The organism is Cognatundibacterium rivi (genome assembly GCF_018139565.1).
Lineage (GTDB): Bacteria > Pseudomonadota > Gammaproteobacteria > Burkholderiales > Burkholderiaceae_D > Undibacterium > Undibacterium rivi.
On sequence record NZ_JAGSPK010000005.1, the window covers coordinates 288,358 to 346,028 of the forward strand.

Genomic DNA, 57,671 nt, shown 5'->3' on the forward strand with positions numbered 1-57,671 from the left:
AGCGACTGCATTCAGGAAATATTCGCGCGGTTGCTCTTCGTAATCCACAAAAGTCTGCGGTAATTCGGATTCGTCGCGTTGAGAACAGGCAACGCGCACATCCTTAGGATTTTTTACCTTGTTGAGCCGGTAAATGCCGGCTTCAACCGGCAGCCATTGCAGCAGATGCACCAGCCAGCGCGGAGAAATGGTCGATAACTGCGGAACGGTTTTAGTTGCATTGGCTAACTGTCGGGCAGCATTATCGCCCAGTGCAAAATTCGGCGAAGGTACATCAGACATAGGTCACTCCATGAGTAAGTGGATTTATCGGACTACAAAAAAATAACAACAAGAATTAACAACAAAAATAGCAATTCATCTGTTAAGACAGTGTCTGATGCCCATCGCCCGCGTTCAACATGCTATCGCCATCAAGGACATTTTTTGCATTACTTGCGCGTGACGCACATCCTCGCAGCGTGCCAGCAGTTCTGACATACGAAAGCCTAATGCCTGCGCCAGTTTTTCCATCGTCACCAGTGACGGAATTACTTTTCCGCGCTCAATCTCACCGATATACGAGCGGTTCAGATTTGCCTTTTCCGCCAGCACTTCCTGCGACCACTGACGTGCGTCACGTGCCTGACGAACAGCAATACCAAAGCAATGGCAAAGCTCTTTCATCATCACTCCGGATCGGTCGTTGCGAGATTCTTTTCATGGCGCAAACTCGCCTGACTGACATGACTACCGGGTGCCACATCAGTCGTGACCCAGACGTTGCCACCGATGGTCGCGCCACGCCCTAAAGTAATCCGCCCTAAGACGGTCGCTCCCGCGTAAATAACAACATCGTCTTCAACAATCGGATGACGCGGCAAACCCTTTTGTAAATTACCTTCTTTATCCGCGGGAAAACGTTTTGCACCGAGCGTCACTGCCTGATAAATACGCACGCGCTGCCCGATTACGGCCGTCTCACCGATCACCACACCAGTACCGTGATCGATGAAAAAACCGGGACCAATCTGCGCACCGGGATGAATATCAATGCCAGTCTGACTGTGGGCAATTTCTGCAACGATACGTGCCAGTAAAGGCACACCCAGCAAATACAACTGGTGTGCAACCCTGTGATAAATCATGGCCAGCACGCCGGGGTAGCAGAGTAAAACTTCATCGACACTGCGGGCGGCAGGATCGCCCTGATAAGCGGCAATCACATCGCTGTCGAGCAGGGTGCGTATCTGCGGCAAAGAACGTGAGAAAGTGCGCACGATAGACACTGCCCGATCTTCAGTATGCAGCTCATGGTGGTTGTTATAGCGCGATGCGTAACTCAGTTCCAGCCGCACCTGCGTCAGCAATGAATGCAGCACCGAATCAAGGGTATGCCCAACGTAAAAATCTTCACTTTCCTGACGCAATTCCGGCGGACCAAGACGCATGGGAAACAGCGCTCCGCGCAAATCCTCGAGTATCTTTGTCAGCGCATCCCGCGATGGCAATTCACGCCCACCCGGCTCCGATGGGCGCACCTGGCGGCTGCGCCAGGTCTGACGCACAGAGGCCAGTTCACTGACGACCTGCTCGATACCAAATAATGACGCTCGCTGTATTGCAGGTGCATGGGCTTGATTATTGGCTTTATTGTTAGTCATAACTCTGATCAGTTCAGTTGTGATTCAGTTTTGATTCAGCTTGCCGATGAAAGAAGTCAATGACCGCAGTACCAGCAAATTTTGTGTGGTCGCTGATATGCGCTTAATCCTGAACCCAGGGTAAGGAATACGAACGCCAGCCACCAAGCTGCCCACGTTGCTGAATCTCGTTGATCTCGCCTTCAAACCCCTCAGTGATATTGAAGACGTTCACAAATCCGGCCGTGGTCAGTGCTTCAGCCGCTGCCGCCGAACGCTTACCGCTACGACATAACAACAAAAATACAGCCGCTTTATCTTTGAGTTTGCTTTCGAATTCCTTCGCGAAACGCGGATTACGGGTCATTGCGGTGCCTGTCGCCCAGGCGACATGCTGGCTACCGGGAACATGACCAACAAACTTACGCTCCTCATTTGTACGAACATCAACGAGGGTGGCGGCACCCAGTTGCACCAGACGCCAAGCGTCAACCGGCGTCAGACTGCCGGCGAAAGGCAGTTGCTGTTGACGGGCATCTTCTTTTGCATGGGAAAGCAGACTAGCGACATCGGCGCCGCTGTTATCAGAAGCGGAACTGGCGGAAGAAAAAGCATCGTTGGGGGTGATCGTAGAATCTGTCATACATATCTTTCAAAGCAATTGATGTGTTTATCGAACATCGTTATGACAAAACTGTAGCGAAATCCCTAAGAGTGGAAAACGAATTAAAACGCGATTATTTATACAAAAAACGATTAACGATTTCTTCGGCACGGTCAGCGTGCTGGTGACACCAATCCGCGAACATGGTTATACATGGAACGCGAAGACATAAAAAAGCCCCCGCAGATGACTGGCGGAGGCTTTGTTGTTTCAGATGGTTTACTTGTTCAGTTTATTCAGACAAACAGAAAAAAATACTCATTCATTTTTGAGTTTTTCACATCGCCCATCGCGATAAGGACCTGCAGTGCGTTCCCACCCATCACCCGGTGAAGTCTGCGAACAGACCTCTGCATCTTTGATTTTGCTTTTCCACTTATACCAGGATGCGGGCGCGGCGAATGCTGCAAACGATACACACAGCAAAAGGGATGCACACAATATGGTGACGATAGATCGGTGCCGATAACTGTGCTGATCACCCATTACGCAAACCTCCCGTCCTTTGTTATATCAACAGAACATACACTACAAAGAATTCATCATCTCGTCGGAAAAATCCGATGACTCATCTGGTTTGTAAACCATTTATGTGCTGTGCCAGTTCATCAATACTCAGAATCACAAGATCATGTGCCGCTGCGTAATTCAGAATATCCTGACCACGTGACATGCTGCCATCCGGATTCATCAGTTCGCATAATACCGCTGCCGGCTGCATTCCAGCCAGACGCACCAGATCCACGGAGCCCTCAGTATGACCACGCCGCTGTAATACTCCGCCAGGCACTGCCCGCAAAGGAAAAACATGCCCTGGCCGCGCCAGATCGCCGGGTATCGCACCTTCTGCGATCGCAGCCTTGATCGTTGTGACCCGATCCGTAGCAGAAACGCCCGTAGTCACACCGTGCGTGGCTTCTATCGTGACCGTAAATGCCGTACCAAAACGACTACCATTTGCAGCCACCATCGGAGGCAAATCCAGCTGCTGCAAGCGCTCGTCGGTCAGGCACAGACACACGATACCGCTGCAATCACGAATTAGTCTGGCCATGCTCTCGGTGGTAATTTTTTCCGCTGCGATGATCAGATCGGCTTCATTTTCACGATCAAAATCGTCCATCAATAAAACTGGTCGTCCATTCCGAAGGTCGGCCAGAGCCCGCTGTAAACGCTCGGTAAAAGGACTGTCGGAATAAACAAAACTCTGGGATGCTTGTGTAGTCGCTACGACTGATGAAGATGATGCAGTAATTGAACCGGGTACTGCAGTAAGGCTGCTTGTGTTACTCAACATAATTGAAACGCTCCGCAAAAAAAATGTGCAAAAGACGTTCCAGGGGATTTTTGAATAGCCCAAAGCCAGCGCTCACGAGCTGGCGCGAGCACTGATATCAGGCGTATCTTCTCTCATCCGGACTATCACCGTCGGCTCTGGAATCACACCAGATCTGCTGACCTTGCAAAAACCATCAGTACAACGACGATGATCATTCACTGCAAGCGCTCGCGGGCTTGATTTACCAAAAATATCTGGCAAATTTTACCGCCGGTGGGGAATTACACCCCGCCCTGAAGACGTACGACCTGCCGACATCGTCGGCGAACCAATTATACGCAAAATACTCTGCCGGTGTTTTCAGTTCAGGAATGAATGATGATGGTGAAGCCCGAAAAGCAGCATCACGTCAATGTACTCTCGGCAAAGTGATCTGAAATACAGAGCCGCCATCGGCGTGTTGAGCATAACTGACTTGCCCCTTATGTGCCTGTGCAATCGCACGCACCACCGCCAGACCCAAACCGCTACCGCCGCTTTCGCGCGACCGCGAATCATCACCACGCTGAAAGGCTTCGAAGATAAAAGGGATCAGATGCTCAGGGATTCCCGGCCCTTCATCCGTCACTGTCAGATGAAATGCATTTTGCGACAGTCTGGATTCAATCAGCAACTTTCCTGGAGATGCGTAGCGACGTGCATTTTCAAGCAGAGCGACGATCACTTGCCGTAGGCGTGACGGGTCACAGACGATGATGGTACTTTCTACCTTCATATCAAGATAAAATCCGGCGGCAGTCAATGACGGTGCCATGAGTTCCAGCACCTGACTGACTTCGGAGGCAATGTCCACGTGTTCCAATCTCAGGCTCAGATAAGCGCCATCGGCCAGACTGAGAACGCGTAAATCTTCGACCAGACGGGTAAGCCCATCGACCTGATTCAAGAGATTACGAAACTGCACTTCCTCTGGCGGAAACACGCCGTCCGCCATGCCCTGCAAGCGTCCGCGCAAAATCGTCAGAGGCGTTCTTAATTCATGCGCAATCGCAGCATTCCAGGTCGTTAATTCATGTGCGGTACTTTGCAAGCGTTCTGCCATAGAATTAAAGCCATCAACCAGGGCAGCGGTTTCGCCCAAGGTACGATCGCCTGCCACTGCGCGGGCAGATAAATCGCCATCGGCAATACGTTTGACACTTTCGGCAATGGAGTTAAGCGGGATCAAGATGCGTCTGGCCAGTTTTCTTGCCGCAGCGATGCCAAACACAAGGCCGACAACAGTGATCGTCGCCATATAAATCCATTCCGGCCATGTTGGCAGTGACATCGGATCGACGTCGGTAAACAAACTGGGAACCCATTGAATCAGTAAGGCATAAAACACATAGGTGCTGATTAACACAATGGCGATGATGCTCAGTACAACTGCCGATGTCCAGCGAATGATTTGTCTGCTGAAATCCGATTCGGCGCTCACGATGGACTCTTCAGGCAATAGCCGACGCCGCGCAGGCTGACCAGCAAATGCGGCACATCTGCAGCTTCTAATTTTTTACGCAATTTGCTGATATGGCTATCAACGGTACGCTCCAGGCTGTCACCTTCTGGTAGGCAGCTGACCAGTAATTCCGCGCGACTATGCACCCGCGCCGGTGTGCGCGCCATGTGTGCCAGCAAACGGAATTCGGTCAGCGTAAGAGACAGTGGAAGCGCTGCATCGTTTCTCAGTACGTGCGCCTGATGCGATTCCAGATTGACTTCGATTGGTCCACAGCGCAACAGCCCACGCTCCGCTACGCCATTACTACCTGTGCGCCGCAGAACCGCCAACGCCCGCGCCGCAACCTCTGCCGGATTAAACGGTTTAACGACATAATCATCGGCACCAACACGCAATGCAATCAGCTTATCAATATCCTGATCATGTGACGTCAACATGATCACTGGGGTATTCCCTCTTCGCCGCAACTCGGACAATACCTGCCAACCGTCAACATGGGGCATTTTGACATCCAGTAAAACCAGATCCGGCTTGATCGCAAGATGCAACTCTAATGCAGCTCGTCCATCTTTTGCATGAGCGGTACGCATGCCATCCCGGTGTAGATAAGCCTTGATGATTTCGACAATTTCCGGTTCATCTTCCGCAATGAGAACTAAGGCACCACCAGATTCTGGTTTATTTGTACCGACGAAATTAACAGCAGGATGGTTCATAGGTGTTCAGAAAAAATATCGGTCTCCATCATAACTCCATAAATTCACCACGAAAACCCCACGCTGTTTTATTAAGCTTACAGATGACCAGTCTGAATCTGGATATTCCAAAAAGGTACATCACCATGAAGCAAACGTTTGTTAAACAGCGATTAATGATAGCGACACTTGCCGCTATGAATCTCGCCGCATGCGACAAATCAACACCCGAAGTGGCAACCCCGCCCGCCATTGTGGCGGCAATGAAAATTCAATCATCCAATGTCGTTTTACATGATGAGCTGGAGGGCCGTGTGGTTGCCTATCGCACCGCAGAAATTCGCCCGCAAGTAGGTGGCATCGTTCTGAAACGTCTGTTTCAGCAAGGTGCTGAGGTACGTGCCGGACAAGCATTATTTCAAATTGATGCAGCACCACTGAAGGCAGAATTGGATATCGCCGCCGCTGCCCTCAAACGATCAGAAGCCGTTTTTGAGCGCGCCGCACTGCAAAGCAAGCGACTGCAGCAAATGGCAGAAAGTGATGCGGTCAGCCGTCAAGTATTGGACGATGCGCAATCCGCAACGGCGCAGGCAGCCGCCGAGCTTGCGCAAGCGAAGGCCACCCTCGCACGACGCCACCTCGATCTTGACTATGCCAGCATCAAAGCGCCTATTTCCGGACGTATTGGTCAGGAATTGCTGACTGAAGGCGGATTGGTCACGGCCAGCGATGTCAATCCCATGGCAAAAATCCAGCAGATTGATCGCGTCTATGTTGACGCCAGAAAGCCGGCATCAAAATTAAGATCCATGCGTGATCTGCCTGGAAGTGATCAGAACAACGGCGCAAAGGAAATCCAGGTTCAGGTACTGGACGCGGAAGGCCATCCTTACCCAGTCAAAGGCACACTGTTGTTCTCCGGTGTGAATGTTGACGCAAGCAGCGGTGAGATCGTGATGCGTATTGAAGTAGACAACCGTGAACGCCTGTTGTTACCCGGAATGTATGTGCGTGCCCGCATCCCGCAGGGAACTGCTACCCCTTCAGTCATCGTTCCGCAGCAGGCTGTCCAGCGTGATAGTGCAGGAAAGCCCTATCTGTGGATCATTGAAGCCAACAAAAAAGTTACGCAGAAACCGGTTGAACTTGGTGCCGTCATTGGTGCTGACTATGTCGTCACCAATGGTGTCAGTGCTGGCCAGCTTGTCGTCGTTGAGGGGCTGGAGCGTTTGCAACCGGGAAGCGAAGTCAATGCGCAGCCCTGGAAAGCGATACCAGCGACACCAGCATCTTCTGCACGTTCGAAATAATCCCCGGGAATGATCATGCCGCAATTTTTTATTCATCGCCCGATTTTCGCCTGGGTCATTGCCATCTTCATCGCTCTGGCCGGAATCATTGCGATTCCGCAGTTGCCGATCGCGCGCTTTCCATCGATTGCACCACCCAGCGTCAGTATCAGCGCCAGCTATCCGGGTGCGACACCAAAAACACTGAACGATGCCGTTGTCAGCGTGATTGAACGCGAACTCTCAGGTGTTAAAAACCTGCTTTATTTCGAGTCCACTGCGGATAGTTCTGGCAGTGCACAGATCAGCATCACGTTTAAACCCGGCACAGATCCGGCAATGGCGCAGGTCGATGTGCAAAACCGGATCAAAACGGTAGAACCTCGCTTACCGCAAGTGGTACGTCAGAACGGGCTCGGTGTGGAGTCGGCCTCAGCAGGATTCCTGATGATCGTGGGGCTGAGCTCCAAAGAGGACAGCCTCAGCGAGGCCGATCTGAGCGACTATTTCGCCCGTAACATCGTGGAGGAATTACGCCGGATTGGGGGCGTCGGCAAAGTGCAGTTATTCGGCGCAGAAAAAGCGATGCGGATATGGGTCGATCCGGCCAGGCTGCAAGCTTATAATTTATCCATGAGTGATGTGACAACGGCAGTTGCACAACAAAACATTCAGATTGCTCCGGGAGCCATCGGAAGTTCACCGGCAATGACTGGCCAGCGCGTCACCTTTCCGCTGGAAGCACGCGGTCAGTTAGAAACGCCAGCCCAATTTGGCGCTATCGTTTTGCGCGCTAACGCCGACGGCAGCAAAGTCACGATTGCAGATGTCGCCAAAGTTGAACTCGGAGCGCAATCGTATGGCTTCTCTAATCGTGAAAACGGTAAGGTGGCAACGGCTGCAGCTGTTCAGCTTTCGCCGGGAGCAAACGCGGTCAAAACCGCTAAAGCGGTGCGCGCAAGAATGGCGGAACTGCAAAAATCGATGCCAGCAGCAATCAGTTACTCGATTCCATTTGATACCGCACCATTCGTTGAAATATCAATCGAAAAAGTGATTAAAACCTTGCTTGAAGCCATGGCGCTGGTGTTTCTGGTGATGTATTTATTCCTGCAAAAAGTGCGCTACACATTGATCCCGGCAATCGTCGCCCCGATCGCATTACTAGGCACATTTGCGCTGATGCTGTTGATTGGCTTCTCCGTTAACGTGCTGACGATGTTCGGCATGGTACTGGCCATCGGCATCATTGTGGATGATGCGATTGTCGTGGTTGAAAACGTTGAGCGATTAATGGCAACGGAAGGCTTATCACCTAAAGAAGCCACTTCCAAAGCGATGAAGGAAATCAGCGGAGCAGTCGTCGGCATTACGCTGGTGCTGACCGCCGTATTCATTCCTATGGCACTCGCCAGTGGCTCTGTCGGCGCGATCTACCGGCAGTTTTCAATGTCGATGGTGGTCTCGATTCTGTTCTCTGCATTTCTGGCGCTGACACTGACACCTGCGCTGTGCGCGACCATTTTGAAACCAATTAACGCTGATGCCCATGCGAGTACAGGTTTCTTTGGCTGGTTTAACCACCAGTTCGAGCGCATGACCAGCGGATATTCAGCATGGGTCGTCACCCTGCTGAAACGAAGCGGCAGAACCATGCTGATGTTTGCCGCCATCGTTGTTGCACTGGTGTTTTCATTTGGTCTGCTTCCCAGCTCATTTTTACCGGAAGAAGATCAGGGATATTTCATGACCTCGTTTCAGCTGCCTTCGGATGCAACAACAGAGCGCACGCTGGATGTGGTGAAGGTGTTTGAAAAACATGTCGCATCCCGTCCGGGAATCGATGCGAATCAGACCATCCTCGGGTTCAGTTTCTCCGGTGCCGGAACGAATACAGCAATGGCCTTTACGATGTTGAAAGACTGGTCACAACGGAATGGCGCGACAGCAGCAGACGAAGTCAGCCGGGCGCAGCTTGCGATGTCTGGTGTCACTGAAGGTACGGTCTTCAGTCTGATGCCACCAGCGATTGATGAACTCGGCACATCTTCCGGCTTTACACTACGCCTGCAGGATCATTCAAGCAAAGGCGAAGACGCTTTACGTGATGCGCAAAATACCTTGTTGAGGCTGGCCTCACAAAGCAAATTAGTGACAGCAGTCTATCCCGATGGACTGCAACCGGGTAGCAACGTCAGGCTTGATGTCAACCGCAAGAAAGCCGAAACACTGGGCGTATCGTTTACCAGCATCAGTGACACGCTGTCGACGGCAATGGGCTCCGCTTATGTGAATGACTTCGTGAACGCTGGACGTGTTCAGCAAGTGATTGTTCAGGCTGACGCGAAATCACGGATGCAGATTGATGATGTCTTGAAACTGCATGTACGCAGCAGCACTGGACAGGTCGTGCCACTCACAGAACTCGTTACGCCAGTCTGGGGTAAAGCTGCCCTGCAGTTAGTACGCTTTCAGGGCTATCCATCGGCACGGATTTCAGGCAGCGCTGCCCCCGGAGTCTCCAGCGGTGATGCGATGAATGAAATGGAACGCCTTGCGGCGCAATTGCCCCCCGGCTTTGCGCTTGAGTGGGTTGGCCAATCCTTGCAGGAACGTCAGTCGGCATCGCAGGCACCGATGCTGATGGCACTCTCCATGCTGGTCGTTTTTCTTGTACTGGCCGCTTTGTATGAAAGCTGGTCGATTCCATTGTCGGTCATGCTGGTTGTTCCACTCGGTCTGATTGGTGCCATCCTCGCCGTCTTTCTGCGCGATTTATCAAACGATGTTTTCTTTAAAGTCGGTCTGATCACGATCATTGGTTTATCTGCCAAAAATGCGATTCTGATTGTTGAATTCGCGAAGCAACTGGTCGGGCAAGGCATGAGTCTGTCTGATGCAGCGTTGCAAGCGGCGAGATTACGCTTACGTCCGATTCTGATGACATCACTGGCATTCGGGCTGGGGGTGTTCCCACTCGTTATTGCGACTGGTGCGAGTGCAGAGACTCAACACGCAATCAGTACCGGCGTACTCGGCGGCATGATCAGTGCGACGGTACTGGCAATCTTCTTCACACCCGTTTTCTTTGTGGTTGTACTGAGTACGGCACAAAGAATAGCAAAACGATTCCATAAAAAAACAGATGCTGACAAAACTGCCAGTTCTGCTCCGGTGATTGAAAGCTAATATGAAGTACATCATTTTCTCTGCATTGATTCTGGTGCTGTCCGCCTGCTCGCTGGCACCGGATCTGGACAGGCCGGCCGCACCGATACCGGGTATCTACTCAACACAAGCGCAAATGCAAGGCAAGAGCATCGCTGAAACCGGTTGGCGTCGCGTCTTTACAGACCCGCAGTTGCAATATCTGATCCAACTCGCGTTGGAAAACAATCGTGATCTGCGCATCGCAAGTCTGAACGTAAAAGCTGTGCGTGCACAATTTCAGATACAGAATAGCGCTCGTTTGCCAACAGTTGATGCCACTGCCGGAAGTGTCCGCCAGCGTACCGCGATGACAGACAGTACAGCGGCATCCATCAACACTCAGCATTCGGCAGGCTTAACAATGACTGCTTTCGAGCTGGATTTTTTTGGCCGCGTGAAATCATTAAGCGATGCAGCATTCGCGAGATATCTGGCCAGCGAACAAGGGCAACGTTCCGCGAAAATATCACTGATCGGTGCTGTGGCAGATGCTTATTATGAGAATCTTCTGGCAAGGCAACAACTCGATTTAACAGAAAAAACCTTAGCTGACTGGCGCACGTCGCTGAAACTCACACATAGCTTAAAAGCAGCAGGGCAAGTCAGTAGTGCGGATGTGACTATCGCCGAAGGGCAAGTCGCCAGCGCCGAAGCGGATTTATCGGAGCGGCAGCGTCAGCTCAGCAAAACCCTTAATGGATTGCGTTTGCTGACAGGCAGCGAGTTGATTCATAACAAGGCGAACTCTGACAGCATCAGCGATAGCGCTTTACCGCCGCAGATACCCGCCGGCCTGCCATCCGACCTGCTGACCTTGCGTCCCGACATCTTACAGGCGGAACAAAATCTGATTGCGGCCAACGCCGACATCGGCAATGCCAGAGCAGCTTTTTTCCCCCGTATATCGCTGACAACGTCAATCGGATACAGCAGCTCCTCGCTGAGCAATCTTTTTGGTGGCAATCAACATACATGGTCATTCGCACCGCAAATGACACAACCCATCTTTCAGCATGGGCGCCTGCGTTCGGAATTAAAGTTGGCAGAAATACGGAAATCGTCAGCCATTGCAGAATATGAGCGCGCGATACAAACCGCCTTCCGTGAGGTGGCAGACGCACTCGCAGGTCAAGCGACATATGCAAGCCAGATCGAAGCGCAACAGCGCTTTGCCGACAGTGCCAGAAAAAATCTGAATCTGACTCGCGTCAGATTCAGCGCCGGACAAGACAGCCGTCTGCAATTACTGGATGCGCAACGGACGTTATACACGGGTCAACGAGCCTTACTGGAACTCCGCAGACAACAATCCAGCAATACAGTGGTGCTTTATAAATCTCTGGGTGGCGGCGTACTGGACGAATGATGAATACATTGAATACCGTCATGCAGACAAGCGAACATCAATCTGTTCCGGTTAAAACCTCGCTCGTGACTTTGGCTGATAGCCTCGCAGGCTTAAGTGGCACAGTGCGATTTCGTACAATGCTAAAGCTATATGGAAGAGCTATCTTACGGTCAAACCTGACGTATCAGTGGCTGCATTTATTGAATTCACATCATTTTTATAGCGACCTGGTCAGAGCCAGATCACGATTTATTCACAAGCCCTATCGGCCGTATATTTCGACGTTATTGAATCACGACGCACGGGTTCAGGTCATACAGCAGCACTATGCATTTATGCTGGGACAGGGCTTACACGAAATAATCAGGCAAGCCTCCAGAGAGCCAGTTGATCTCGCATACTTCACTGGAAAAACGGGTAACACCTACGGCATACACTTATGCGCGATTGATCCTATGGAACGTGAAGGCGAGCTGGTATTGCAATTATCACAAAATCAGATATTGATTTACTCATGCGCATTCACCTTTTTCCGGGAAAATGGATGCATGCATATTTATATTGGCTGCATACAAGGATCCCGCGAAGAGAACGCCGTGCAGTTGATCCGCAGCAGCACGCGCGATCTCTATGGCATACGTCCTAAAAATTTACTGATCAAGCTGGTCGAACAACTGGGAGTTCAATTTAACTGCGAAACACTTCGTCTGGTTGCAAACACGCATCGTGTTGTTCGTCGCTCGATTAAACAGGGAAAGGTATTGTCTGACTACGATGCACTGTGGTCTGAAATTGGTGCGTCAAAACGGAAAGACGGTGACTACGAACTGATTTGCAAAAAAATAGTGCCGCCAAATCTGACACTGATCCAGTCAAAAAAACGTTCGGAAATCAAAAAACGCCACGACAACATGGTATTCATCGTTTCGGCCATCAAACATCACTTAACGCGCTTACGCAAAACAGCCATGGTGGTATTGCCAAATAGTATTGACTGAGTAGTACAATTCCGGAAATTCATCTGGAATAAATATGACACTATTTCCGATCATCAAACGCGGCGCATTGACTTGCACGCTTGCACTGTTAAGTGCATGTTCCACTTATCATCCTTGGCAAAATGAAGTCGCCAAATCCACGTCTGCCTTAGCCCAACGAGAAGATCTGCTGGCAAACCGCCCCTCTATCGTCGCGGCGGTGACCTTATCCGGTGGTGGTGCCCGCGCTGCCGCTTTTGGTCTTGGCGTGATGCGAGAGTTGAAGGACACCAGTTTTCTCTGGGAAGGTAAAAGAACGACGATACTCGATAAGGTCGGACTGATCAGTGGCGTATCCGGCGGCAGTATTCTGGCAACCTATTACGCTGCGTTTGGTGATGAGACATTCACTCGCTTTGAATCTGAATTTTTACTGTCAAATTTTGAAAAAGGCTTGATTCGGACTGCATTTTCCCCCAGACAGATTTATCAGCTTGGCTCCCCATGGTATGGCCGCAGTCATGTTCTCGAAGAGCAACTCGATCATCTGTACCGCGGCATGACTTTTGGCGATCTACAGAAGAAACAGCATGTCAATGAATTGCTGGTCACCGCGACCGATCTGACGACGGGTGCGGGATTTGAATTCACACCGGAACAGTTCGCCTTGATTTGTTCCGATCTCGACAATGTGCCGCTCTCTTTCGCTGTGGCATCCTCATCCGCAGTACCGATAGTGCTGACGCCGCTGACCTTGCGCAATTACGCGAATAATTGTCCGGCAGCGTCTACCAACGCTTCCGCAGAGAAGAAAAAAGAGGATGAGGGCAATTACCGCTCGCGCATACTGAAAGCCAATGAAGCCAGTTACAAAGACGCCGCAGCGCGTCCCTATTTACATCTGGTCGATGGCGGGTTGACGGATAATCTGGGGGTCAGAGCAATGCTGGATCGCATCGTCGCGGAGGGCTCAGTACAGGAAAGTTTTCGTAAAGCCCCACCCGGCTCAATACGACGCATGATTCTGATCTCAATTAATTCCGAGCGCGACTTAGGTGAAAAAATAGATCAGAGCGATAAAGTACCGACGACAGGGCAAGTTGCAGACGCGTTGTTATTTGGCGTCGGTTCACGTGATACCAAGATCACACTGGGAATGTTAAACGACGACGTTGCGCGCTGGAAGCGGGAAATTATCGAAAATCGAGGCAAAAAAGACAGCCCTTTTTCAGCCGATGCAGAACTGCATCTGATTAACGTCAGCCTGCGCGACATTAAAGATCGTCATTTGCGTCAATCGCTGCTGCAAGTACCGACAGCATTCACGATTACGCCGGATTACGTCGAACAGCTACAAGCAGCCGGACGCGACGTGTTGCGACAATCTCCGGACTTCCAACGGGTTCTGGAAAGCCTCAGACAATCTGAGGGCACACCGTGACAGCAATCATACTTGCTGCCTTTATTCTCTTGGTTTCATTCGACATTCTCACTCTATATTGCATGCTCTGCTAAAGAGACATAGAAAGAGGCATAGCAAAATCACCATCAAAGCTCAGCAAATATCGATATATCAAAACAACATATAAGCAAATAAATACTAAGTAGTTTGGAATAGAGCTGAATTTCATTACGATCCCATGTACTTAATGTGGGGCGACATGAATTTAACTTATATATTTTCCGGTTTTGCAGTTGGCACACTGGTCGGACTGACAGGAGTCGGTGGCGGCTCGTTAATGACGCCCCTGTTAACCCTGTTGTTCGGCGTGTCCCCCACTGTTGCGGTGGGCACCGACCTGGCATTTGCCTCAATTACCAAGGCCACCGGCACATTTACCCACCGCTTGCGCGGCACCGTGGAATGGCGCGTTGTGCGCCTGCTGTGCTTAGGTGCCTTGCCTGCAGCGATCCTGGCTACCTTCGGCCTCAAGTATTTTGGCGGACTGAACAAAGAAATTGGCCAGGTCATCCGTTACTCTATCGCCGGCTCAGTATTATTGACTGTGATCGCTTTGCTATTCAAAAGCAAGATGCTGGCGTGGCTGAATGCGCATCCGGAAAAACAATTGCATGGGCACAAACTGGATGTCGCCACCATCTTTTCCGGTGCGCTACTCGGCACGCTGGTCACCATTTCTTCCATCGGTGCAGGAGCGATTGGCGCAACCTTGCTGGTCATGCTGTATCCGCGAATGTCGTCAGCACATATTGCCGGGACAGACATCGCCTATGCCGTTCCGCTGACAGCAATTGCCGCCTTCGGGCACTGGTGGCTGGGATCGATTGACTGGGCATTGCTGGGAGCATTACTGATCGGCTCCCTCCCCGGCATCACCATAGGCTCGCTCGCTGCACGGGCGGTGCCGGAAAAATTGTTACGTGGCATACTCGCGACAACGCTGACACTGGTTGCCGCCAAACTCATACTGTAATCAATCATTCAGACAGCGCGATCCAAAGCGTATTTTAAGGATAATAAAGATGTATCGTTACGACCAACACGATCACCAAATCATCAAAGAACGTATTGCGCAATATCGCGATCAGGTACGTCGCCGTCTCGCCAACGAATTGACAGAAGAAGAGTTCCTGCCTTTACGTTTACAAAATGGCCTATACCATCAGCGCCATGCGTACATGCTGCGTATAGCGGTACCGTATGGCATGCTGTCTTCGGATCAACTGCGCAAGTTTGCGTTTATCGCGCGTAAATATGATCGTGGTTATGGCCACTTCACGACACGTCAGAACATTCAGTTCAACTGGATTAATCTGGAAGACTCGCCAGCTATTCTGGAAGAATTAGCGACCGTGGAAATGCACGCGATTCAGACTTCCGGTAATTGCATGCGCAATATCACGTCCGACGAGTTTTCCGGTGTGGCTGCGGATGAGCTGATTGACCCGCGTCCGTATGCAGAAATTCTGCGTCAATGGACGACGTTCCATCCGGAATTTGCTTACCTGCCGCGTAAATTTAAAATTGCGATTAATGGTGCCAAAGAAGACCGCGCAGCGATTGCGGTGCATGACATCGGCCTGACAGTGGTACAGAACGATGCCGGTGAAATCGGCTTTAAAGTCATGGTCGGCGGTGGCATGGGTCGTACGCCTATCCTTGGTACCGTGATCCGTGATTTCCTGCCATGGCAGCATGTGATGACGTATCTGGAAGCGATACTGCGTATTTACAATCAATACGGTCGCCGTGACAACAAATACAAAGCACGCATCAAGATACTGGTGAAAGCGATAGGTGCCGATGTCTTTGCGCAGCAAGTGGAAGAAGAATGGGCGCAAATTAAAGATGGCCCGGCGACGCTGACCGAGGCGGAGTTCCGCCGTGTATCCTCTTATTTTACTGCGCCTGCCTACGCCAGCCTGCCGGCAAGCGATGCAGCTTACGAACAACATCAAGCAGATAACAAGGCCTTCGCTAACTGGGTCAAACGTAATGTAAAACCGCATAAAGTAGCGGGTTACGCGAGCGTTGTGCTGTCACTGAAAAAGCCCGGCGTTCCGCCTGGCGATGCGACGGCAGATCAGATGGACTTTGTGGCAGATCTGGCTGATCGTTACAGCTTTGGCGAACTGCGCGTCACACATGAGCAAAATCTGGTGCTGGCCGACGTGCAGCAATCAGCGCTGTTTGATCTGTGGCAAGAGGCAAAAGCGCATGGTCTGGCCACTCCGAATATTGGTCTGCTGACCGATATGATCTGCTGCCCGGGCGGCGATTTCTGCGCGCTGGCAAATGCGAAGTCGATTCCTATCGCCCTCGACATTACCGATCGTTTCAACGATCTGGATTACCTGCATGATATTGGTGATCTTGAATTGAATATGTCGGGTTGCATCAACGCCTGCGGCCATCACCACGTAGGCAACATCGGCATCCTCGGCGTCGATAAAGATGGCAGCGAATGGTATCAGGTATCCATAGGTGGTGCGCAAGGCAATAATGCGGCAATCGGTAAAATCATCGGGCCTTCGTTCTCTGCAGGGCAAATGCCGGAAGTGATTGATCGCATCATTCAGGTGTATATCCGTGACCGCGTTGATAAGGAGCGATTCATAGACACTGCACAACGCCTTGGCATCACGCCATTCAAAGACTTTGTGTATGCGACACCGATCAAAACAACCGAACACTATGGTGAAGACGCTGGTTCGCCGGTGGCTTATTAAACTGCGATAGAAGAAAGTAGATGATGCAAGAAATTATCAAAGACAAAGCCATCGTTCAGGATGACTGGACAGTATTGCGGCTGGCAGAAAATGAGACACCGGATGCAATCGATGTACCTGCAGGTAAAGTCATAGTACCGCTCAAAGTCTGGCTGTTACAACGAAACGTGCTCGAAAAGCGCGCAGATATTGGGGTTTGGTTTTCCAGCGACGAACAGGCAAAAGATTTAGAGGGCGACATTGCCCGCTTCAGCCTGCTCGCGGTGGATTTTCCTAAATTCTCTGACGGGCGCGGTTATTCCATCGCTTATAACCTGCGTTCACGCTTTGGCTTTAACGGTGAATTGCGCGCCATCGGCGACGTCTTGCGTGACCAGTTGTTCTATATGCAGCGCGTGGGCTTCAATGCCTTTGCCGTACGTGCCGACAAAAATATCCATGACGCGATCAAAGGGCTGACCGATTTCTCTGAAAAATATCAGACTTCATGGGATGAGAAAAATCCCTTGTTCCGTCGTGCTGAACGCACCGGAGTTGCCAAATGAGTGACTTTGAGGCACGTCTGGCCGCAACCAAAGCAACGCTGGAAGAAATTGCGGCAGAATTTACGCCAGCAGTTTTCGCATCGAGCCTGGCGGCAGAAGACATGGTGCTGACCGATCTCATTTTGCGCAACCAACTGAACATCGGTATATTTTCTCTGGAAACCGGTCGCCTGCACGCAGAAACACTGGGGATGCTGGATGCGGTTAAAAATACTTACGGTACTGCGATCACGCTATTCAAGCCGGAGGCCGCAGCCGTTGACGCTTATGTCCAGCAACACGGCTTGAATGCATTTTATGACAGCGTGGAAATGCGTAAAGAATGCTGCCGTATTCGTAAAGTCGAACCACTGAATCGTGCGCTTGCAGGAAACAAAGCCTGGGTAACCGGACAACGCCGTGCACAGGCAGCCACCCGTACCGAACTCGCGGTACAGGAAGATGACATCGCGCATGGCATGCAAAAATTCAACCCACTGGCAGATTGGTCTGAAGAAGACGTCTGGCACTATATCCGCAGCAATCAGGTGCCGTACAATCCGTTGCATGATAAAGGTTATCCTTCGATCGGGTGCGAGCCTTGCACACGTGCAATACAGCCGGGTGAAGATGTCCGCGCAGGTCGCTGGTGGTGGGAAAATCCTGAATCAAAAGAATGTGGTTTGCATGTCGTCGATGGCAAACTGATCCGCATAAAATCGGCAAACTAAACAAGCAAACGAGCAAGCGGGCTAAAACTGCAGACCCTGAGTTTACAAAGAAACGAGAAGTGATCATGAATACTGTCGTCGAACACCATTTTATTGATGCTGCGAGTAATCGTCATCTGGACTGGCTGGAATCTGAAGCCATCCACATCATGCGCGAAGTCGCTGCTGAATGCAGTAACCCTGCGCTCTTATTTTCCGGTGGCAAAGACTCCATCGTCTTACTGCGTCTGGCGGAAAAAGCATTCCGCCCGGGTAAATTTCCGTTTCCGCTGGTGCATATCGATACTGGCCATAACTTCCCTGAAGTAATCGCCTTTCGCGACAAACGCGTCGCTGAACTCGGCGAGCGGCTGATCGTTGGTTCGGTCGAAGAATCCATCAAGCGTGGCACCGTGCGCTTGCGCAATCCGGCAACTGATTCACGCAACGCGGCCCAGGCAGTAACACTGCTGGAAACGATCGCTGAGCACAAATTCGACGCCTGCATTGGTGGCGCCCGCCGCGATGAAGAAAAAGCGCGTGCGAAAGAACGCATTTTTTCTTTCCGTGATGAGTTCGGTCAATGGAACCCGAAAGCGCAGCGCCCTGAATTATGGGATTTGTATAACACCCGCGTACATCCGGGTGAAAACATGCGCGTCTTCCCGATTTCAAACTGGACCGAGCTCGACGTCTGGCAATACATCGCACGTGAAAAACTCGAACTGCCGCAAATATATTTCGCCCACGAACGCCAGGTCATCCCGCGCAATGGCTTGCTGGTGCCGCTGACCGATCTGACGCCGCCGCGTGAAGGCGAAACTGTAGAAACACAGATCGTGCGTTTCCGTACCGTCGGCGATATTTCCTGCACCTGCCCGGTCTCGTCCGATGCCGCGACAGTCGAAGCGATTATTGCGGAAACAGCGATCACACAAATTACCGAACGCGGCGCAACCCGCATGGATGACCAGACATCAGAAGCATCGATGGAAAAACGTAAAAAAGAAGGATATTTCTAATGAGTGCCGTTGAACAAATAAACGCCAATGTCAATAAAGAACGCGGCTTGTTACGTTTCATCACGGCAGGTTCAGTTGATGATGGCAAGAGCACTTTAATCGGTCGTCTGCTCTTCGACAGCAAAGGTATCTTTGCGGATCAACTCGATGCAATTTCCCGCGCCAAACATAAGCGCACTGTCGGGGACACGATAGACCTTTCTTTACTGACCGATGGTCTGGAAGCGGAACGCGAACAAGGCATTACAATTGATGTCGCCTACCGTTATTTCGCAACCCCTAAACGTAAATTCATCATCGCGGACACACCGGGTCACGAGCAATACACACGCAACATGGTGACAGGTGCATCGACTGCAGATGCCGTCATTATTCTGGTCGATGTCTCGAAAGTGAAGCTGAATGCGGATGGCAGCGTTGATCTGCTGGTGCAAACCAAACGCCATTCAACGATCGCCCATTTACTCAAGATTGAACATGTGATCGTTGCGGTCAATAAAATGGATCTGGTCAACTATGATCAGAGCGTCTATGACCGCATCGTCGCCGAATACAAGAAATTCGCAACACAGTTAGGGCTGACCGATATTCATGCAGTGCCTTTGTCCGCACTGGCAGGTGATAACGTAGTCACGGCGACCGATAAAATGCCCTGGTATCAGGGACCAACACTGATTGACCTGCTGGAATCACTCAGCGTCTACGATGCCAGCCATGATGAACCGTTCCGTTTTCCGGTGCAACTGGTGGCACGTCACAACGGCCATGAAGCAAACGACTTCCGCGGTTATATGGGACGCATAGAAGCAGGTAAAGTCAGCAAAGGCGACACACTGATCGTTCAACCGGGCGGCCAGACTGGCACAGTCAAAGACATACTGACGCTGGATGGCTCACTGGATACCGCAGTTGTGGGCCAGTCGGTGACGATACTGTTGAATGAATATCTGGATATTTCCCGCGGCGACATGCTGGCCGGTGCGGATCGTCCGGCAACGCTGTTAAAAACAGTTAAAGCAGATTTATGCTGGCTGTCAGAAGATGCACTGGATGTTCGTCGCAAATACTGGCTCAAACATACAACCCGGCAAGTTTCTGCCAGAGTGACTGCAGTCGATACGCTGCTCGACATCAATACACAGCAACGCCACCAGGCTGACAGTCTGAAACTGAACGATATTGCGACGGTCTCCATCAATGTTCAGCAAGCGTTGGCTGCCGATGCCTATGATGATTTACGTTCGACCGGTGCATTCATTCTGATTGATGAAGTAACGCACCAGACGGTCGCCGCTGGCATGATTCGCCTGGAAGCTTGACGCTATGACTGCGCCATACGGTAAGGTCTATCTGATTGGTGCGGGACCGGGTGCCGCTGACCTGATCACGGTTCGCGGTGCACGCCTGCTGGCGAGCGCAGATGTCGTGCTGTATGACGCTTTAGTCACCAGTGAAATGCTGGAACTATGCCAGCAAGCAATCAAAATCCCCGTTGGCAAACGCAGTGGTCAGCGTTCAGCTGCACAGGAACATATCAACCAGCAATTGGTTGAGTGTGCCAGTAAATACGCGCTGGTTGTACGCCTGAAAGGTGGTGATCCTATGCTGTTTGGACGTGCGGATGAAGAGCTGACCACATTAGAATCAGCAGGGATTTCATACGACATTGTTCCGGGCATAACAACAGCGTTAGCTGCTGCGGCCAGTGTCCGGCAACCGCTGACCAAACGTGGAGTTGCACGCAGTGTCGCCTTATTTACCTCAAGCACGGCGCCGGGAGAAACGGCAGATACCCGCATTCCTGAATGCGACACCTTGGTTCAGTATATGGGTGGCCGCGAGGCGATGCTGACCGCACAGCGTATGCTGGATGCAAATTTCCCAGCCAGTTTACCTGTCGTCATCGTTGAAAACTGCAGCCGGGAAAATGAGCGTCAACTGACTCTAAGCCTCGGTGAATTAGCCGGTGGATTGCCCGCCTGCAGTGGCCCTGTGCTGGTCATGATGGGAGAAGCCATGCGCCCCCGCAAAGCTCAGCAATAATTAGCTACCCGCAATATGCCGGCAATGCCGACATATTGCTTATAGTTGCCTGAGGCAATAATCGCGGATTGCAGTTAACACAGTCTCATCCTCGCCAACAGCCGTTGATAAAGTCAACGCAAGTGCAGGAAATTCACCGCGTAATTGATCCAGCAATACCGGTAAATCGCGTAAGACGTGACCGCCCTGCCCCAGAAAAATCGGCGTGACCGTGATATTGCGAATTCCTTCTTCTGTCAGGCGGCGCACAAGTTCAGGTAAAGCTGGCGACATGAATTCTAAAAAAGCCAGCTCCACACTGATATCCGGAGAGGCTTCCTGGGTCATTTTTTGTAAGCGCTGAAACGGACCAGCCCAGCGTGGGTCGCGGGCGCCATGCGCGAAAAGTATCAATGCCGACGTTTTATTCATCAGTTTCTTTCAACATAGCGCAAGCCTGCCAGCGCCAACCCTAAAAATAAAATACTCGGCACCAGAGCAGTCACGGCAGCAGGCCAGGTATTCAATAAACCGATATGTGAAAATAAGCTGTTAATCAGGTAAAACACCATGCCTATCATGATGCCGCTGAATATCTTCAGGCTGATACCTCCGCTGCGCACATGCAGATACGCAAACGGCAATGCTAAGGCCATCATCACCAGCGTTGCAAACGGATAGGTCACTTTCTTCCAGAATGCAATTTCGTAACGCTCACTATCTTGTTTATTGTCGTTCAAGTGCTGCGTATATGCAGCCAGATCGACCGCCGACATACGATCCGGATCGGCAAACAAGACAGAAAGTATGTCAGGCGTCACCTCAGAAACCACATCGCGACTACTTAATGCCTGACTCTTAACGTTGGCAATATCTTCGGCAGATAAAGTTCGGGGAAATGAAGTCTCGATCACATCTGACAAGCGCCAGACGTTCTTACCCTGATACTCCGCACTTTTAGCCGTCACTTCGCGGGCCAGATGAAAGTTTTTATCAAACTCAAACATCTTCACATCTTTCAATTGGCGATCAGGCAGAATTTCTCTGACATTCAGAAAGCGCGAACCGATCACTTCGCCGCTCAGACCATTTTCACGGATCAGATCTTTGGTCCACAGGCCAGTTCTGAATTGCTGCGTTTCTGAAGCACCGATGGCTGTCAGTTTGATGCGCTCGGCCAGCTTGGTCGAATATGGTGCGATCACCTCTCCAAACAGAAAGGTCAGCGCAACGAATACCAGGCCAATTTTGATTAATATCGTTCCTGCCATCACCGTTGACATACTCGCTGCCCGCATGATGGTGAATTCAGAATTCGATGCAAACTGCGCCAGTACATAAATCGTTCCGATTAAAACTGCAATCGGCATAAATTCGTAGATGTACCCCGGCATACCAAGAGTCACATACAAAAGTGCGTGTTGCAAACGATATCCACCTTTATTCACTGATGGCAATTCGCTCATCAGATCAAAAAAGGAAAACAAGGCAAGCAAAGCAACCATCACGAACAAAACGGCGCGCACAATCTCTACCGAAAAATATTTTTGCAGGATTCTCATGCAACGCTTTCTTTCTCTTTACTACGTAAACAAGCCTTACCTCTGGACCACAATACCAGAGGATGCCAGCGGTGATTGACCTCGATACGCCAGAAGAACAACACAAATGTCATAATGATCGCAATCAGATGCACGGGCCACCAAGCAACAGAAAATTCTATACGCCCCTGCGACACCATCGCCTGAAAAATATTGACGACGTTCAGATAGATAATCACCACCAACAAGGCGACAATTAAATTTGCTGAACGCCCCACGCGGGGATTCACATACCCCAGAGGAATCGCTAATAACATCAACGCCATACACATCAATGGCAATGAAATCCGCCACAAAAATTCTGCTTTTTTATTCGCATCTGGCTTGTCAAGCAAGACAGTCAGCGGCATCGATTTCGCAGACTGATCGCCGACGATGGTGCCGTTCTGACTGGAGACGAGGACACCATATTTTTCGAACTGCATCATTTGAAAATCAGGCGCTGTAGGCAAACCATCGTAACGGCGCCCCTGACTCATCACCAGAAATTTATCGCCATATTTATCGATCTCTATCATGCCTTCTTTGGCGACAACCACACTCGATTTTCCATCGCGGACGGTATTAATAAAAATATTTTGCACCTTACTCAGATCGCCTGCGACTTCTTCGACGAAAAACACACGATCCGAAGACGATGATTCCTGAAACTTACCGGGCGAGACTTTGGCAATATCCGAGCGTTTATCGTAGCGTTCGCGAAATTCCACACTTTGCTGGTTCGCCCACGGAGTGACGATAAAACTGAGCAAGCCTGTCAATACTATCCACGGCATGCCAAAGCGTAAGACTGGCCCTATCCATTGGCGCAAACTCAGCCCTGAGGCAAACCAGACCACCATTTCAGAATCCTGATAGGCCCTTGTCACCACCAGCAGCACAGAGATAAACCCGGTCAGGATCAACAGAATCGGCATATTCATTAGCGACGTGAAGGCGATCAAGGCGAGTACGTCACCAGATGCAACTTTTCCACCGGCTGCTTGTCCGAGTATTTTGATGAGCATCACCGTAATCGTGATGACGAAGAGTGTTGCAAAGACGGCGCCTGCTGCACTGAGTAATTCGCGTCTGAGCGAGCGTTGAAAAATCATGGGAGGGATTATAATGCCTGTTTTACGAGACTTACCAAGAGGAGTAATAAGTGGACTTTAGCATAAAAACAATCGACGCAAAAAGTGCCTCAACTGCCTACAAGGCGGTGAAGACTGCCTGTATCGTCGTCGGCGTATTCGAAAATAAAAAACTGTCTGCCGCAGCTGCAAATCTGGACAAGCAAGGCGTTATCGCCTCAGCATTGAAATCCGGTGATATCAGCGGCAAACCGGGTTCCTCATTATTGCTCCGCAACGTTGCAGACACGGCAGCGGAACGGGTTTTACTTGTTGGTCTTGGTGACGCTGCTGATACTGTCGCAGAAAAAGCGTTTCAGCAAGCTGTGCAAGCTGCGGCTCGCAGTTTAGCAAATCTTGGTGCAAATGATGTCGTTATTGCGCTGCCGGAAGTAAAAGATCGTGATATTTCATGGTCTGTGCGCACAACCGTTCTGGCTTTCCGCGAAAGTACTTTCCGTACTGATGGATTAAAAAGCAAAAAAGACACGGCAACTACCGGCGTCAAAAAAATCGCGATTGCTGTCAATGCCACACAAGCTGCAGCAGCTAAAACCGCTTTATTGCAAAGCGAGGCAATGGCGAATGGCATGGATCTGACCAAAGAACTGGGTAATCTTCCGCCAAACATCTGCACACCAACTTATCTGGCGACCACTGCCAGAAAAATTGCGACCGATTATAAAATGGTTGCAGAAATACTGGATCGCAAACAGATTCAAGCGCTCAAAATGGGCAGCTTCCTGTCAGTCACCAACGGCACAGTCGAGCCACCTAAATTTATTGTACTGAAACACAATGGCGGTAAAGCCAAAGACGCTCCAGTGGTATTAGTAGGTAAAGGCATCACATTTGACTCTGGCGGTATTTCCCTGAAACCCGGCGCTGGCATGGATGAAATGAAATACGATATGGGCGGCTCTGCGTCAGTACTCGGTACGATGCGTGCTATCGGTGAAATGAACCTGAAACTGAACGTCGTCGCCATTATCCCAACCTGCGAAAACATGCCTTCCGGTAGTGCCACCCGTCCTGGTGACATCGTCACATCGATGTCCGGTCAGACAATTGAAATACTGAATACGGATGCCGAAGGTCGCCTGATTTTATGTGATGCACTGACTTACGCTGAGCGTTTCAAACCAGCCGCTGTCATTGACGTAGCCACACTGACTGGCGCTTGTGTTACTGCGCTTGGCCACCATAATTCCGGCTTATTCACACGTCATGATGATGCGCATGACAAGCTGGCAGCAGAATTGCTGGCAGCCGGTAAGCAAACCGGAGACACTGCATGGCGTATGCCGATTGAAGAAGCCTATAACGAGCAACTGAAATCGAACTTTGCCGATATGGCCAATATCGGTGGCCCGGCTGGCGGCAGTATTACAGCAGCCTGCTTCCTTGAGCGCTTCACCCGCAAATATACCTGGGCGCATCTGGACATCGCAGGTACGGCATGGAAATCCGGCGCGGCGAAAGGTTCAACCGGACGTCCTGTGCCCTTACTCACTACGTTCCTGATCAACCGCGCAGCCTGATGAGATAATCACTCACTGTTTGCGTTACGCTTGAAATACGGACAGGCCGTGCTCTGAATACCATCCAGAGTACGGCTTTCTTTTTTATTTATATAAAGTGCCATGAAACTAACTACCTGGAATGTGAATTCCCTGAAAGTCAGATTGCCTCAAGTCTTGCAATGGCTGGAGACCAATCCTGTCGATGTACTGTGCATACAGGAAACCAAACTGACAGACGATAAGTTTCCGCAGGCAGAAATTGAGGCTGCCGGTTATCACGTCGCTTTTACAGGACAAAAGACGTATAACGGCGTGGCAATTTTATCCAGGCATCCGATGTCGGATATACAAAAAAACAATCCTCAGTTTGAAGACGAACAGCAAAGAATCATTGCCGCGACAATACAAGGTATGCGTATTATTTGCGCCTACGTGCCGAATGGTCAGGCATTGGATTCGGATAAATTTCAGTACAAACTGCAGTGGCTGGCGTCACTGAAAAACTGGGTAGGTGAAGAATTGCAGCGTTATCCTGAACTCGCTTTACTCGGTGATTACAATATCGCCCCGGAAGATCGTGACGTGCATGACCCGGCGGCATGGGAGGGCATGAATCTGGTCTCACCGGAAGAACGTGCGGCACTACAAGCCTTGCTGGACTTAGGGCTAACGGATAGTTTCAGACAATTTGATCAACCTGAAAAATCATACAGCTGGTGGGACTATCGTGCGCTGGGATTCAGACTGAACAAAGGTCTGCGCATCGACCATATTTTGTTATCAAAACCTCTGGCTATGCGTTGTACTGCATGTGCCATCGACAGAATTCCACGTAAATGGGAGCAACCATCCGATCATGCGCCAGTGGTCGCTACCCTTAGTTAATTCAGATCAGTGAAGCTTAAGCATCATTAAGAACGATTTATTCGTCGTAATCGAGCTTTGGGGTACGGGAATATGCAGCCCCTTTAGTCACCAATGCAGGGCGCACGGCAGCGTGGCCCTGTTCCATACGAAACGCGGACATCGCCGTTTTCAACAGATTTGCCTGCTCCTCAAGAGATCCGGCTGCTGCCGCAGCCTGTTCAACCAGTGCCGCATTTTGTTGCGTCGCTTCATCCATGTTCGCCAGAGCCAGATTGACTTGCTGAATGCCATCACTTTGCTCGGCAGATGCTGACGTAATCTCAGAAATAATCGCTGCAACCTGATCAACAGCAGAGACTATCCTGATCATCGATTCACCTGCTTTATCCACCAGTTCCGAGCCCTCGGTAACTTTACTGACTGAATCGTCAATCAGGTTTTTTATCTCCTGCGCTGCTGCTGCGCTACGTTGTGCAAGCGTACGGACTTCGCTGGCGACAACGGCAAATCCACGCCCCTGTTCTCCCGCACGAGCGGCTTCCACCGCTGCATTCAGTGCCAGAATATTCGTTTGGAACGCAATCCCTTCAATCACACTGATAATATCGACAATCTTGCGGGAGCTGTCAGAAATTCCTTGCATGGTAGTGACGACACGACTGACGACTTCACCCCCTTGCGTTGCGACATCGGATGCATTCACCGCCATGCGGTTAGCTTCCCGCGCATTGTCGGCGTTATTTTTGACTGCGGCGGTTAACTCTTCCATGCTTGCGGAAGTTTCTTCGAGTGAGGATGCCTGTTGCTCAGTGCGCCCGGATAAATCCATGTTTCCAGTCGCTATCTCAGTCGCGCCGACAGTAATCGATTCGGTCGCCTTACGGACATCCACCACCATGACGCGCAATTGCTCAAGAAAGCGATTAAAAGCATCCGCCGTTTGCGCCACTTCATCCTCCCCTTCGACCTCAATTTTGCGACTCAGATCGCCGCCCCCTGCGGCAATATCCGACATTGCGTCACGCACGCGTTGCAAACCAGACATCATGCGACCAACCAGCCATGCGGATAGCGGCAGCATCACGCCCAACAACACGGCAAGAACCCCCGCCGCAATCATCAACAACTGATCTAATGAAGCAAGCGCTTTGTTCTTATCCACCACCAGCGCGAGGTACATATCGGAACCACTGATAGGCTGTAAGAACAAAAAGTTCGTTTTACCGGCAATCTCGACCTGCGTTGGATCAGTTCTCTTCGCCAGGCTGCTCAAATTATCCAGATTCAGTTCGGCAGCAATATCTTTCGCTGGCTTTAATACTTTTGTCTGGTCAGCATGTGCCAGAACCTGCCCTGACTTGTCCAGTAAAAACGCATAGCCGTCACCCGCTAGTTTGATAGTCAGAATCTGCTCAACAATTTTTGTCAGAAAAACGTCTGCGGCAACAACGCCAGCCTCGCCACCATTCACAGGTGCCGCAAATGAAATCATTAAGCCAGGAGGATTGACGCCCATATAAGCGGACGTAACAATCGGTTTTTTTGCCTCCATTGCCGCTTTGTACCATGGGCGCACCGTTGGATCGTAGCCAGCCGGAGGAGGATTCGCAGGGAAATTCGTAAATGTCTTATCTGGCTGACCAAGATAGACGCTTAAAAAGTTACCGCCACGGCTCACCATTTTCAAACTGGCCTGTAAGTCGTTACCTTCCGCCAGGCCTTTAGATAAACTATCGACCAGAGAGGTATTGACCTGAATCCAGTTACTCAGGACACCGTTGTAGCTGGAGGCGACGCTACGAATTTCATTACTCAGATCGTTCTCGATTTGAGCCTTCATCCTGAGGTAGCTGCCGATGGTCAGCACCGCTGTACACAGCGTTACAAGCAAGGCAATGACGACAATCAGTCTGGTTTTAAGTGACTTCATCTGACGTACTCCATTCATGATCAAACAAGAAACAGTATTTCGGACAGCAAGCGGAGTGGATGAATCCGCCTCATAGCGTGATTAATACTACTCTTCAAGTATTAAAACGATGAGAATTTTCCAGAAGAAACTGTTGTTCGTATTGTCAAAGAATGTTAAGACTCAGGATAGGTAAAAAAAACCATCCATCGCAAAACTACTTACCCACTTATTTTATGAATATTACGTCAACTGACAGACTGGTCATCAGACTATTTGACACAAACGATGCAGCCTTTGTGCTGGAATTGCTCAACGATCCGAGCTGGATCAAAAATATTGGCGATCGGGGCATCCGTAATCTCGATCAGGCCAGCGACTGGATATTAACGAAACCACTGGAAAGCCAGTCCAGATGCGGTTTTAGTTTTTATGTAGTAACACTTAAAGATTCGGGTGTCGCAATAGGCATCTGCGGCCTGATCAAACGCGAGACGCTGAAAGATGTGGATATCGGCTATGCATTTTTACCTCGTTACAGCGGACAGGGCTATGCCATCGAAGCGGCAAAAGCGACGATGAGACATGCTGAGCGGGATTTAGGCTTGAAAAAACTGGCTGCGATTACATCGCCAGACAATATCAAATCAAATAGTTTGCTCAAAAAAATGGGATTTGTTTTAGAAAAAGTGCTGGTACTTCCGGGGGAGGAACGAGAAACAAATTTATATGCTTATCGCTTCCCCGCTTTGGAATAACGACGTATTGACTTGCGGATTACAAAAAGCGATCCAGAATTTTCCGGCTGAGTTTATCCACACTGAACATATCGCGAATTAAAAACTGGATGCCATGATTATCGGTAATCAGCAACGATGTGCTACCGATACGGCGAATATCTTCGTCGCCTTTCAACACAAATGCTGTATCACCGCGGTCAGTACGAACCGTCCAGGTACACGGTAACGCAAAGCTGGAGACATCCAGAATCTGTTGAATTTCTGGCATAAATTCACGCCCTTCAAGCTCTTCGAGCACCAGCGTTCTCGTGGTATCGGACAAATCGGATAACTGGTCTATCCACGCGACCTCGCGCCCATCCCCCATCACCATAGAAATGCTCATTAATGGTGACTGAATCGGAAATGCCCTTACTGGACTGACATCTTCAAATACCTCACCGTCGCTGCTGGTCAGGATGAGTTTTCCAAAAGTGTTGCGTTGTAACTCGAATTTACTCGTAGCCATGCTGATTATTCTTCCTCAACCAATTCTGCGTTTCTGGCCTGCGCCTGATACAAATCGTAGTAAGCCCCCTGCTTCGCCATTAATTCATCATGACTGCCGACTTCAACGACCTGTCCGCGATCCAGTACAACCAACCGGTCTGCTTTATGCAGAGTGGACAAACGATGAGCAATCGCGATGGTGGTGCGCCCCTGCACCAGATTATCAAGCGCTTTTTGTATTTCTTTTTCTGTTTGCGAATCAACGGACGATGTCGCTTCGTCCATAATCAATATCCGAGGATCAATCAGCAGCGCACGCGCGATCGAAATCCGTTGCCGCTCGCCGCCTGATAAACCCTGGCCACGTTCACCAACCATGGAATCGTATCCTTGTGGCAAACGCAATATAAATTCATGTGCATGAGCCGCTCTTGCGGCAGCGATAATTTCATCTCTCGTCGCATGCGGTTTGCCGTAAGCAATATTCTCTGCAATCGTGCCGAAGAACAAGAAAGGCTCTTGCAACACAAGGCCGATATTGCGACGATAATCCGATACTGCAAAAGACCGGATATCGACGCCATCGAGCAAAATTGCGCCTTCGGAAACATCGTAAAACCTGCAAATCAGATTCACCAGCGTGCTCTTGCCTGAGCCACTGTGACCGACCAGTCCTATCATTTCCCCCGGTTTAATCGTTAAACTGATGCCGCGGTTAACGGCACGATTGCCGTAGCGGAAACCGACTTCTCTTAACTCGATCTGCCCCTTGATTTCCTTCACTTTGACTGGTTGCTGCGGGTCAGGTACGCTAGATACATGGTCCAGAATGTCAAAAATACGCTTGGCTGCAGATGCTGATTTCTGCGTCACCGACACGATGCGGCTCATAGAATCAATACGCCCATAGAAGTTACTGATGAAAGCCACCGCTGCAACCAGCGCACCGACCGTAATTTCTTCATGGGCGACCTGCCAGATACCGAAAGCCCAGACCACCAGAATCCCCAGATCGGTCAGGAAAGAAACCGTTGGCGAGAACAGTGACCAGACTTTATTCAGACGGTCATTCACCGCCAGATTATGTTTATTCGCCTCGCGGAAACGACTCGCTTCACGCTGCTCCTGCGCAAAAGCCTTCACCACGCGAATACCAGGTATGGTATCGGCCAGCACATTGGTCACCTCGCCCCAGACCCGATCTATCTTCTCGAAGCCGGTACGCAATTTATCCCGCACCAGATGGATCATCCAGGCGATAAACGGCAATGGCAATAAAGTCACCAGCGCCAGCTTGGTATTAATCTGTAACAGCGCGACTGCGGTCATGAAGAACATCAGCACATCGGTCGCAAAATCGAGTAAATGCAGAGACAGATATACACAGATACGATCACTCTCGCTACCAATACGCGACATCAGGTCGCCGGTGCGTTTGCCACCAAAGTATTCGAGCGATAATTTCAACAAATGCTCATAGGTGGCAGTACGCAGATCAGCGCCGATGCGCTCAGATACCAGCGCAAGGATGTAAGTCTTGCCCCAGCTCAGCAGCCAGGCAACGACTGCCGATCCCAGCAAGCCGCCGATATACAGGTACACCAGTTGAGGATCGACAAATTCCTTGTGCTGAAACGGAATCAGTACTTCATCGGTGAGCGGCTTGGTCAGGTAACGCGGAATCATGTGCGCAGCAGTTCCCAGCAGCATCAATGCGAAACCAATGAATAACTGCACACGATAAGGATGAGCGAAGCGCCAGAGACGCAGCAAGGTCCAGGTTGAAGGAGGGGTATAAACCACCTTAGTACAGACCGGGCACTCTTCCTGATCCGGCTCCAACACCGCTTTACAGCTCGGGCAAATGTTCTGTTCCGCCCGGATCACAGGCTGCCCCGTCAGAACGCTTTGCAATTGTTCATTGAAATGATCCAGCAGCCGGATCGCATGCAGATTCTGTCCCAGCGTAAAGCGCCAGCTTGCCAGCAAACCCTGCCCATCCGTCAGCTTTAAATGCCCTACTCCGGCGTGATCATGATGCGTGAGAGAAAGGCCGGGTCTGTAATCCCAGCTTTGCCAGGTCGTCCCGCCTGCCGGAAGTGTACGAATACCTTTATCGGTAACGACAATCAGACCTTTCACAAAGTGCAGCTTATTGTCGAGGTCAACCTCAAAAGCACTTAAAACGTTTTCACTTTCAGTCATTTGCTTGCTCAGCTCATTTTGCCATTGCGGGGAAATCGACAAAACTGACTGCTCGGAACTGATTTTTGTTGTGGTCATTGTGAAGCAAACTCCGGCTCAAGAGCGTGTCCTGTAAGATAAAACAAGGACTGAATTTTTGAAAAAAACGATTACTTGAATCCGTTAGAGGCGCAAGCCGTATCACGGAAGCAGCAATTTACGGTATTCTATCGAAAGAAGAATAATCAGATGAAACTGATCAAGAGGATTAATGCTGTTTGCGCTAAAGCGCAAGTATATCAGTAAGACCGTCTTTCTATTCTGCTTTGTAATGAATAAATGAATGCCGGCAAATTTCAGCAGGCGCATTTGTTTAAACTCAGCAAAAATTTTTCCTAATAAGAGAAAATGCTCTAAATTTGACAAGATCAGGTCTGTTGTTCCCGATCTATAAGAAATTACTTACATGACGACAAAGAAGAAAGACATCAGCATTCTCCGTGTAAATCATTTGCGCGGACCGAATATCTGGACTTACCGGCCAGTCATCGAAACCTGGCTTGATATCGGAGCACTCGAAGACACACCTTCGAATATGTTGCCGGGTTTGTACGATCGTTTAATAACATGGCTCCCCGGTTTAATTGAGCATCGCTGCGGTGTCGGTGAGCGCGGTGGATTTCTGGAGCGTCTGCGTGAAGGTACCTGGTCTGGTCACATCCTTGAGCATGTCGTACTGGAATTGCAAAATCTCGCAGGAATGCGCACCGGCTTCGGGCAAACCCGTTCAACGGGCGTTACCGGCGTCTACAAAATGGCATTCCGTACCCGCGAAGAACAAGTCGGTCGCACGGCACTGACGATCGCGCGTGATTTACTGATGGCCGCTATAGAAGATCAGCCATTTGATCTCGAAACACAGTTAGGTATTTTGCGTGACATGGTTGACGCGCGCTGTCTCGGCCCAAGCACGGCCAGCATCGTTGACGCCGCAACCAATCGGGGTATTCCGTCGTTGCGCCTGACCGATGGCAATCTGGTACAACTCGGGCACGGTGCCGCACAACGCCGCATCTGGACAGCAGAAACTGACCGTACCAGCGCCATCGCCGAAAGTATCGCCTCTGATAAAGATCTGACGAAAACATTATTAAAGGCCTGCGGCGTCCCCGTTCCTGAAGGATGCATCGTCCGCAGTGCTGAAGAAGCATGGGAAGAAGCGCAGGATATCGGTCTGCCGGTCGTCGTGAAACCGTATGACGGCAATCACGGTCGCGGTGTGTCGTTGAATCTGATGACGCAAGCTGACGTGGAAGCGGCCTATCATCTCGCTGCACGCAAGGGCGACAGCAAAAGCGTGATTGTTGAGCGTTTCATTGCTGGCGACGAACATCGCGTCTTAGTCGTAGGCAATAAAGTCGTTGCCGCAGGTAAGGGCGAATCACTCTGGATCAAAGGTGACGGAAAATCCACGGTTCAGCAACTGGTAGATACTCAGATCAATACGGATCCACGCCGTGGAACAACTGAAGAATTCCCTCTGAATATCATCCAACCCGCGGTTGCTGCGGAAGTGATACTTGAACTCAAGCGTCAGGGTATGGATGCCAATTCCGTGCCTCAGGAAAATCAAAAAGTATTAATTCAGCTCAACGGCAACGTCGCACTGGATGTGACTGACATCATTCATCCCGATGTTGCTTATGCAGCGACACTCGCAGCACGCATCGTTGGACTGGACATCGCTGGTGTTGATCTGGTCACCGAAGATATCAGCCGCCCTCTGACAGAACAACGTGGCGCGATTATTGAAGTCAATGCCAGCCCGGGTTTGCTGGCACACATCAAACCAGCAAACGGTGAAGGGCGTGATGTCGGCAAGGCGATTGTCGATCACCTGTTTGCAGAAGAAGAAACCGGTCGCATACAAATTGTCGGTGTCGCTGGCACACGCAATACCGATCTGATTTCGAGACTGATAGGCGGCTTACTGAACATCGCAGGCAAGGAAACTGGTGTCGCCAGTCGTCAGGGTTTATACCTGAACAAACGTCTGGTGACCGACGGCAATTGCGCAAATTGGGAAGCGGGTCAACGTTTGCTGATTAATCGTTCAGTTGAAGCTGCTGTGTTTGAAACCAATGCCCGTGCGCTGCTGACGGATGGACTCGCTTACGATAAGTGCAGCGTCGGCATCGTCACTGATTTTGATGGTCACGAAGACCTCAGTGAGTTTTATATCACTGATGCCGAGCAGATGCGCAAAATTATGCGCACGCAAGTTGATGTCGTGCTGCGCACCGGTACAGCGGTTCTGAATGCCGCAATACCAGCGGTAGCCGAGCTGGCCGAATTATGTGATGGCAAAGTAATTTTCTATGCACTCGATGAACATCTGGACACCCTCAAAGCACATCGTGCAGCGGGCGAACGTGTCGTTTTCATACGAGACAATAATATTGTCCTGGCAAGTGGTGCAGAAGAAACTGCTCTGCTGCCATTGTCATCGCTGAAACCGACCAAAGCAGCGCAGCCTGAAAGTATCATGGCCGCAGTTGCCGGGGCCTGGGCGCTGGATGTCAGTCCGGAACTCATTGGTGCCGGGCTCAGAACTTTTGATTCCAGCCCGAAAACAGCGTATTGAAACAGGGATGCTGAACAATCCATCGCTCAATCAATTTCGCTCAATTTGCTTAAATAAAAATCACAGGTAGCAAGCGGCTTTTAAGGATGAAAATATATCGCATCCGTCAACGCTACCTGATTAACTGCCCCTTTCAACAGGACTAAGTTTTATGGAAGTATCACGCATCCGTGCCCTGCGTGGCCCGAATCTCTGGAGCCATCATACGTCGGTAGAAGCGATCGTTGCCTGCAACGAAGCTGAATGTTCAATTGCAGAACTGGTCGGTTTTGAAGACCGTTTGCGTGCATTATTCCCCGAGCTAAGCATTTTGCAACCGACTGGCTACAATGATGCGATCTCGATTGCGCATGTGTTTGAACTGACCACTCTGGGCTTACAGGCGCAAGCGGGATGCCCGGTTACATTCAGCCGTACAACGCAAACCCTGGAACCGGGGATTTTTCAGGTCGTTGTTGAATACTCCGAAGAAGCCGTCGGTCGTCTCGCACTCGAACTGTCTGAAAAACTGATTAATGCCGCACTCAGCAACACAACGTTTGATCTGCAAGCCGCGCTCGATCAGTTACGTGAACTCGATGAAGATGTGCGCCTCGGTCCTTCGACTGGTTCTATTGTTAACGCTGCGGTTGCCCGCAATATTCCGTATCGCCGTCTGACGGATGGCAGCCTGGTTGCATTTGGCTGGGGCTCGCGTCAGCGGAAAATTCAGGCAGCGGAAATGGATGGCACCAGCGCCATTGCCGAAGCGATCGCGCAAGATAAAGAATTAACCAAAAAATTGTTACACGCAGCCGGCGTACCCGTACCGCTTGGCCGTTCCGTTGGCGGCCCCGACGATGCCTGGGCAGCCGCTCTGGAAATCGGCTTGCCTGTGGTGGTCAAACCGAAAGATGGTAATCAGGGCAAAGGCGTAACCGTCAACGTCACTACACGCGAACAACTGGTTGCTGGCTATCATGCTGCAACCGAATTCCGCGATGACATTCTGGTTGAGCGCTTTTTACCGGGTAACGATTTCCGTCTGCTCGTCATTGGCAACAAGCTAGTCGCCGCCGCACGCCGCGACCCGCCGCAAGTCGTGGGTGATGGCAAGCAATCAGTACGCCAGCTGGTTGAACTGGTGAATAAAGATCCGCGTCGCGGCAGTGGCCATTCCACCTCGCTGACGAAGATCCGTTTTGATGATATCGCGCTTGCCAGTCTGGCAAAACAAGGTCTGGAAGCAGACTCTGTACCGCCGAAAGGCCAGCGCGTCGTCTTGCGTAACAATGCGAACCTCTCCACCGGTGGCGCCGCGACAGACGTGACCGATGATGTCCATCCGGAAGTCGCCGCCCGCGCTGTTGCCGCAGCACAAATGATCGGTCTCGATATTTGTGGCGTTGATCTGGTCGCGGACAGCGTGTTAAAACCGATAGAACAGCAAAATGGCGGCATCGTCGAAGTCAATGCCGCACCAGGCTTGCGCATGCACATTTCCCCTTCCTTCGGCAAAGGGCGAGCAGTCGGTGAAGCCATCGTCAGCGCCATGTTTGCGGATGGTGACGACGGTCGTATTCCTATCGTTGCCGTCACCGGTACCAATGGAAAAACGACAACGGTACGTCTGATCGCCCACCTGATGACTGCCAGCGGCTTACGCACTGGCATGACCAATACGGATGGCGTTTATATTGGTAATCGCCAGATCGATAGCGGCGACTGCAGCGGCCCACGCAGCGCGCGCAATGTTTTGTCGCACCCGGAAGTGGATGCCGCAGTCTTCGAAACGGCCCGAGGTGGCGTCCTGCGCGAAGGTCTGGCCTACGATCGCTGCCAGGTTGCCGTCGTTACCAATATCGGCTCCGGCGATCATCTGGGTCTGAATTACATCACAACGGTGGAAGATCTGGCCGTTCTGAAACGCGTCATCGTCCAGAACGTGGCAGATAACGGTTATGCCGTTCTGAATGCGGCCGATCCTATCGTTGCCAGCATGGCGGCCAATTGCCCGTCGGCAGTGATTTTCTTTGCAGCCGACAGCCAGCATCCGATCATGGCAGCGCACCGCGCCCAAGGTAAGCGCGTCGTGTATATCGAAAATGGCGAACTCATCGCTGCCGAAGGTAAATCGCGCCACAGCATACGGCTGGCCGACATCCCTATCACCCGCAATGGCAGCATCGGCTTTCAGGTTGAAAACGTCATGGCCTCAGTTGCTGCAGCATGGGCCGTCAATCTCGACTGGGATCACATTCGCGCTGGCCTGAAAACCTTTGCGAATGAAGCAGATAATGCGCCGGGTCGTTTCAATGTGTTCCAATACCGCGGCGCTACCCTGATCGCAGATTACGGTCACAATCCGGACGCGATTCTGGCGCTGGTGCGGGCAGTCGAAACCATGCCTGCCAAACGTCGCTCGGTTGTGATCAGCGGTGCCGGTGACCGCCGGGATCAGGACATTCGCCAACAAACCGAAATTCTCGGCGAAGCCTTTGATGATGTCGTGCTGTATCAGGATCAGTGTCAACGCGGTCGTGCTGACGGTGAAGTGGTTGCCCTGCTGCGCGAAGGCTTGAAAAATGCTTCAAAGACTAGCCGGGTTGATGAAATCCACGGCGAGTTCATCGCGATTGATCTGGCAATGGACAGGCTGGAAGAAGGTGATCTGTGTCTGATTCTGATTGATCAGGTGGAAGAAGCACTGGCGCATATCGCCAAACGAGTCGCAGAAGACTGACGCCGTCTTATCCGTCTGCATACCAATGCCGGGTTTATCCCGGCATTTTTATTGGATCACGAAATCAGGAAAAACCACGATCAGTTGACAGCGATGCTCATGCTTCGTTGCTTGCACTTCGCTTGCGAGTCACAGTATCAGATTCCGAACACGATTTGCTGGCTGTCTATCGCGCGGATCACCGAACCAAAGCTGCTGATATTTTCCAGCGTTACATTGTGATGCGTGCGTATCTGCAAAGCACTCGCATGCGCTTTATCGTGAGTGGTATGAGCATCGGCAGCAATAATCACAGGATAACCCAGCGCAGCTGCACGGCGGCTGGTCGTATCAATACAAAATTCGCTGGCATAACCACAAATGACGATCAACTCTGTTCCCCACTGTGCCAGCAAACTGCTCAGCTCGGTGCGTAAAAAGGAATCCGGCGTGGTCTTACGCAAAATGGTGTCGCCGTCTTCCAGAACCAGCCTCTGCTCCAGTTGCCAGTTGTCTGAACCAAACGCCAGTTCGTCGTCTTCAGTCTCATGCTGAACGAAAACAACCGGGGTTCCCGCATGGCGGGCGCGGTCAGCAAGAATATTGATGCGATCAACGACCGCATCCGCTTCATAAGGTCGCGGCTCGTTATCAAACAAACCGCGTTGCACGTCGATAATCAGCAAAACACATTTCATCGCGAACCTTTATGCAGGTGAAGCACTGATCTTAGCGTATAAAATCCTGAAAAAACATCTTCCTCTGCCCGCTCACGTTGATCGTTTATCGCGCTCACGGGACGAGCATCCGTCTTATTCGTTGCAGACGAAAGCATATCTTTACCAGCACAGGAATACAAAAGAAGCATCTATTCATGGTCGACGACGAAATCGACTTTCATGGATAAATAATGTCGTCAGCGACATTGGCGAAGCAAAAATATACTGGGGGGAGTATATTCAGAAGCCCTTTGTTTATAAGGAGATGAAGGCAAAAATAGCATTTTAATGGGGGAGTATGTCCCTAGCGCCCAAAAAAATACCGGGCTGACTGCACCCGGTGAATTTGCGCCGCTGCTAAACAGGCATCAAATTAAAAAACGAGCCATCTCTGGCTGCGATTCCCGCGCACCTGCCAACGGCAGATTTTTATCGGTGGAAATATCTCCTTCCACCATCAGCGATGTGTACCGCAGACAACAAACGCGCAGAAAAGAACTGAAATTATCGATATGACCGCGATATTCAATCAACTCATCATACAGCCTGGTAATGAGTTGATTCGTGTTCATACCATCACGTTCAGCAATTTCCTGCAGAGTCAGCCAAAACAGTTTTTCGAGACGAATCGAAGTAACGACGCCGTGTAAGCGCAGCGAGCGCGCTTTGGATTCATACAAGCCAGGGTCGGCTTTGACAAAAATTTCACACATGATGCACCCCGCAAATCGCCAAGCAAACTTTCTGCTGACGATTATACGGGCAATGCCATTTTTATAAATGGATTTTTGTTCCCAGCAAAGCAAGGAATTGCGCAATCCATGCCGGATGCGCAGGCCAGGCTGGTGCCGTAACAAAATTTTTGTCGGTGATTGCATCGGTCACAGGGATTGCCGCATAAACGCCGCCAGCCAGCTCCACCTCTGGCTGACAGGCGGGATAGGCTGAACAGCGCACGCCATCCAACACCTTCGCCGCAGCCAGAATCTGCGTACCGTGGCAGACTGCGGCAACGGGTTTCTGTTGCTGTGCAAAATGGCGTGTAATTTCGATCACGCGCGGATTCAGGCGCAGATATTCCGGTGCCCTGCCGCCGGGAATCAACAAGGCATCGTAGTCATGCTCATTGATACTGGCAAAATCATGCGTCAGAATAAAACGATGCCCGGGTTTTTCTGTGTAGGTTTGCTGGCCTTCAAAATCATGAATCGCCGTCGCAACGTAGTCACCGGCTTTTTTATCCGGGCAAACGGCATGCACTTCGTGACCAACGGCGAGCAGTGCCTGAAATGGCACCATCACTTCGTAATCTTCAACAAAGTCCCCTACCAGCATAAGAATTTTTTTTGCAGCCATGATGTCTCCTGTTATCGGTTAAAAGCGGAAACTGATTGTTAAGCGGATTGATCGTCTGATGGTAATGACGGGATACTACATTTCGTCAAATTCGTCCGAGATTGCGTTCGGCAACAACTCCACCACTTACTGCGAAAGCGACTACGCACCTGTGATTGCAGCCGAGGCGGACGAACAACGTACGCCTGTCTTTTTTACGCCATAATCGTGCTTCGCAGATGAAGAAATCGGATATTTCAGCCTGCATATAGAAGACGCTGAACAATCTCGTATAAAATTCAACACAGCAACATGGTTTCATTTATTGGTGTTACGCCGACTGGCGCACATACGGAGAAGCAATGGCAGAAGCAGGGTTGTTATTTAAGAATCAGGTAAAACTGCTGGCACAGACCTTTTTCATCAAAGACAATAAAAAAGAACTTCTGCTCTGCGCGCATAAGTATGATTTCGACATACACTTTTTCGATCAGATGAGCGACTTTGTCACTGCCGTCGAAAATGCGAGCGATCAGGATTTATTTGTGATTGATCTCGACGTGCTCTACAACATGCAAAACGACATGCAACAACAGCGTCGTCAAACCATGTTCCTCAGCGATCTGTTACAACGGCTGCCAGCCCACCATAACTATGTCTATCTGCAAACGGTCAGGCAGGGTGAACGCTTTTTACTACAACAAAAGCTGGTTGAAAGTAATTGCCTGGCCTACGCTGAAAAGCCAATCAGCAATGAAGTGCTGGTTGATAAACTATTCAATCTGTTTGGCCGCCACAAACGCGGCGAAACCAATGTGATTGTGTATCTCGGCGAGATCGTCCCGCTCAACACGCAGTTACTTGCCGAGCACAGCGTTCAGCTATTGCATTCGCAGGATGCACGCTCCTTACATGTCAAAGTCAAAGAAATGCAGCCTGATATCGTCATGATCGATCAGTCGCATTTTTTAAATACAGAAGCGTTGGTGCGGGTATTAAAAAAGAATATTGAGTTCGATCAGAGTCGTGAAATCATCATGCTGCAACAAGAGGCGAATACCACGCTTGCAAGACATGCGCTCGACAGCGGTTTCGATGAAATCATACAAAAGACGGACAACGACGTACTGACGCGCCTGTTACTGAATCGTATCGATAAAATCCGCGCCAGCAAAGATCTGATCAGCCGCGACCGCGCAACTGGCCTGCTGAATAAAATCGGCTTGCAAAAGAAAGCGCAGGAATTGATACGCCGCGCTAATCGCGAAGGAAAGTGCCTGGCGTACGGGATTCTTGATATCGATAAATTCAAGCTCATCAACGATACCTGGGGACATTATTTCGGCGATATCGTCATTAAACGCTTGTCGCTGGTGCTGTCAGGATTATTGGGTGAGCATGATTTGCTGAGCCGTTTCGGTGGCGAAGAATTCGTGGTGATATTCTGGGATTGTGACCGCGAACAAGGTAAACAAAAGCTGGACGCAATGCGCGAAGCGTTCAACAACATCGTTTTTGAAACCCGGCCTGGAGAAAATAAGCAATTCACCTTTAGTGGCGGCATGTCCGATTTCCCTTCCTGCAAAACTGAAAACGATCTGTTTTTACAAGCCGATGCTGCGCTGTATCAGGCAAAACAAGCCGGGCGTAATCAGGTTTGTCTGATGCTGGATTTACCCGAAGCCGGACATAAACGCTGGCAGTATTAAGCACATATCGCTATGACAGGTGACACGGCTGGTTGCGTATCACCTGTACCTGCGAATAGCTGTGCCTTACTCATCCTTCAAACGGGCACATTATCGCTGCCGCCAGCGCCAAACAATTGCTGTTTCAAATGTGCGAGTTGATCGCGGACTTGTGCTGCTTTCTCGAATTCCAGATTTTTTGCGTGATCCAGCATTAGTTTCTCCAGACGTTTTATTTCACGACTGATCTGCTTCTCACTCATGACTTCGTATTTTGCCTGCTCCTGGGCTGCCACAAGATCATCTCTGGCCTCCTGTTGGTTATACACGCCATCGATAATGTCTTTAATCTGTTTACGGATACCTGTCGGTGTGATGTTATTTTCGGCATTGAAAGCGAGCTGCTTATTACGGCGACGCTCAGTTTCGCCCATGGCGCGACGCATAGAATCAGTGATCTTATCCGCATACAGTATCGCTTTTCCGTGCAGATTACGCGCAGCACGGCCAATGGTCTGAATCAGGCTGCGCTCAGAACGCAGAAAGCCTTCTTTATCGGCATCCAGAATTGCTACCAGCGAGACTTCAGGAATATCCAGCCCCTCGCGCAACAGGTTAATACCAACCAGTACGTCAAAGGTACCGAGGCGCAGATCACGGATAATCTCCACCCGTTCAACGGTATCAATATCGCTGTGCAGATAACGGACCTTAATGCCGTTCTCAGTTAAAAATTCCGTTAACTGTTCCGACATGCGTTTGGTCAGGGTCGTCACCAGTACCCGCTCATTTTTCTTCACCCGATCCGTGATCTCCCCCATCAGGTCGTCAACTTGCGTTAATGCAGGCCGCACTTCAATTTCAGGATCAACCAAGCCAGTCGGGCGGACAACCTGCTCCACCACCTGATCGGCATGCTGGTGCTCGTAATCTCCCGGGGTCGCAGATACAAACACGGTTTGCCGCATTTTGCTTTCAAATTCAGCGAACTTTAGCGGACGATTATCAAGCGCGGAAGGCAAGCGGAAACCGTAGTCGACCAAATTCGTTTTCCGCGCCCGGTCACCGTTGTACATGCCATTCAATTGCCCGGTCAGCACGTGTGACTCATCCAGAAACATCAAGGCATCTGCCGGTAAATAATCGACCAGCGTCGGTGGCGGTTCACCCGCTTTTGCACCACTCAAGTGGCGTGAATAATTTTCAATCCCTTTTGTAAACCCAATCTCCGCCATCATTTCCAGATCAAAGCGGGTGCGTTGTTCGATACGCTGCTCTTCAATCAGCTTGTTTTCCCGCCGGAAGAAATCCAGACGCTCACGCAACTCCTCCTTAATGGTTTCTATCGCCCGCAACACCGTCTCGCGTGGTGTCACATAGTGCGAACCCGGATACACGGTGAAGCGAGGAATCTTCTGCTTGATACGACCAGTCAAAGGATCGAACAACTGTAAGTTTTCGATTTCATCATCGAACATTTCCACACGAACGGCGAGTTCAGCATGCTCAGCCGGGAAAATATCAATGGTGTCGCCCCGCACCCGGAAAGTACCGCGACCAAAGTCAACTTCATTACGCGAATACTGCATCTGTATCAGACGGGCAATTAAATCACGCTGACTGACTTTGTCTCTGGCGCGCAAAGTCAGAATCATTTTGTGATATTCGTTAGGATTACCGATACCATAAATGGCTGACACAGTTGCCACGATAATCACATCCCGGCGTTCCATCAATGATTTGGTACACGACAAGCGCATCTGTTCGATATGCTCGTTAATCGCCGAATCTTTTTCAATGAACAGATCCCGTTGAGGTACATAGGCCTCAGGCTGATAGTAGTCGTAGTAAGAGACGAAATACTCAACCGCGTTACGCGGAAAAAACTCTCGGAATTCACTATATAACTGCGCCGCCAAGGTTTTATTCGGTGCAAATATAATCGCCGGACGACCTGTTCTTGCGATGACATTTGCCATCGTGTACGTCTTACCCGAGCCTGTTACCCCCAGCAGAGTTTGAAAAAATAGCCCGTCATTGATGCCCTCCACCAACTGAGCTATTGCAGTTGGCTGATCACCGGCAGGCTGAAACAACTGGTATAACTGGTAAGGGGAGTCAGGAAACGATATAAACTTTGCTTCATCTAATTGATCAGATAAAGCGACTGAATTCACGGGTGCGACCGCCATGGTTCTATTACCTTTGCTAGAATATGAGGCTGATAGGATTTACGCAAAACAAACGTGAAAACGCGCTATCCACGCGTCAACTGATTAGTACCATCCATACTGATAACACTGTCTTGCTCGGCATACCTGGCCTGAACAATTTTACGTAAGCCCTATAACATTCGTATTTTTATCACTCCAACCATTACTGTCGGCAACGGCAGATAATTTTCCATATTATCATGACTGCTCCTACCTCTTCTCCCCTGTTCTCCGCCATCGAGATGGCTCCCCGCGACCCGATACTGGGTATTACTGAAGCCTACAACGCGGATCAAAATCCAGCGAAAGTCAATCTTGGTGTTGGCGTTTACTACGACGACAATGGCAAAGTGCCTTTGCTTGAGTGTGTCAAAAAGGCGGAAGCGATTCTGATCGAAAAATATGCCCCACGCACATATTTACCAATTGAAGGGCTCGCTGCCTACGATAAAGCGGTGCAGGAATTAGTTTTTGGTGCCGACAGTGCAGTGGTAAAAGAAAAGCGTGCGATTACGGCACAAGCAATTGGCGGTACAGGCGCGTTGAAATTAGGCGCAGACTTTTTGCAACGCTTTGCACCTACATCACAAGTCTGGATCAGCGATCCTAGCTGGGAAAATCATCGCGCCCTGTTTGAATCAGCCGGCTTCAAAGTCAACAACTACCCTTACTATGACGCCAATACCCGAGGCGTTAATTTTGCCGGGATGTTAGACGCATTGAAAACCATGCCAGCAGGTTCTATCGTATTGCTGCACGCCTGCTGCCATAATCCAACCGGCGCCGACCTGACAGATGATCAATGGACACAAGTCATCGAAGTCGTCACTCAACGCGGTTTAATCCCCTTCCTGGACATGGCATATCAAGGCTTCGGTGACGGCATAGAAGCAGATGGAAAAGTCGTACGTCGTTTTGCTGAAGCGGGCGGTGCATTATTTGTCTCCAACTCATTTTCCAAATCATTCTCGCTTTACGGTGAACGGGTTGGCGCTCTCAGCATTGCAGCATCCAGCGCAGATGAAGCAGCACGCATCATGTCGCAATTAAAACGTGTTATTCGTACAAACTATTCAAATCCACCATCACACGGCGGACAGGTTGTGGCAACCGTATTAGCCACGCCAGAATTACGCCAGCTTTGGGAAGAAGAGTTAGCTGGTATGCGCGTCCGTATCCGTGAAATGCGCCACGCTTTCGTTGCAAAACTGAAAGAAAAAGCGCCGGCTCACAACTTTGATTTTGTTATTCAACAACGCGGTATGTTTTCTTATTCTGGTTTAACGAAGGAACAAGTTGGCAAACTTCGCGATGGTAATTCTATTTATGCCGTTGACACCGGACGCATCTGCGTCGCGGCTTTGAATAGCAAAAATATCGATAACGTCATCGATGCCATTGCCAAGGTTTTGTAAGTTTGAATGGCTTGAGTCGTTGACAAGTTAAGGGGCAACGAATATAATCTTTGTCTCTGTTCCCTGATAGCTCAGTCGGTAGAGCGACGGACTGTTAATCCGCAGGTCCCTGGTTCGAGTCCAGGTCGGGGAGCCACAGAATTCGAAGTAAGCAGTGAACTTGATAACAAATCACTGTGCGTAAAAAGTTAAACGAAGATATAAAATTCTTCTATTCCCTGATAGCTCAGTCGGTAGAGCGACGGACTGTTAATCCGCAGGTCCCTGGTTCGAGTCCAGGTCGGGGAGCCAGTAGTTCTTACTATGAACCACCTTTTGTTCATAGTGAAAAATCTTAGCGGGGTCGTAAGTAATTACGACCCCGTCTTCGTTAACGTTGATCCCTCTCACGAAGGAACTGAAGAAGGTTCGGGCTGTGACGACACTCGATTCTTCCGTTACGAGCTTACGTAAGGCAGATGTTGCTTCGGCAATATCTTGATCGGTGATAGTTAAAATTGGGTCGGATTCGTCTTCGAGTTCGGCCAAAGTTTTTTCTAGGGCCAGTATTTGATTATTAAGGTCGCCTAATCGTCCGGACATGCTGCGAATTTCGGGTAGTTCGGTGCCGACTGTTTCAAATAAATCAAATATTTTGTTTCGGCGAGATTCTGCAATTCTTAGTTCTGCCACCGCAGCCTCCCTGCGGCGCATGCGGTCTTTAAACCAGTCACTGGTAGAAATGCGGATTTCTTCGACAATTTTTGTAACATTGCGTTTTGTTAATACTCTTTCTAAGATCGTATCAACAAGAAACGCATCGATTTTATCTGCGCTGATGCGCTTACCTGGGCAGTTGAATCCGTTTTTAGCCTCTGAGCAACGATAGTAATAATATTGTTTGCTACGCCCCTTGGCGGATTCAATATGCATCGGGCAACTACAAAACCCACATTTAAGCAGGCCTGTGAACATGTGAGTGCTTTTAGGGCTGCCGCCGCCTTCGACGGGCGCGCGGCCGCTTATCATTTTTTGAATGCCCATAAATCTTTCCTCTTCGATAAGAGCTGGATGGCTCTTCGTCCGAATCCAGTTGCTTTCTGGCTGAACGAAGTTGGTGTGATGTTTTCTTCGGTTGAACACGATATATCCGGCATAGACTTCACTTTTCAGCAAATAGAGGATGGTTGATTTGATCCAGCGTTTTCCACGCATGGTCAGTCCCATGTTGTTGAGTGTCATCGCGATCGACTTGCCGCCAATTCCAGTTTCGCAGAGCTTAAATATCATGCGAACGATTTCCCCTTCGTTTTCGTCAATCGCCAGCCGTTTCCGTTGCCCTTCTTTTTCGAGTTTGTATCCATAGGGAACGTATCCCCCGTTAAAAAAACCGTCCTGCGCATTTTTTATCATGCTGCGCTTGGTGTCTTTGCTGATCCGACGGCTGGTGTTTTCGTCCATCAGCTCCAGCATGGCTTCCATCATCCAGCCTTCGTCCGTTTTTGAGTCGATTTCTACCGAGACATAGACAACATCGGTGCCGTGCGATCGCAAATTCCTTTTGTAAATCGCCGCATCAGCGCGATCGCGGGCAAACCGGCTAGTGTCCCAGGCGATGAAATAGTCAGGCTTGTGCAGTTCGCAATATTTAATCGCTGCCTGAAAGTCCGCACGTTGAGACGTACGGCCGGAGATCCCACTGTCGGTAAAAACCTCAAGAACAATGGCATTCAATGATGCTGCCTTCTTTTGTGCAAACTCCAACTGACTCTCAATCGGCAGCTCTTTACGCGCTTGCTGAGTGGAACTCACGCGAAGATAAATAATCGCTGTTTTTTTACTTACTTTTGTCATTTTTTAATTCTATGTTTTTGTGCAATACGCTGAATGTGAGTTATTGAGATGCTTTCACATAACTGTGCTTTTACCCGCCGTTGAATTTCCTGCGGTTTTACTCCCTGCATTGCCAAAGTTTCTACAAATCTGTTCTTTTGAAAGCGCAAATAGTTTGAATATCGTCGCAACGTCGGCGACATCGAATTAGAGCCGTTGAACTGTGGGATGCTTAACTCATTTGCGTCCAATACCTGTCGCGATCGCAGGAACATCAATCGATAAACGGATTTCCTGACTGCCGACCTGCTCCGCCAGCTTGATGCCGGTGTCTTCAAAGGCTTTCAGCAAAATGGTTGCGGCGGATTCTTCCAGAATATTTTTGACAGATTCTTCGGCGGCCAGCATCAGTGATTCAATGACGCTAGCGGCGAGTTTTTTTTCTTGCAGTGTCTTACGCAGTTTTGCGAGCAGTTGTGCGTGTTTCATGTGTAGCTCCTGAAGTAGTGTTGTTTGTAGCTCCGGATGAATCAGCACAGGGCAACCATCATCGTCAGCTTCTGAGAGTTGAATAGGATCAAGACGCTTAATAGCCGGACGCACGACCAGGCCTGCTCCCATCATCACCGGACCATAATCAGTGCCGGTTTCGTTGTCTTTGTAGTGTTCGTGGTATTCAATCGACAGATAGCGATAGCCTTTTTGCTGTATCGCTTCCATCCCGAAGGGTGTCCATTCGCAGAGCGCACGCAAACGGTCACCTTCGACAGAGAGTTTCAAGACTTTTGCTGCGGCGCCATCGTTCGGCTTGTGCGCAACATCGATAAACACATCTTGCCCAAACACGCGCTTATTGAAGTTATCGACCATCGTCAACAACATCGCCCGGCTGATTTCAAACTCGCCATAGCGCGGGTCGGTAAATATGCCAGTGCGTGTAATCGTCACCCATGTCGATGGCTTTCCCTCCCCCAGAGTCACATGAAGGCCGGAAATGAAGCGGATAGCCCCAGAGACCGGGGCATCTAAACGGATATGACGGGCAATTTTGTACATGAAAATCCCTGATGACTTTTTGATTCAGGGATGATTTTCGCGGGAATTGCAAGACAAAATCAGGGGGGGAATGTGCTATTTCAGACGAAAAAAAACCGCCGAAGCGGTTTTTTTTATTAGATACTGGCTCTCAGTCCTTCGCAAGCCTTTAGTGATGTATCGACATCAATAATCTTGATATCTTCGTGTAAATGATAATCGGCATGTACTCGCTGCGCGCACATTACCCGAAGTGACTTACCTACAGCAACTGATACATAATACTGTGGATGATCTTTTTTTATCATTGGATTTGTTAATGAAGCAATCAACTGCTCATGTTTGCCATTTGCACTTCCGACACTACCAGGTAATGGTAGATTGCGATGAAATTCGTAGCATAGATGAAATGCTCCGTAGTAAAGACGACTTAAAGCCGCCCTCAACTCTGGTTCAGCTACGCTACCAGATTGTATAAGTGCTTGAGCATTGGCTTGAGCGTATTCACACAGATCATTCGAATTTGACGCCATCCCTCATCCCAACGAAAACAATATCAAAAACATTATTTCTCTGCGCTTTAGAGTCCGACTCTTCCTCAGCCAATGCAACATTGGCTTGAAAAATTTGCTCTGCTGACAAATTAACATGCAATAAATATGTCACACCGGAAAATATCCCAACCGTATTTTGTACGTGTACACGAACTTTTGGTGAGATCCCCAATCTGCGCCATACGATACCAGCAACATCTAAATGTTCAGCAATTGTGCTGTCATTAATACCAGCATCTGCCAAGATGTTACGAGCAGCAATCTGATTTAAATAATCGTCAGCATCAATGACTCGCATTTCAGCACCTCTTGTAATCAGCTCATAGGCAGCATGAACGCAACCAGATCGCATCGCCAGTTGTATCATTCCGTATGTATCTTCACAAGGCTGATAGGATTTTAAAAATACATTCTCTCTTACCGCTTGATGAAACCCTAGAAACGTCAAAGCATTGGATGCATTCAGCACACTTCCTTCATCATGGCTCAAGGCCATCACGTTTCTATAAGCACTGACAGATTCCTCAACTTGACCAGCAAAGGCAAAAGCGCAGGTATAAGCTACCCAAGCTTGTAAGGCATCAGTTCGCATAAGTTTAGTGCAATCACGCATCAAACCGCGAACAACCAGCGACTTCTCGTCCTGAAACTTACCATCCTCATTTAAAAGGCTAAATCGACGAATTAAGTCGTTATAAAGTTCGGCTTTTTGTGCAAGGATCATATTTTTAAAACTATCACCATAGGCTAGTTTGAGTACTCAAACTAAAATGGTTAAATAAACAGCAACGACAATATTGTCGAATCTATTTTGTGTTTAGCGAATGTTTAGCGCCTGCTAAACTCCGATTATAACCTTACATAAAAGTTTCAATAAATTCTTAGTGAAACTTTTAATAAAAATTATCGAATTTGCAGTTTTTACAACAAGCAACGTAACAACCATCATGGATATCAAATCGATTCGGTAAAGTAAAAAAACCCGCTATCTAGCGGGCTTTCTTTGATCATCTACGAGACTCGCGCAGCAATATCAGCTCTTAGCAGTATCGTCATCATCTTCATACGCCAGAGTCTCATCAACCTGCCCGGCGCGAATGCGCGCCTCCATTTCAGCAGGCGTCATCTTCTTTTTTCGCGGAGCATTATCAAGATCAAAACCATTCTTCACGATGTGATCCGGACCCGTTTTTCCGTCAGCTTTTTGTTCAGTTGTTGCCATGATTTACTGCCTTCACTTAAATCGAAGTGACATTCGATACTGTCACCATGTTTGCGCCACCATTTACGCCCCACATCGTTATCCATCAGATCGAGTAAGTCAACTGCATTTTCCAGCTCGGTAGGAAGCAGGCTTTTCAGGTGATCCGGTATCTTTGCATTGGCGCCATAGGCTGGCCAAGTGTAGTAACCATTCATTCTACCGCTGCGGGCGGCGAAAATCTCAATACTTTCCAGCCCAAGATCTTTCGCTTTGTTTGCCTGTGTTGCGAAAATTCGCAGCCCCATGCCTTGTGGCGCCCGTTCTTTATTCAGCACCAGAATATCGTTTGTCATCACGATACCGCCTCGATCGCTTTTATAAAAAGACCGCTGCGACGGAATATCATAGAAGCGGCTTTTCACTTCCAGCCCCATGCCCGCTTCTGCATACGGATTAATACGAATGACGCTGCCATCAGGCGCGCCGGTGAGCTTCGCAATGTCTGTGCCGCTTAATTCCTGGCCTTTCAATGTAATCGCCGGTACACCATCAGGAAACTGCACTCGCTGATTGAAATGGTCCCGACTGATTTTATCCCGGCTGTCCGGCGACCAGTCTATGCGTTTTTTGACATTACCCCATGTGGAACGAACCATCGTCGGGCGCAACTTGCCCGCTTCAAATGCTTCATTTTTATTGGCCCCGAGGATACCTTTGCGATCTTTGCTCGGCACGGTCTCCAGAAATTCCATCACGCTTTGCTTACCGGCTTTGTCTTCCGCGCTGACTTCATCCTTATAAACGATCACCTCAAAACTGAGCGTATTCGGATGCGCCGGCAGCGGGCTTTTTCCATGCGGGTACACACCCCGCCCCAGGCCATACAGGTTTGCGCGGGCATGCATATCGCAGATATCGACACGCGGATGGCGCGGACTCAACATAAAACGTGTACCGACAGACGCCGTGTCAGCCGCTGCGCTCTGCTGGTAGGCCTTCGTATGCGCACGGTTGATTTCGGTTCGCATGACGCGGGCGGCATTGTCCAACGGTGAGCCTTTTCCCGTCATCAGGGTTTCTGCCACCGTGCCGCTGATCTGTTTGGCAGTGGAGGCATCTTTTGCCAAGTCGATCTCGCTTGGTGGGTTGATCCCACGCGCCAGAAAATCCCGCGCCGCCTGTGACGCACCGTCACCGCGCAAAACGGCACCGCGAACAGCCTGATCAACAATTTCCTGCGCATGGCGATCTAATCGCCAGATCCGGTCGCTGAGTTTTAACTTATCGGTACCGACAAACTGCTGCACGTATTTCACCGCCTGCGAACGGATGTTATCGAGCTGCGGCGCGCTCACCGTGGCCTGAAAAGGTTGCACACCGATGCGGGCCGCTTCATCAATGCCATGCACCAGCAAGCCATTGCGCGCACTGGCAAGGTTCACCAGCCGAGCTTGTATCTGCAACATGAGGGCTGGTAAAGCAGCGGTGCTGATCATGCCGCTGGCACCCGCCGCGATCGTCAGCATCTGCTTAATGTCGCGCATCGCATCTTCATGCGCATGCTGCAGCGATGCCAGCGTGGATTCGTCCAAATCCTCCATCTCATCCCGGCCGTTTGCCGAGGCGGCGATCACGGCCGCTTGCTCAGGTGTCAATGGCATGATCAGTTTTTAATGCTGGTGGCAGATTCGCCTTTACGGCCATTGCCTGGTGTGATCTTTACTCGAGGATTCGATACCGCCGGAGAATCAACATCGGCGCCATCGTCATCATCGTCGGGGTATGGATCACGCGCATTTTGCTGGTGCTTTTTCATCTTCGCGATATACGCGGGGTCGTAACCCAATTCTTGCCAGATAATGTTCTCAGGCATACCCAGCGCCTGTAATTTCAGCCCCCGGTCTGCCGCCTGATTTGGTGTTTCTGTGCGCCGCTCAGCGAAGCAGATTTCAAAATCGTCATCAGCCAGATGAATACCCCGTAACAGCAACTCAAACCGAAATGCCTGTTTGTAGCCATAAGAAAGCGTGTCCTGCAGCAAATCGATTTCATCAAAATAATCGCGTTTCAGATCTTCAAGAATGTCGCGGTTGGCGGCGATATTCATCATCACTCAGCACCGGTATCGATTTCGTCCCCAGCTGCCCAGGTAACAGATCCTCTGCTTCAACGATTTTGTTTGTCATGCCCATGTCTGCCAGCGACATATTGTTGCGGCTCAGCAGTTCAGACATCGATTTCAACAGCGGATGCGCAGACACTTCCATGATCGTGCGGCGCTCACCAGACTCACGATCGGTGTACGTGGCCAGGCTGAGATTGCCATCTTCATCGAAATGAAATTCCGGCCGCTCCAGCTTCACGCCATCGTTAATGATGGTCATGATGATCTGTTGCAGTATCGAATAGATCGCGGCCTGCATTTCGGCATACATGCCCGTCAGCATGCCGGGTTTGCGCTGCTCAAACGCAGCGTGATGCAACATGAAATTCTGCGTCTGTCGGATACAGCATGACTGTGAGCGGCAATAGTCGTGATCGACATCACATGTCGAGCACATCGGGTATTTACCCGGGGAGGCTGGGAAATAGGTAGCGACCTTCGCTGCAGCACCATGCTTCATTGCATTAAACCGGGTGCGCAGACTTTCTTCTTTCGTCGGATGCCCGACCAGATTCGCGGCCGTTGCGGCCTTGCCTTCATCGGAAGTCGGCCCCGTGGCATGCTGCCAGGCCTTCATCAGCGACCGTTCCCAATGCGCCTGCGAACACTCGGTTTTGCAGTCCGGACACAACGCAAAGTAACGCCACGGATGAATGGCGTCGTCAGGATCAGAATCAACCCGCGCCGGATCAGCTTTGAATCCGCCGTGGATTTTGCAACGGAATGTCACCTCCGTCAGCTTTGCTCTATGGTCTTTTTTGGTCGTCACAAACAGGCAGACACAGGAATTGAGATTCCTGCATCTTGCCTATGGCGTCAAGCCAATTTAAGGGGGGGGATTGTACTTTTGCTAGGCTGCTGATTATTTCTTTTGAACGTAATTGAGTGGTTCATCTTTATGAGACACAACCACCGAATATAGCAATGGATTTGAAAGCAGCACAATCCTCACGTCGCCAACGTATTTGAATTGCTGCTCTTTATCCTGTTGGATTGCTGTGTACAGCCACTGACTGCAATCAGTGCACGCAGGAACCGCTTGATCGACAAACATTCCCATCATCATCAAATTTGTCATCGCTTCTTTAGGATCAGCAAACTTCTTGGGAGTGACTATTGCGACTCGCTTGAGTGCGTCTTTCTTGCCAATTAAATTCAGCATCAGGGCGCCACTCGCATTTTTATACAGTGCTACCGGCGTCTTATCATCACCTTCCCTCACTGATTCCAGGATCATCTGCTGCGACAGATCCTTTAATACTTGGTCAGAAGTAACACCAATCGTTTTCTCTTCAATCGGGGGATCACTACATGCAACGAGCAGCAGAGAGAACAAAATACAAAATATGCGGAACATGATTCGCCTTTAAAAATGACAATACAAAAAATACAATACCAAAGATTATCATTTTTATACTCGACAGATCAAAAAAAAAGCATGCCTCTGAATGAGCATGCCTTTTTTTTTCTTAAAGATCAGGATTGACGTTCCCACACTTTATACACATCATCATCATTGCGTTTGCCAATGACGAGAATAAAAACCGTATCATTATTGTAATGATAAATAATACGGTATTCACCGATATCGACACGCCTCTCCCCCTGTTTCGCCCCCTTTAAGCCTTGGCTGTCATGAGGTTCTGGATCGGCTAACAACTTTAAAACAGTAGATCCGACTTGTTTGTACTGCTTTGCTTGAAGAGCCTGCAAATACTTCGAAGCATCATGTGTTATTGCTAATTTCATCATTAGTATCGTTGTCCCTAAAATCGCTTAGGATTTCATTGATACGTTCAGCCCCCACAAAGCCTTCTTTGCGAGCTAGATCAGCTTTTGCAAGCCAAAGCTGATCTTTGAGTTCTTCGATATTCGCTAGCATTGCTTCAAAATCATGCTTAGAAACAACATACGCTGTCAACCTGTCATGCTTTGTAATTCCAACAGGACGACCTAACGCTGCATCTAACAACTCACCAAATCGCATCTTTGCATCCCTTGCACTAAATGTGTTGAAGGCTGCTGCGATAGACATAGTCCTCTCCTTTGATCTACCAGTTCAGGTGTCAAATCCGAATACTGGGAGCGATTGCAAGCAACAAAAAGATAGCTTTTCAACAATCACTCGAAGTGGTTCCGAATAAATTGGAATCCACGACGTATCGTCATTATACACATTATGCTCATTTTAGTCAAATTAGTTAAAATGGTTCTTTTTAAATAAAGGGGAATGTGTATGTTATTGAAGTAAGGCAATCCCACTTCTATCACTTATCCCTTGCGCTGTATTAAAAAAGCCAATAGGGAAATTAACAGTAAGGAAAGTGGTTCTCGATAAGACATGCTCGGGGAGCCAGACAAGTAGGAAAATAAAAAAGAGTTACTCGCTTATGCTTGTAACTCTTTTTTATTCTGCACACATTTTATTTCCAAGAGTCGCTCTCTCTGGATATTGGATGAAAATATTCAGGCGTCACCCGCCGCATAGTGCTGAATTGCCGGTTTAGGTACCTCTCCGGTTAAGGAAAAACGTACAATCACTCCCCTATTCCGACATAGAACATTTCGCGTCAACTTAATCCATCAGGTGTTACTGCAAATTTTCCTGATCAGATCATTAAAGTCTCTCAAAAAAAGCTGCTCTCCGTTAAAAATCATAGCGATATAAACTAATTTCCCGTAGCGTTATCCGCACAAGTTTTTAAATCGGTATCAGGATTACAAATGCGCGCACGTCCTAAAAAATTCACTTTTACTCGCCGCGTTGCTGTTCCCAATGTGAACGAAATAGTCCCAGCTTGAGGCTGTTGGCTATTCACATTCGTCCTGCTTCGTCCATTGCCAGTATAAGAGATATAGGGAGATGTGCCATCTGTGAACTGCCCTACCACATCCATTTTTTTGGAAGTGGCATCATGGGTAAATATTGTCGTTTCCCCTGCATCTGGACGGGCATTACCATTTGTATCGACAAACACAGTCCAACCTGAAGTCCAGGCGACTCCATCGTTTGCAGCGAGCGTCACTTGGTCACCTCTTTTAATTGCTTCAGACCTCGTCATATTGACTGCAGAATAGAATTCCGTTGCCGTGGTCAATAATTTCTGGTTATCAATAAAAATACTAAAACTTGGCGCTGCAACCGCTATTAATATAGCCGCGATAGCAACTGTTACCATCAGCTCAACCAGTGAAAATCCGCATCTAGCAAGAGTTTGTTTGAATGTTTTTTTCATTTTACCAACAATCTTCTTTAGTTCCATTTGCACCGGTAAAACCTTTGACGCCTGTACTTGTTATTGTCAAGTTACCGCAAACTGCATCCTTAAATTTGCCATCAACATTTATAGTTCCAGGTGTCGCCGTCAATAAAACACAGTTTTGTATGATATCCCCGTTGCAAGCGGTGGCCTTAATTTCATAGGCACTTTTTGTTGCCGAGTCGCCTGAAAACCAGTTGAATTTCATTTCATTTGCATCGCTGGATGCCTGGGAAAAGACAATATAACTATTGTTTTGTGTATAAAAACTTTCTTCTTGTTGCATCAATTTTATGAGAGCCGATTTCCCCTCAGATCTCTTCGCTTTGGTTATGGAAGAAACATATGAAGAGTAAGCTATCGCTGACAAGATCCCCATGATGGCAACCACGATCATTAGCTCTATTAAGGTAAAGCCTTTTATTCTGCTATTTTTCATATTACGCTCGATGATAAAAACTACTGTCCACTAGAAATTGCAGCTTTACGCATTTCGTCATAATTTTGCAATTCTCTCCAACTTAAACGTCCAGCACGAGTCACTGCGTCAGGCGCTGCTGTACGTTTGCTGCCATTAGGTCCACTGTCAACTTTGGTAATTGATGTGGTAATTTTACGGCTACCCGTCGCGTTTCTATCTCCGGTAGTAGTCGATGTATAAATAATCACTGGTGATGTTAATAAACCAATCGTTGACAAAGTACCAGTAACATCCGAATTCAATCCAGTTAACACATCTACCATATATTCACGACCGCCGCCGCCGGAACAAGGATCGTTGCTTGGAATTAAGGTGTTAAAAAAGTAATAGTTACCAGCAATTGCACCGGGTAATGTGTGATGAATGCGTTCACCGGTATTTTTGGAATCATAAAAATCAAAATACCAGCCTTTTTTTGTCCCAGTCGCCGTGCCATAAGTAAACTTATCACCTGTTAAAGTCAACCCAGTTCCAGACAAAGCAGTCGTTCTCGGTGCCAATTGACTACGTCCTGTCACCGCATCAGCAGTATATGTGGTATCAAGTATGGCGTAATAAGTATTCACTTGATAATTTACTGGTGTGACGTCATATGTTTCTAAATACTTTCCGGTGCCAAACAGAAGGATATAACCACCACTAGGAGCAAATACGATCTGAGGCTGCACAGTAATTGGCTGCGTCTCACCTGTAGGAGTTTTCGCAGTGAACACAGGTGTCGTTACTGTTTTAGCCTTTGATAAATCTATTCCAGTAAAATCAAACCGCCACATATTTCCTTGCAAATCACCTGCATAAACATAATTCACAGCACCGTCATTGCCGTATGTCACATTAGGGGCACCCAAGCCGTTACGCTGCGTCGCATCTTTAATTGGAGTTAGCAATTTGAAATAGTTTGAATTAATTGTCCAAGGGTCTCCCGGATTTTTGTCTAGCGAGAGTAAGAACAGAGCCCCCTGTCCTGTCGCAGACGGATTTGAATCGTAGTTATCATAGCCACTGGAAACAACGACAAAATTAGAATAGGTAGGATTATTTGCAGTTCCCCCCGTGCGGAACTTAGCAATCATTGGAGGTGAAAGCACATACCCCATATCAGCATCTATCTTATCTGTGAACTCCCAAAGAGCGCCCAACCCACCTGAGAAATTTGCTGGATTTGTGACATCAAGAGCAAACACCCCTTTATTACCAGCACCAAATCCCGATATTAATAAGGTTTTCCAGTTCCCTTTTACCTGAGCCTCTTTTACCGTGATACGTCCATCAACAAATGCCTGATGAGTATAATACGGGTCAGTTAACCTGTTTAATTTTGAAATTAATGCATTAGGAACATAAGAAAACAACTCAGTTCCGTTGTTCGCATCAAAGGCGTGAAGCATGCCATCATTCGAACCGACGTAAACAGCTTTCTGCCGATTAACATAGTTCTTATAAAAAGTACTATATCCCGTGCCAGTAATATTTTTTGCAGGTGCGCCATAGTACACGGGTGCACTATTAATAATATCACCCAGTACACTATCCCGAACCCTGAACTTACCTGTCACGTTACCTGACACATCTTTCGATTGCTCCTGACTCCGATCTCCCCGTAAAAAATTAATCCTATCCGTTGCAAAATTATCTACAATCCCAGTATGCGGATCTGTATTTAATGCAAGTAAATCTGTCACACTAAATGCACTTCCTGACGATGTAAATGAGGTTAAAGACAAGGAACCATCCGCTGCAATTTTGGATGTAAAAATATTACGACTCGCTGGTAAGGGATTTGGTGCAATCGAGGGTTTCGCAACTGGATCACCAGTTAGAATAATTCCGGCATCCCAAACAGGGGTCTGATTTGAGCCAATTGCGGATATTTTCTTCAGACTACCGGACCATTTCTCCGCCATAAACCCCGGAGCATAAACAAAAGGGTTATCACTTGCGTAATTTGAAGAAATACCAACACCTGCAAGATTCCCCCCGCTAGAAGCAACAGATTTAAAAATATTATCAATCGCTGCCATCATCTTCTTTGGTTCGCTGGCAAGAAAAAAATTGTCAGGATCAGTACCATTGCCGCTCGCCCATTCCTTATTATTATTAACGACCGTTTTACCGTCTGAATCAAATGTCTTAAATGGGTTTAAATCAAGGTTAAGATCATTAAAACCACCGTATTTTGCAGTCAGATAAAGCTGAGACAAACGTGGAGCGGTATTGCTCCTTGACGCATTATCAATAGAGCCATTCCCATTTTCATCAACGTCAATCGTAAAGGTTTTGACGCGCACTGGCTTATCAAGACGAATATCGTTCGTGTGAGCCCAATAGGCTGTACCCGCCATATAAAATGTTCCGTTACTCGATCCCGTATATGCTGTAGCCATATTCGCCAAGGAAGTAGCCGGAGCAGAATTGCCCGATGAAGACGAAGACTCCAAGGCTGCGACCAGACCAGTCTGCGTCGCCACATTAAAAGCAGGCCACTGTGTTGTTGCTGTATCTGCTGCGCGTTTAGAGCGACTTGCTCCAGTTAGAGTTCCACCTGGAATATAAGTATCTTGGTGAGTATTGGCATCACCAATGACAATAATATAATTTTTTTGACATGATGCCTCAATAGGATCAACCCAAGTTGTTAGCACTTGAAAGTTATCCTGCTCCGTTGTTGACATTGATGAATAAGCATTCGATGTCGGCTGTCTTCCTTGCAAATATCGAATACTCTCATAATACAACTCGCTCAAAGGATCATAGCCTTTGTAGTTTCCGGTACGCCCGAATTTATTAAGATAGTTAATAACACCACTATTTCCAGAGGTGTCATTTTCTGAGTTTGCAGCAAAAATCCCGGTATTAGCGTCCCATTCAGGGCGATCATTTACTTCTTCTGCAAAACCATTTACAGCACGATATTGTTTGTTGCCGACATACTTCAAAGGCGCACGTAACACCCCACCATAA

50 protein-coding genes, 2 tRNA genes and 1 riboswitch (2 of these 53 only partly in view) are annotated in these 57,671 nt (G+C 49.3%); of the genes, 21 read left to right on the top strand and 31 right to left on the bottom strand.

Features of this window, described 5'->3' with window-relative positions:
• The 7 genes from KDM87_RS14745 to KDM87_RS14775 all read right to left on the bottom strand — a co-directional run.
• On the bottom strand, nucleotides 1–282 hold the start of the coding sequence (locus KDM87_RS14745; RefSeq protein WP_212679783.1) for a family 2A encapsulin nanocompartment shell protein. Its footprint begins 648 nt before the window's first position; 282 of the gene's 930 nt are visible here — the first part of the coding sequence; its start codon is at nucleotides 280–282; its stop codon lies off the left edge, out of view.
• 114 nt (nucleotides 283–396) lie between these two features.
• Nucleotides 397–669 carry a helix-turn-helix domain-containing protein gene (locus tag KDM87_RS14750; RefSeq protein ID WP_230407802.1) on the bottom strand — a complete coding sequence of 91 codons (273 nt, stop codon included), beginning with the start codon at nucleotides 667–669 and terminating at the stop codon, nucleotides 397–399.
• Nucleotides 669–1,643, bottom strand: coding sequence for a serine O-acetyltransferase EpsC (gene epsC, locus KDM87_RS14755; RefSeq protein ID WP_212679784.1), 975 nt, complete (start codon nucleotides 1,641–1,643; stop codon nucleotides 669–671). The genes KDM87_RS14750 and epsC overlap by 1 nt, the downstream gene beginning before the upstream one ends.
• A 103-nt stretch (nucleotides 1,644–1,746) precedes the next feature.
• Nucleotides 1,747–2,265, bottom strand: a complete 519-nt coding sequence (locus KDM87_RS14760; RefSeq protein ID WP_212679785.1) for a rhodanese-like domain-containing protein — start codon at nucleotides 2,263–2,265, stop codon at nucleotides 1,747–1,749.
• Nucleotides 2,266–2,854: 589 nt separating this feature from the next.
• Entirely contained in the window at nucleotides 2,855–3,583 is a 729-nt protein-coding gene (gene ribB / locus KDM87_RS14765) for a 3,4-dihydroxy-2-butanone-4-phosphate synthase (protein WP_212679786.1), read from the bottom strand.
• 101 nt (nucleotides 3,584–3,684) lie between these two features.
• Nucleotides 3,685–3,870: riboswitch (FMN riboswitch) on the bottom strand.
• 104 nt (nucleotides 3,871–3,974) lie between these two features.
• Nucleotides 3,975–5,045: an ATP-binding protein gene (locus KDM87_RS14770; RefSeq protein ID WP_212679787.1), complete on the bottom strand. Its 1,071-nt coding sequence runs from the start codon at nucleotides 5,043–5,045 to the stop codon at nucleotides 3,975–3,977.
• The gene (locus tag KDM87_RS14775; RefSeq protein WP_212679788.1) at nucleotides 5,042–5,785 is read right to left on the bottom strand and encodes a response regulator; all 744 of its coding nucleotides are present in this window, start codon (nucleotides 5,783–5,785) and stop codon (nucleotides 5,042–5,044) included. Before KDM87_RS14775 ends, KDM87_RS14770 begins: the two co-directional genes overlap by 4 nt.
• 125 nt (nucleotides 5,786–5,910) lie before the next feature.
• Between KDM87_RS14775 and KDM87_RS14780 the strand changes: the two genes are divergently transcribed.
• The 12 genes from KDM87_RS14780 (at nucleotide 5,911) to cobA (ending at nucleotide 21,081) form a co-directional block, all read left to right on the top strand.
• Entirely contained in the window at nucleotides 5,911–7,077 is a 1,167-nt protein-coding gene (locus KDM87_RS14780; RefSeq protein WP_212679789.1) for an efflux RND transporter periplasmic adaptor subunit, read from the top strand.
• A gap of 15 nt (nucleotides 7,078–7,092) precedes the next feature.
• Nucleotides 7,093–10,245, top strand: a complete 3,153-nt coding sequence (locus KDM87_RS14785; protein ID WP_212679790.1) for an efflux RND transporter permease subunit — start codon at nucleotides 7,093–7,095, stop codon at nucleotides 10,243–10,245.
• A 1-nt stretch (nucleotide 10,246) separates the two neighbouring features.
• Nucleotides 10,247–11,632 (top strand): efflux transporter outer membrane subunit, encoded by a 1,386-nt coding sequence (locus tag KDM87_RS14790; protein WP_212679791.1) that lies wholly within the window; start codon nucleotides 10,247–10,249, stop codon nucleotides 11,630–11,632.
• A gap of 119 nt (nucleotides 11,633–11,751) precedes the next feature.
• Nucleotides 11,752–12,612, top strand: coding sequence for a DUF535 family protein (locus KDM87_RS14795; RefSeq protein ID WP_230407815.1), 861 nt, complete (start codon nucleotides 11,752–11,754; stop codon nucleotides 12,610–12,612).
• Nucleotides 12,613–12,646: 34 nt separating this feature from the next.
• Entirely contained in the window at nucleotides 12,647–14,032 is a 1,386-nt protein-coding gene (locus KDM87_RS14800) for a patatin-like phospholipase family protein (protein WP_212679793.1), read from the top strand.
• A gap of 220 nt (nucleotides 14,033–14,252) precedes the next feature.
• Nucleotides 14,253–15,026, top strand: a complete 774-nt coding sequence (locus tag KDM87_RS14805) for a sulfite exporter TauE/SafE family protein (RefSeq protein WP_212679794.1) — start codon at nucleotides 14,253–14,255, stop codon at nucleotides 15,024–15,026.
• A gap of 49 nt (nucleotides 15,027–15,075) precedes the next feature.
• Nucleotides 15,076–16,782 carry a nitrite/sulfite reductase gene (locus KDM87_RS14810; protein ID WP_212679795.1) on the top strand — a complete coding sequence of 569 codons (1,707 nt, stop codon included), beginning with the start codon at nucleotides 15,076–15,078 and terminating at the stop codon, nucleotides 16,780–16,782.
• Nucleotides 16,783–16,805: 23 nt separating this feature from the next.
• Complete coding sequence (locus KDM87_RS14815) at nucleotides 16,806–17,327, top strand: DUF934 domain-containing protein (protein WP_190480920.1); 522 nt, start codon at nucleotides 16,806–16,808, stop codon at nucleotides 17,325–17,327.
• On the top strand, nucleotides 17,324–18,037 hold the full coding sequence (locus KDM87_RS14820) for a phosphoadenylyl-sulfate reductase (RefSeq protein ID WP_190480854.1): 714 nt from the start codon (nucleotides 17,324–17,326) through the stop codon (nucleotides 18,035–18,037). The genes KDM87_RS14815 and KDM87_RS14820 overlap by 4 nt, the downstream gene beginning before the upstream one ends.
• 65 nt (nucleotides 18,038–18,102) lie before the next feature.
• Nucleotides 18,103–19,038 carry a sulfate adenylyltransferase subunit CysD gene (gene cysD / locus KDM87_RS14825; protein ID WP_186885668.1) on the top strand — a complete coding sequence of 312 codons (936 nt, stop codon included), beginning with the start codon at nucleotides 18,103–18,105 and terminating at the stop codon, nucleotides 19,036–19,038.
• The gene (locus KDM87_RS14830) at nucleotides 19,038–20,357 is read left to right on the top strand and encodes a sulfate adenylyltransferase subunit 1 (protein WP_212679796.1); all 1,320 of its coding nucleotides are present in this window, start codon (nucleotides 19,038–19,040) and stop codon (nucleotides 20,355–20,357) included. The genes cysD and KDM87_RS14830 overlap by 1 nt, the downstream gene beginning before the upstream one ends.
• A 4-nt stretch (nucleotides 20,358–20,361) precedes the next feature.
• Nucleotides 20,362–21,081, top strand: a complete 720-nt coding sequence (gene cobA, locus KDM87_RS14835) for a uroporphyrinogen-III C-methyltransferase (RefSeq protein WP_212679797.1) — start codon at nucleotides 20,362–20,364, stop codon at nucleotides 21,079–21,081.
• 39 nt (nucleotides 21,082–21,120) lie between these two features.
• Here the strand turns inward: cobA and KDM87_RS14840 are convergent, their stop codons facing one another.
• Genes KDM87_RS14840 through lptF form a run of 3 tightly spaced genes read right to left on the bottom strand, consistent with a single transcriptional unit; the run spans nucleotide 21,121 to nucleotide 23,755 of the window.
• On the bottom strand, nucleotides 21,121–21,492 hold the full coding sequence (locus KDM87_RS14840; protein ID WP_212679798.1) for a sirohydrochlorin chelatase: 372 nt from the start codon (nucleotides 21,490–21,492) through the stop codon (nucleotides 21,121–21,123).
• A complete protein-coding gene (lptG, locus tag KDM87_RS14845) occupies nucleotides 21,492–22,622 on the bottom strand; it encodes an LPS export ABC transporter permease LptG (protein WP_212679799.1) in 1,131 nt (376 codons plus the stop codon). Before lptG ends, KDM87_RS14840 begins: the two co-directional genes overlap by 1 nt.
• A complete protein-coding gene (gene lptF / locus KDM87_RS14850) occupies nucleotides 22,619–23,755 on the bottom strand; it encodes an LPS export ABC transporter permease LptF (protein ID WP_212679800.1) in 1,137 nt (378 codons plus the stop codon). The genes lptG and lptF overlap by 4 nt, the downstream gene beginning before the upstream one ends.
• Before the next feature lie 50 nt (nucleotides 23,756–23,805).
• Between lptF and KDM87_RS14855 the strand changes: the two genes are divergently transcribed.
• A complete protein-coding gene (locus KDM87_RS14855) occupies nucleotides 23,806–25,314 on the top strand; it encodes a leucyl aminopeptidase (protein ID WP_212679801.1) in 1,509 nt (502 codons plus the stop codon).
• Between the two features lie 102 nt (nucleotides 25,315–25,416).
• Nucleotides 25,417–26,181, top strand: coding sequence for an exodeoxyribonuclease III (gene xth / locus KDM87_RS14860; RefSeq protein ID WP_212679802.1), 765 nt, complete (start codon nucleotides 25,417–25,419; stop codon nucleotides 26,179–26,181).
• Between the two features lie 37 nt (nucleotides 26,182–26,218).
• Here the strand turns inward: xth and KDM87_RS17975 are convergent, their stop codons facing one another.
• Nucleotides 26,219–28,093 (bottom strand): methyl-accepting chemotaxis protein, encoded by a 1,875-nt coding sequence (locus tag KDM87_RS17975; protein WP_212679803.1) that lies wholly within the window; start codon nucleotides 28,091–28,093, stop codon nucleotides 26,219–26,221.
• 215 nt (nucleotides 28,094–28,308) lie between these two features.
• Between KDM87_RS17975 and KDM87_RS14870 the strand changes: the two genes are divergently transcribed.
• Nucleotides 28,309–28,830 (top strand): GNAT family N-acetyltransferase, encoded by a 522-nt coding sequence (locus KDM87_RS14870; RefSeq protein ID WP_212679804.1) that lies wholly within the window; start codon nucleotides 28,309–28,311, stop codon nucleotides 28,828–28,830.
• Between the two features lie 19 nt (nucleotides 28,831–28,849).
• Here KDM87_RS14870 and KDM87_RS14875 read toward each other — a convergent pair whose 3' ends face one another.
• Together KDM87_RS14875 and KDM87_RS14880 are read right to left on the bottom strand one after the other, a co-directional pair.
• The gene (locus tag KDM87_RS14875) at nucleotides 28,850–29,320 is read right to left on the bottom strand and encodes a cyanophycin metabolism-associated DUF1854 family protein (RefSeq protein ID WP_212679805.1); all 471 of its coding nucleotides are present in this window, start codon (nucleotides 29,318–29,320) and stop codon (nucleotides 28,850–28,852) included.
• Nucleotides 29,321–29,325: 5 nt separating this feature from the next.
• Complete coding sequence (locus KDM87_RS14880; RefSeq protein ID WP_212679806.1) at nucleotides 29,326–31,584, bottom strand: cyanophycin metabolism-associated ABC transporter; 2,259 nt, start codon at nucleotides 31,582–31,584, stop codon at nucleotides 29,326–29,328.
• A 367-nt stretch (nucleotides 31,585–31,951) separates the two neighbouring features.
• Here KDM87_RS14880 and KDM87_RS14885 point away from each other — a divergent pair, with 367 nt between their 5' ends.
• Together KDM87_RS14885 and cphA are read left to right on the top strand one after the other, a co-directional pair.
• On the top strand, nucleotides 31,952–34,129 hold the full coding sequence (locus tag KDM87_RS14885) for a cyanophycin synthetase (protein WP_212679807.1): 2,178 nt from the start codon (nucleotides 31,952–31,954) through the stop codon (nucleotides 34,127–34,129).
• Nucleotides 34,130–34,280: 151 nt separating this feature from the next.
• The gene (cphA, locus tag KDM87_RS14890) at nucleotides 34,281–36,851 is read left to right on the top strand and encodes a cyanophycin synthetase (RefSeq protein ID WP_212679808.1); all 2,571 of its coding nucleotides are present in this window, start codon (nucleotides 34,281–34,283) and stop codon (nucleotides 36,849–36,851) included.
• 137 nt (nucleotides 36,852–36,988) lie between these two features.
• Here the strand turns inward: cphA and KDM87_RS14895 are convergent, their stop codons facing one another.
• The 3 genes from KDM87_RS14895 to KDM87_RS14905 all read right to left on the bottom strand — a co-directional run bounded on the left by KDM87_RS14895 (nucleotide 36,989) and on the right by KDM87_RS14905 (nucleotide 38,905).
• Nucleotides 36,989–37,528 (bottom strand): cysteine hydrolase family protein, encoded by a 540-nt coding sequence (locus KDM87_RS14895; protein ID WP_212679809.1) that lies wholly within the window; start codon nucleotides 37,526–37,528, stop codon nucleotides 36,989–36,991.
• Between the two features lie 389 nt (nucleotides 37,529–37,917).
• Nucleotides 37,918–38,262, bottom strand: coding sequence for a ribbon-helix-helix domain-containing protein (locus tag KDM87_RS14900; protein WP_212679810.1), 345 nt, complete (start codon nucleotides 38,260–38,262; stop codon nucleotides 37,918–37,920).
• Nucleotides 38,263–38,323: 61 nt separating this feature from the next.
• A complete protein-coding gene (locus tag KDM87_RS14905; RefSeq protein ID WP_186885652.1) occupies nucleotides 38,324–38,905 on the bottom strand; it encodes a DJ-1/PfpI family protein in 582 nt (193 codons plus the stop codon).
• 341 nt (nucleotides 38,906–39,246) lie between these two features.
• On the opposite strand from KDM87_RS14905, the gene KDM87_RS14910 reads away from it, so the two are divergent.
• Nucleotides 39,247–40,593: a GGDEF domain-containing protein gene (locus KDM87_RS14910; RefSeq protein ID WP_212679811.1), complete on the top strand. Its 1,347-nt coding sequence runs from the start codon at nucleotides 39,247–39,249 to the stop codon at nucleotides 40,591–40,593.
• A 77-nt stretch (nucleotides 40,594–40,670) separates the two neighbouring features.
• Here the strand turns inward: KDM87_RS14910 and uvrB are convergent, their stop codons facing one another.
• Nucleotides 40,671–42,764: an excinuclease ABC subunit UvrB gene (uvrB, locus tag KDM87_RS14915; protein ID WP_212679812.1), complete on the bottom strand. Its 2,094-nt coding sequence runs from the start codon at nucleotides 42,762–42,764 to the stop codon at nucleotides 40,671–40,673.
• 221 nt (nucleotides 42,765–42,985) lie between these two features.
• Here uvrB and KDM87_RS14920 point away from each other — a divergent pair, with 221 nt between their 5' ends.
• The 3 genes from KDM87_RS14920 (at nucleotide 42,986) to KDM87_RS14930 (ending at nucleotide 44,491) form a co-directional block, all read left to right on the top strand.
• Nucleotides 42,986–44,200, top strand: coding sequence for an amino acid aminotransferase (locus KDM87_RS14920; protein WP_212679813.1), 1,215 nt, complete (start codon nucleotides 42,986–42,988; stop codon nucleotides 44,198–44,200).
• Nucleotides 44,201–44,260: 60 nt separating this feature from the next.
• A tRNA-Asn gene (locus KDM87_RS14925) sits at nucleotides 44,261–44,336 on the top strand.
• Nucleotides 44,337–44,415: 79 nt separating this feature from the next.
• Nucleotides 44,416–44,491 (top strand) — tRNA-Asn (locus KDM87_RS14930).
• Here KDM87_RS14930 and KDM87_RS18040 read toward each other — a convergent pair.
• The 14 genes from KDM87_RS18040 to KDM87_RS15010 all read right to left on the bottom strand — a co-directional run.
• On the bottom strand, nucleotides 44,450–46,033 hold the full coding sequence (locus tag KDM87_RS18040; protein ID WP_408058750.1) for a recombinase family protein: 1,584 nt from the start codon (nucleotides 46,031–46,033) through the stop codon (nucleotides 44,450–44,452). The two genes, KDM87_RS14930 and KDM87_RS18040, sit on opposite strands and share 42 nt — an antisense overlap.
• A gap of 216 nt (nucleotides 46,034–46,249) precedes the next feature.
• Nucleotides 46,250–47,068: a phage protease gene (locus KDM87_RS14950; RefSeq protein WP_212679815.1), complete on the bottom strand. Its 819-nt coding sequence runs from the start codon at nucleotides 47,066–47,068 to the stop codon at nucleotides 46,250–46,252.
• Nucleotides 47,069–47,184: 116 nt separating this feature from the next.
• Complete coding sequence (locus KDM87_RS14955; RefSeq protein ID WP_212679816.1) at nucleotides 47,185–47,580, bottom strand: hypothetical protein; 396 nt, start codon at nucleotides 47,578–47,580, stop codon at nucleotides 47,185–47,187.
• Nucleotides 47,561–48,325 carry a hypothetical protein gene (locus tag KDM87_RS14960; RefSeq protein ID WP_212679817.1) on the bottom strand — a complete coding sequence of 255 codons (765 nt, stop codon included), beginning with the start codon at nucleotides 48,323–48,325 and terminating at the stop codon, nucleotides 47,561–47,563. Before KDM87_RS14960 ends, KDM87_RS14955 begins: the two co-directional genes overlap by 20 nt.
• Before the next feature lie 309 nt (nucleotides 48,326–48,634).
• The gene (locus KDM87_RS14965) at nucleotides 48,635–48,823 is read right to left on the bottom strand and encodes a hypothetical protein (protein ID WP_212679818.1); all 189 of its coding nucleotides are present in this window, start codon (nucleotides 48,821–48,823) and stop codon (nucleotides 48,635–48,637) included.
• The gene (locus KDM87_RS14970; RefSeq protein ID WP_212679819.1) at nucleotides 48,769–50,466 is read right to left on the bottom strand and encodes a hypothetical protein; all 1,698 of its coding nucleotides are present in this window, start codon (nucleotides 50,464–50,466) and stop codon (nucleotides 48,769–48,771) included. The genes KDM87_RS14965 and KDM87_RS14970 overlap by 55 nt, the downstream gene beginning before the upstream one ends.
• 2 nt (nucleotides 50,467–50,468) lie before the next feature.
• Nucleotides 50,469–50,915 (bottom strand): hypothetical protein, encoded by a 447-nt coding sequence (locus tag KDM87_RS14975; RefSeq protein WP_212679820.1) that lies wholly within the window; start codon nucleotides 50,913–50,915, stop codon nucleotides 50,469–50,471.
• Nucleotides 50,881–51,738: a hypothetical protein gene (locus KDM87_RS14980; RefSeq protein WP_212679821.1), complete on the bottom strand. Its 858-nt coding sequence runs from the start codon at nucleotides 51,736–51,738 to the stop codon at nucleotides 50,881–50,883. The genes KDM87_RS14975 and KDM87_RS14980 overlap by 35 nt, the downstream gene beginning before the upstream one ends.
• A 93-nt stretch (nucleotides 51,739–51,831) precedes the next feature.
• A complete protein-coding gene (locus KDM87_RS14985) occupies nucleotides 51,832–52,326 on the bottom strand; it encodes a hypothetical protein (RefSeq protein WP_212679822.1) in 495 nt (164 codons plus the stop codon).
• A gap of 119 nt (nucleotides 52,327–52,445) precedes the next feature.
• Nucleotides 52,446–52,721 (bottom strand): type II toxin-antitoxin system RelE family toxin, encoded by a 276-nt coding sequence (locus KDM87_RS14990; protein WP_212679823.1) that lies wholly within the window; start codon nucleotides 52,719–52,721, stop codon nucleotides 52,446–52,448.
• Nucleotides 52,696–53,004, bottom strand: a complete 309-nt coding sequence (locus tag KDM87_RS14995) for a type II toxin-antitoxin system prevent-host-death family antitoxin (protein WP_212679824.1) — start codon at nucleotides 53,002–53,004, stop codon at nucleotides 52,696–52,698. The genes KDM87_RS14990 and KDM87_RS14995 overlap by 26 nt, the downstream gene beginning before the upstream one ends.
• 634 nt (nucleotides 53,005–53,638) lie before the next feature.
• Complete coding sequence (locus KDM87_RS15000; protein WP_230407817.1) at nucleotides 53,639–54,232, bottom strand: GspH/FimT family pseudopilin; 594 nt, start codon at nucleotides 54,230–54,232, stop codon at nucleotides 53,639–53,641.
• Entirely contained in the window at nucleotides 54,207–54,668 is a 462-nt protein-coding gene (locus KDM87_RS15005) for a type IV pilin protein (RefSeq protein ID WP_212679825.1), read from the bottom strand. The genes KDM87_RS15000 and KDM87_RS15005 overlap by 26 nt, the downstream gene beginning before the upstream one ends.
• Before the next feature lie 20 nt (nucleotides 54,669–54,688).
• On the bottom strand, nucleotides 54,689–57,671 hold the 3' portion of the coding sequence (locus tag KDM87_RS15010) for a pilus assembly protein (protein ID WP_212679826.1). It continues 953 nt past the right edge of the window; only the last 2,983 of its 3,936 coding nucleotides appear in the window; the start codon falls outside the window, past its right edge; its stop codon occupies nucleotides 54,689–54,691.

Bases quoted from the DNA above. Each gene is read 5' to 3' on its own strand.
- xth (WP_212679802.1), top strand. From the start codon at position 25,417: ATGAAACTAACTACCTGGAATGTGAATTCCCTGAAAGTCAGATTGCCT.
- KDM87_RS15000 (WP_230407817.1), bottom strand. From the start codon at position 54,232: ATGGAACTAAAGAAGATTGTTGGTAAAATGAAAAAAACATTCAAACAA.
- KDM87_RS14870 (WP_212679804.1), top strand. From the start codon at position 28,309: ATGAATATTACGTCAACTGACAGACTGGTCATCAGACTATTTGACACA.
- KDM87_RS18040 (WP_408058750.1), bottom strand. From the start codon at position 46,033: ATGACAAAAGTAAGTAAAAAAACAGCGATTATTTATCTTCGCGTGAGT.
- KDM87_RS14750 (WP_230407802.1), bottom strand. From the start codon at position 669: ATGATGAAAGAGCTTTGCCATTGCTTTGGTATTGCTGTTCGTCAGGCA.
- KDM87_RS14830 (WP_212679796.1), top strand. From the start codon at position 19,038: ATGAGTGCCGTTGAACAAATAAACGCCAATGTCAATAAAGAACGCGGC.
- KDM87_RS14810 (WP_212679795.1), top strand. From the start codon at position 15,076: ATGTATCGTTACGACCAACACGATCACCAAATCATCAAAGAACGTATT.
- KDM87_RS14900 (WP_212679810.1), bottom strand. From the start codon at position 38,262: ATGTGTGAAATTTTTGTCAAAGCCGACCCTGGCTTGTATGAATCCAAA.
- KDM87_RS14910 (WP_212679811.1), top strand. From the start codon at position 39,247: ATGGCAGAAGCAGGGTTGTTATTTAAGAATCAGGTAAAACTGCTGGCA.
- KDM87_RS14995 (WP_212679824.1), bottom strand. From the start codon at position 53,004: ATGTCTATCGCAGCAGCCTTCAACACATTTAGTGCAAGGGATGCAAAG.
- KDM87_RS14785 (WP_212679790.1), top strand. From the start codon at position 7,093: ATGCCGCAATTTTTTATTCATCGCCCGATTTTCGCCTGGGTCATTGCC.
- lptF (WP_212679800.1), bottom strand. From the start codon at position 23,755: ATGATTTTTCAACGCTCGCTCAGACGCGAATTACTCAGTGCAGCAGGC.
- KDM87_RS14760 (WP_212679785.1), bottom strand. From the start codon at position 2,265: ATGACAGATTCTACGATCACCCCCAACGATGCTTTTTCTTCCGCCAGT.
- KDM87_RS14795 (WP_230407815.1), top strand. From the start codon at position 11,752: ATGCTAAAGCTATATGGAAGAGCTATCTTACGGTCAAACCTGACGTAT.
- cysD (WP_186885668.1), top strand. From the start codon at position 18,103: ATGAATACTGTCGTCGAACACCATTTTATTGATGCTGCGAGTAATCGT.
- KDM87_RS14790 (WP_212679791.1), top strand. From the start codon at position 10,247: ATGAAGTACATCATTTTCTCTGCATTGATTCTGGTGCTGTCCGCCTGC.
- KDM87_RS14880 (WP_212679806.1), bottom strand. From the start codon at position 31,584: ATGACCACAACAAAAATCAGTTCCGAGCAGTCAGTTTTGTCGATTTCC.
- KDM87_RS14800 (WP_212679793.1), top strand. From the start codon at position 12,647: ATGACACTATTTCCGATCATCAAACGCGGCGCATTGACTTGCACGCTT.
- KDM87_RS14905 (WP_186885652.1), bottom strand. From the start codon at position 38,905: ATGGCTGCAAAAAAAATTCTTATGCTGGTAGGGGACTTTGTTGAAGAT.
- KDM87_RS14820 (WP_190480854.1), top strand. From the start codon at position 17,324: ATGAGTGACTTTGAGGCACGTCTGGCCGCAACCAAAGCAACGCTGGAA.
- KDM87_RS14840 (WP_212679798.1), bottom strand. From the start codon at position 21,492: ATGAATAAAACGTCGGCATTGATACTTTTCGCGCATGGCGCCCGCGAC.
- KDM87_RS14875 (WP_212679805.1), bottom strand. From the start codon at position 29,320: ATGGCTACGAGTAAATTCGAGTTACAACGCAACACTTTTGGAAAACTC.
- KDM87_RS14960 (WP_212679817.1), bottom strand. From the start codon at position 48,325: ATGATCCTTGCACAAAAAGCCGAACTTTATAACGACTTAATTCGTCGA.
- KDM87_RS14970 (WP_212679819.1), bottom strand. From the start codon at position 50,466: ATGCCATTGACACCTGAGCAAGCGGCCGTGATCGCCGCCTCGGCAAAC.
- KDM87_RS17975 (WP_212679803.1), bottom strand. From the start codon at position 28,093: ATGAAGTCACTTAAAACCAGACTGATTGTCGTCATTGCCTTGCTTGTA.
- epsC (WP_212679784.1), bottom strand. From the start codon at position 1,643: ATGACTAACAATAAAGCCAATAATCAAGCCCATGCACCTGCAATACAG.
- KDM87_RS14775 (WP_212679788.1), bottom strand. From the start codon at position 5,785: ATGAACCATCCTGCTGTTAATTTCGTCGGTACAAATAAACCAGAATCT.
- KDM87_RS14965 (WP_212679818.1), bottom strand. From the start codon at position 48,823: ATGGCAACAACTGAACAAAAAGCTGACGGAAAAACGGGTCCGGATCAC.
- KDM87_RS14975 (WP_212679820.1), bottom strand. From the start codon at position 50,915: ATGATGAATATCGCCGCCAACCGCGACATTCTTGAAGATCTGAAACGC.
- KDM87_RS14815 (WP_190480920.1), top strand. From the start codon at position 16,806: ATGCAAGAAATTATCAAAGACAAAGCCATCGTTCAGGATGACTGGACA.
- cphA (WP_212679808.1), top strand. From the start codon at position 34,281: ATGGAAGTATCACGCATCCGTGCCCTGCGTGGCCCGAATCTCTGGAGC.
- KDM87_RS15005 (WP_212679825.1), bottom strand. From the start codon at position 54,668: ATGAAAAATAGCAGAATAAAAGGCTTTACCTTAATAGAGCTAATGATC.
- KDM87_RS14950 (WP_212679815.1), bottom strand. From the start codon at position 47,068: ATGTACAAAATTGCCCGTCATATCCGTTTAGATGCCCCGGTCTCTGGG.
- ribB (WP_212679786.1), bottom strand. From the start codon at position 3,583: ATGTTGAGTAACACAAGCAGCCTTACTGCAGTACCCGGTTCAATTACT.
- KDM87_RS14955 (WP_212679816.1), bottom strand. From the start codon at position 47,580: ATGGCGTCAAATTCGAATGATCTGTGTGAATACGCTCAAGCCAATGCT.
- KDM87_RS14895 (WP_212679809.1), bottom strand. From the start codon at position 37,528: ATGAAATGTGTTTTGCTGATTATCGACGTGCAACGCGGTTTGTTTGAT.
- cobA (WP_212679797.1), top strand. From the start codon at position 20,362: ATGACTGCGCCATACGGTAAGGTCTATCTGATTGGTGCGGGACCGGGT.
- uvrB (WP_212679812.1), bottom strand. From the start codon at position 42,764: ATGGCGGTCGCACCCGTGAATTCAGTCGCTTTATCTGATCAATTAGAT.
- KDM87_RS14985 (WP_212679822.1), bottom strand. From the start codon at position 52,326: ATGTTCCGCATATTTTGTATTTTGTTCTCTCTGCTGCTCGTTGCATGT.
- KDM87_RS14920 (WP_212679813.1), top strand. From the start codon at position 42,986: ATGACTGCTCCTACCTCTTCTCCCCTGTTCTCCGCCATCGAGATGGCT.
- KDM87_RS14805 (WP_212679794.1), top strand. From the start codon at position 14,253: ATGAATTTAACTTATATATTTTCCGGTTTTGCAGTTGGCACACTGGTC.
- lptG (WP_212679799.1), bottom strand. From the start codon at position 22,622: ATGAGAATCCTGCAAAAATATTTTTCGGTAGAGATTGTGCGCGCCGTT.
- KDM87_RS14780 (WP_212679789.1), top strand. From the start codon at position 5,911: ATGAAGCAAACGTTTGTTAAACAGCGATTAATGATAGCGACACTTGCC.
- KDM87_RS14990 (WP_212679823.1), bottom strand. From the start codon at position 52,721: ATGATGAAATTAGCAATAACACATGATGCTTCGAAGTATTTGCAGGCT.
- KDM87_RS14885 (WP_212679807.1), top strand. From the start codon at position 31,952: ATGACGACAAAGAAGAAAGACATCAGCATTCTCCGTGTAAATCATTTG.